The organism is Paraburkholderia sp. HD33-4, from assembly GCF_021390635.1.
Taxonomy (GTDB): Bacteria; Pseudomonadota; Gammaproteobacteria; order Burkholderiales; family Burkholderiaceae; genus Paraburkholderia.
Genome location: NZ_JAJEJS010000001.1, coordinates 745,363 through 799,216 on the forward strand (window position 1 = coordinate 745,363; position 53,854 = coordinate 799,216).

56 protein-coding genes, 1 other RNA gene and 1 riboswitch (1 of these 58 cut by a window edge) are annotated in these 53,854 nt (G+C 65.4%); of the genes, 33 read left to right on the forward strand and 24 right to left on the reverse strand.

Annotated elements, in window-relative coordinates; all coding sequences use genetic code 11:
- Window positions 1-175 precede the first annotated feature (175 nt).
- The 5 genes from L0U84_RS03330 to L0U84_RS03350 all read left to right on the forward strand — a co-directional run bounded on the left by L0U84_RS03330 (window position 176) and on the right by L0U84_RS03350 (window position 3,994).
- On the forward strand, window positions 176-1,051 hold the full coding sequence (locus L0U84_RS03330) for a patatin-like phospholipase family protein (RefSeq protein ID WP_233847722.1): 876 nt from the start codon (window positions 176-178) through the stop codon (window positions 1,049-1,051).
- Window positions 1,052-1,274: 223 nt separating this feature from the next.
- Window positions 1,275-1,613 (forward strand): DUF6900 domain-containing protein, encoded by a 339-nt coding sequence (locus L0U84_RS03335; RefSeq protein ID WP_233847724.1) that lies wholly within the window; start codon window positions 1,275-1,277, stop codon window positions 1,611-1,613.
- Complete coding sequence (locus tag L0U84_RS03340; protein WP_233847726.1) at window positions 1,591-1,791, forward strand: DUF6900 domain-containing protein; 201 nt, start codon at window positions 1,591-1,593, stop codon at window positions 1,789-1,791. Before L0U84_RS03335 ends, L0U84_RS03340 begins: the two co-directional genes overlap by 23 nt.
- Before the next feature lie 545 nt (window positions 1,792-2,336).
- Window positions 2,337-3,014: a VOC family protein gene (locus L0U84_RS03345; RefSeq protein WP_233847728.1), complete on the forward strand. Its 678-nt coding sequence runs from the start codon at window positions 2,337-2,339 to the stop codon at window positions 3,012-3,014.
- A gap of 122 nt (window positions 3,015-3,136) precedes the next feature.
- A complete protein-coding gene (locus L0U84_RS03350; protein WP_233847730.1) occupies window positions 3,137-3,994 on the forward strand; it encodes an enoyl-CoA hydratase/isomerase family protein in 858 nt (285 codons plus the stop codon).
- 77 nt (window positions 3,995-4,071) lie between these two features.
- Here L0U84_RS03350 and L0U84_RS03355 read toward each other — a convergent pair whose 3' ends face one another.
- The gene (locus L0U84_RS03355; protein WP_233847731.1) at window positions 4,072-4,683 is read right to left on the reverse strand and encodes a TetR/AcrR family transcriptional regulator; all 612 of its coding nucleotides are present in this window, start codon (window positions 4,681-4,683) and stop codon (window positions 4,072-4,074) included.
- A gap of 319 nt (window positions 4,684-5,002) precedes the next feature.
- On the opposite strand from L0U84_RS03355, the gene L0U84_RS03360 reads away from it, so the two are divergent.
- Entirely contained in the window at window positions 5,003-5,707 is a 705-nt protein-coding gene (locus L0U84_RS03360) for an SDR family oxidoreductase (RefSeq protein ID WP_233847732.1), read from the forward strand.
- Between the two features lie 215 nt (window positions 5,708-5,922).
- Here L0U84_RS03360 and L0U84_RS03365 read toward each other — a convergent pair whose 3' ends face one another.
- Both L0U84_RS03365 and L0U84_RS03370 read right to left on the reverse strand, forming a co-directional pair.
- Window positions 5,923-6,246: a rhodanese-like domain-containing protein gene (locus L0U84_RS03365; protein ID WP_233847733.1), complete on the reverse strand. Its 324-nt coding sequence runs from the start codon at window positions 6,244-6,246 to the stop codon at window positions 5,923-5,925.
- An 89-nt stretch (window positions 6,247-6,335) separates the two neighbouring features.
- Window positions 6,336-6,989: a protein-L-isoaspartate O-methyltransferase family protein gene (locus tag L0U84_RS03370; protein WP_233847734.1), complete on the reverse strand. Its 654-nt coding sequence runs from the start codon at window positions 6,987-6,989 to the stop codon at window positions 6,336-6,338.
- Window positions 6,990-7,279: 290 nt separating this feature from the next.
- On the opposite strand from L0U84_RS03370, the gene L0U84_RS03375 reads away from it, so the two are divergent.
- The 6 genes from L0U84_RS03375 to L0U84_RS03400 all read left to right on the forward strand — a co-directional run bounded on the left by L0U84_RS03375 (window position 7,280) and on the right by L0U84_RS03400 (window position 14,235).
- Window positions 7,280-8,368 (forward strand): LacI family DNA-binding transcriptional regulator, encoded by a 1,089-nt coding sequence (locus L0U84_RS03375; RefSeq protein ID WP_442793968.1) that lies wholly within the window; start codon window positions 7,280-7,282, stop codon window positions 8,366-8,368.
- 3 nt (window positions 8,369-8,371) lie between these two features.
- Window positions 8,372-9,859, forward strand: a complete 1,488-nt coding sequence (locus tag L0U84_RS03380) for a sugar ABC transporter ATP-binding protein (protein ID WP_233847735.1) — start codon at window positions 8,372-8,374, stop codon at window positions 9,857-9,859.
- Window positions 9,840-10,853: an ABC transporter permease gene (locus L0U84_RS03385; RefSeq protein WP_233847736.1), complete on the forward strand. Its 1,014-nt coding sequence runs from the start codon at window positions 9,840-9,842 to the stop codon at window positions 10,851-10,853. Before L0U84_RS03380 ends, L0U84_RS03385 begins: the two co-directional genes overlap by 20 nt.
- A 100-nt stretch (window positions 10,854-10,953) precedes the next feature.
- Window positions 10,954-11,916 carry a substrate-binding domain-containing protein gene (locus tag L0U84_RS03390; protein WP_233847741.1) on the forward strand — a complete coding sequence of 321 codons (963 nt, stop codon included), beginning with the start codon at window positions 10,954-10,956 and terminating at the stop codon, window positions 11,914-11,916.
- A 65-nt stretch (window positions 11,917-11,981) separates the two neighbouring features.
- Window positions 11,982-13,031: a sugar phosphate isomerase/epimerase family protein gene (locus L0U84_RS03395; protein WP_233847742.1), complete on the forward strand. Its 1,050-nt coding sequence runs from the start codon at window positions 11,982-11,984 to the stop codon at window positions 13,029-13,031.
- 52 nt (window positions 13,032-13,083) lie between these two features.
- Window positions 13,084-14,235, forward strand: a complete 1,152-nt coding sequence (locus L0U84_RS03400; protein WP_233847744.1) for a Gfo/Idh/MocA family protein — start codon at window positions 13,084-13,086, stop codon at window positions 14,233-14,235.
- Between the two features lie 42 nt (window positions 14,236-14,277).
- Here L0U84_RS03400 and L0U84_RS03405 read toward each other — a convergent pair whose 3' ends face one another.
- The gene (locus L0U84_RS03405; protein ID WP_129958762.1) at window positions 14,278-14,544 is read right to left on the reverse strand and encodes a hypothetical protein; all 267 of its coding nucleotides are present in this window, start codon (window positions 14,542-14,544) and stop codon (window positions 14,278-14,280) included.
- Between the two features lie 90 nt (window positions 14,545-14,634).
- On the opposite strand from L0U84_RS03405, the gene L0U84_RS03410 reads away from it, so the two are divergent.
- Window positions 14,635-15,318: a class I SAM-dependent methyltransferase gene (locus tag L0U84_RS03410; protein WP_233847746.1), complete on the forward strand. Its 684-nt coding sequence runs from the start codon at window positions 14,635-14,637 to the stop codon at window positions 15,316-15,318.
- Between the two features lie 55 nt (window positions 15,319-15,373).
- On the forward strand, window positions 15,374-16,138 hold the full coding sequence (locus L0U84_RS03415; RefSeq protein ID WP_233847748.1) for a bestrophin-like domain: 765 nt from the start codon (window positions 15,374-15,376) through the stop codon (window positions 16,136-16,138).
- A gap of 19 nt (window positions 16,139-16,157) precedes the next feature.
- Here L0U84_RS03415 and L0U84_RS03420 read toward each other — a convergent pair whose 3' ends face one another.
- The 5 genes from L0U84_RS03420 to L0U84_RS03440 all read right to left on the reverse strand — a co-directional run bounded on the left by L0U84_RS03420 (window position 16,158) and on the right by L0U84_RS03440 (window position 20,954).
- Window positions 16,158-16,928, reverse strand: coding sequence for a ParA family protein (locus L0U84_RS03420; protein WP_233847750.1), 771 nt, complete (start codon window positions 16,926-16,928; stop codon window positions 16,158-16,160).
- Between the two features lie 90 nt (window positions 16,929-17,018).
- Window positions 17,019-18,017 carry a zinc-dependent alcohol dehydrogenase family protein gene (locus tag L0U84_RS03425; protein ID WP_233847751.1) on the reverse strand — a complete coding sequence of 333 codons (999 nt, stop codon included), beginning with the start codon at window positions 18,015-18,017 and terminating at the stop codon, window positions 17,019-17,021.
- 73 nt (window positions 18,018-18,090) lie between these two features.
- The gene (locus L0U84_RS03430) at window positions 18,091-18,501 is read right to left on the reverse strand and encodes a DUF302 domain-containing protein (protein WP_233847752.1); all 411 of its coding nucleotides are present in this window, start codon (window positions 18,499-18,501) and stop codon (window positions 18,091-18,093) included.
- A 277-nt stretch (window positions 18,502-18,778) separates the two neighbouring features.
- Window positions 18,779-19,948, reverse strand: a complete 1,170-nt coding sequence (locus L0U84_RS03435) for an ABC transporter substrate-binding protein (protein WP_233847753.1) — start codon at window positions 19,946-19,948, stop codon at window positions 18,779-18,781.
- Window positions 19,949-20,012: 64 nt separating this feature from the next.
- Window positions 20,013-20,954, reverse strand: coding sequence for a CysB family HTH-type transcriptional regulator (locus tag L0U84_RS03440; protein WP_233847755.1), 942 nt, complete (start codon window positions 20,952-20,954; stop codon window positions 20,013-20,015).
- A gap of 228 nt (window positions 20,955-21,182) precedes the next feature.
- Between L0U84_RS03440 and L0U84_RS03445 the strand changes: the two genes are divergently transcribed.
- From L0U84_RS03445 to cobA, 6 genes are all read left to right on the forward strand, one after another.
- Window positions 21,183-22,862, forward strand: a complete 1,680-nt coding sequence (locus L0U84_RS03445; protein WP_233847757.1) for a nitrite/sulfite reductase — start codon at window positions 21,183-21,185, stop codon at window positions 22,860-22,862.
- Between the two features lie 22 nt (window positions 22,863-22,884).
- On the forward strand, window positions 22,885-23,430 hold the full coding sequence (locus L0U84_RS03450) for a DUF934 domain-containing protein (RefSeq protein ID WP_233847759.1): 546 nt from the start codon (window positions 22,885-22,887) through the stop codon (window positions 23,428-23,430).
- The gene (locus L0U84_RS03455; protein ID WP_233847761.1) at window positions 23,427-24,173 is read left to right on the forward strand and encodes a phosphoadenylyl-sulfate reductase; all 747 of its coding nucleotides are present in this window, start codon (window positions 23,427-23,429) and stop codon (window positions 24,171-24,173) included. Before L0U84_RS03450 ends, L0U84_RS03455 begins: the two co-directional genes overlap by 4 nt.
- Window positions 24,174-24,274: 101 nt before the next feature.
- Complete coding sequence (gene cysD / locus L0U84_RS03460) at window positions 24,275-25,237, forward strand: sulfate adenylyltransferase subunit CysD (protein WP_233847763.1); 963 nt, start codon at window positions 24,275-24,277, stop codon at window positions 25,235-25,237.
- Window positions 25,238-25,261: 24 nt separating this feature from the next.
- Entirely contained in the window at window positions 25,262-26,578 is a 1,317-nt protein-coding gene (locus L0U84_RS03465) for a sulfate adenylyltransferase subunit 1 (RefSeq protein WP_233847765.1), read from the forward strand.
- A gap of 67 nt (window positions 26,579-26,645) precedes the next feature.
- Window positions 26,646-27,401, forward strand: coding sequence for a uroporphyrinogen-III C-methyltransferase (gene cobA / locus L0U84_RS03470; protein WP_233847766.1), 756 nt, complete (start codon window positions 26,646-26,648; stop codon window positions 27,399-27,401).
- A gap of 57 nt (window positions 27,402-27,458) precedes the next feature.
- Here cobA and L0U84_RS03475 read toward each other — a convergent pair whose 3' ends face one another.
- The 3 genes from L0U84_RS03475 to lptF are packed head-to-tail and all read right to left on the reverse strand — an operon-like array spanning window position 27,459 to window position 30,127.
- Window positions 27,459-27,839, reverse strand: a complete 381-nt coding sequence (locus tag L0U84_RS03475; RefSeq protein WP_233847767.1) for a sirohydrochlorin chelatase — start codon at window positions 27,837-27,839, stop codon at window positions 27,459-27,461.
- 38 nt (window positions 27,840-27,877) lie between these two features.
- Window positions 27,878-29,026, reverse strand: a complete 1,149-nt coding sequence (gene lptG, locus L0U84_RS03480; protein WP_233847768.1) for an LPS export ABC transporter permease LptG — start codon at window positions 29,024-29,026, stop codon at window positions 27,878-27,880.
- Between the two features lie 3 nt (window positions 29,027-29,029).
- A complete protein-coding gene (gene lptF / locus L0U84_RS03485; RefSeq protein WP_233847770.1) occupies window positions 29,030-30,127 on the reverse strand; it encodes an LPS export ABC transporter permease LptF in 1,098 nt (365 codons plus the stop codon).
- A 137-nt stretch (window positions 30,128-30,264) separates the two neighbouring features.
- On the opposite strand from lptF, the gene L0U84_RS03490 reads away from it, so the two are divergent.
- From L0U84_RS03490 to L0U84_RS03500, 3 genes are all read left to right on the forward strand, one after another.
- Window positions 30,265-31,776, forward strand: coding sequence for a leucyl aminopeptidase (locus tag L0U84_RS03490; RefSeq protein WP_233847772.1), 1,512 nt, complete (start codon window positions 30,265-30,267; stop codon window positions 31,774-31,776).
- A gap of 52 nt (window positions 31,777-31,828) precedes the next feature.
- Complete coding sequence (locus L0U84_RS03495; RefSeq protein ID WP_233847775.1) at window positions 31,829-32,245, forward strand: DNA polymerase III subunit chi; 417 nt, start codon at window positions 31,829-31,831, stop codon at window positions 32,243-32,245.
- A gap of 97 nt (window positions 32,246-32,342) precedes the next feature.
- The gene (locus L0U84_RS03500; protein WP_233847777.1) at window positions 32,343-33,158 is read left to right on the forward strand and encodes a DUF2486 family protein; all 816 of its coding nucleotides are present in this window, start codon (window positions 32,343-32,345) and stop codon (window positions 33,156-33,158) included.
- 63 nt (window positions 33,159-33,221) lie between these two features.
- Here the strand turns inward: L0U84_RS03500 and L0U84_RS03505 are convergent, their stop codons facing one another.
- Window positions 33,222-33,560 (reverse strand): c-type cytochrome, encoded by a 339-nt coding sequence (locus tag L0U84_RS03505; protein WP_233847779.1) that lies wholly within the window; start codon window positions 33,558-33,560, stop codon window positions 33,222-33,224.
- A 148-nt stretch (window positions 33,561-33,708) separates the two neighbouring features.
- Window positions 33,709-35,382 carry a dihydroxy-acid dehydratase gene (gene ilvD / locus L0U84_RS03510; protein ID WP_233847781.1) on the reverse strand — a complete coding sequence of 558 codons (1,674 nt, stop codon included), beginning with the start codon at window positions 35,380-35,382 and terminating at the stop codon, window positions 33,709-33,711.
- A 159-nt stretch (window positions 35,383-35,541) separates the two neighbouring features.
- Here ilvD and L0U84_RS03515 point away from each other — a divergent pair, with 159 nt between their 5' ends.
- Entirely contained in the window at window positions 35,542-36,528 is a 987-nt protein-coding gene (locus L0U84_RS03515) for a LysR family transcriptional regulator (protein ID WP_233851922.1), read from the forward strand.
- Between the two features lie 164 nt (window positions 36,529-36,692).
- The gene (lgt, locus tag L0U84_RS03520; RefSeq protein ID WP_233847783.1) at window positions 36,693-37,598 is read left to right on the forward strand and encodes a prolipoprotein diacylglyceryl transferase; all 906 of its coding nucleotides are present in this window, start codon (window positions 36,693-36,695) and stop codon (window positions 37,596-37,598) included.
- Window positions 37,599-37,703: 105 nt separating this feature from the next.
- Here lgt and L0U84_RS03525 read toward each other — a convergent pair whose 3' ends face one another.
- From L0U84_RS03525 to L0U84_RS03545, 5 genes are all read right to left on the reverse strand, one after another.
- On the reverse strand, window positions 37,704-38,429 hold the full coding sequence (locus L0U84_RS03525; RefSeq protein ID WP_233847785.1) for an SIMPL domain-containing protein: 726 nt from the start codon (window positions 38,427-38,429) through the stop codon (window positions 37,704-37,706).
- 255 nt (window positions 38,430-38,684) lie between these two features.
- Window positions 38,685-39,143: an EVE domain-containing protein gene (locus L0U84_RS03530; protein ID WP_233847786.1), complete on the reverse strand. Its 459-nt coding sequence runs from the start codon at window positions 39,141-39,143 to the stop codon at window positions 38,685-38,687.
- A gap of 141 nt (window positions 39,144-39,284) precedes the next feature.
- Window positions 39,285-39,466: non-coding RNA, 6S RNA (ssrS, locus tag L0U84_RS03535), on the reverse strand.
- Window positions 39,467-39,544: 78 nt separating this feature from the next.
- Complete coding sequence (locus L0U84_RS03540) at window positions 39,545-39,859, reverse strand: cell division protein ZapA (protein WP_233847787.1); 315 nt, start codon at window positions 39,857-39,859, stop codon at window positions 39,545-39,547.
- Entirely contained in the window at window positions 39,856-40,215 is a 360-nt protein-coding gene (locus L0U84_RS03545) for an ATPase (protein WP_129958786.1), read from the reverse strand. Before L0U84_RS03545 ends, L0U84_RS03540 begins: the two co-directional genes overlap by 4 nt.
- Before the next feature lie 220 nt (window positions 40,216-40,435).
- Window positions 40,436-40,699: riboswitch (cobalamin riboswitch) on the forward strand.
- Window positions 40,700-40,789: 90 nt separating this feature from the next.
- On the opposite strand from L0U84_RS03545, the gene L0U84_RS03550 reads away from it, so the two are divergent.
- The 6 genes from L0U84_RS03550 to cobC all read left to right on the forward strand — a co-directional run bounded on the left by L0U84_RS03550 (window position 40,790) and on the right by cobC (window position 47,242).
- Window positions 40,790-42,727 (forward strand): TonB-dependent receptor domain-containing protein, encoded by a 1,938-nt coding sequence (locus L0U84_RS03550; RefSeq protein ID WP_233847788.1) that lies wholly within the window; start codon window positions 40,790-40,792, stop codon window positions 42,725-42,727.
- A gap of 39 nt (window positions 42,728-42,766) precedes the next feature.
- A complete protein-coding gene (locus L0U84_RS03555) occupies window positions 42,767-43,831 on the forward strand; it encodes a FecCD family ABC transporter permease (protein WP_233851923.1) in 1,065 nt (354 codons plus the stop codon).
- A gap of 29 nt (window positions 43,832-43,860) precedes the next feature.
- The gene (locus L0U84_RS03560; RefSeq protein ID WP_442793969.1) at window positions 43,861-44,682 is read left to right on the forward strand and encodes an ABC transporter ATP-binding protein; all 822 of its coding nucleotides are present in this window, start codon (window positions 43,861-43,863) and stop codon (window positions 44,680-44,682) included.
- A 73-nt stretch (window positions 44,683-44,755) separates the two neighbouring features.
- Window positions 44,756-45,817 (forward strand): nicotinate-nucleotide--dimethylbenzimidazole phosphoribosyltransferase, encoded by a 1,062-nt coding sequence (gene cobT / locus L0U84_RS03565; protein WP_233847791.1) that lies wholly within the window; start codon window positions 44,756-44,758, stop codon window positions 45,815-45,817.
- Between the two features lie 73 nt (window positions 45,818-45,890).
- Entirely contained in the window at window positions 45,891-46,667 is a 777-nt protein-coding gene (locus L0U84_RS03570) for an adenosylcobinamide-GDP ribazoletransferase (RefSeq protein ID WP_233847792.1), read from the forward strand.
- A complete protein-coding gene (gene cobC, locus L0U84_RS03575; RefSeq protein WP_233847793.1) occupies window positions 46,652-47,242 on the forward strand; it encodes an alpha-ribazole phosphatase in 591 nt (196 codons plus the stop codon). The genes L0U84_RS03570 and cobC overlap by 16 nt, the downstream gene beginning before the upstream one ends.
- A 54-nt stretch (window positions 47,243-47,296) precedes the next feature.
- Here cobC and L0U84_RS03580 read toward each other — a convergent pair whose 3' ends face one another.
- The 4 genes from L0U84_RS03580 to cobU all read right to left on the reverse strand — a co-directional run bounded on the left by L0U84_RS03580 (window position 47,297) and on the right by cobU (window position 51,003).
- A complete protein-coding gene (locus L0U84_RS03580; RefSeq protein WP_233847794.1) occupies window positions 47,297-48,256 on the reverse strand; it encodes a cobalamin-binding protein in 960 nt (319 codons plus the stop codon).
- 141 nt (window positions 48,257-48,397) lie between these two features.
- Window positions 48,398-49,474: a threonine-phosphate decarboxylase CobD gene (gene cobD / locus L0U84_RS03585; protein ID WP_233847797.1), complete on the reverse strand. Its 1,077-nt coding sequence runs from the start codon at window positions 49,472-49,474 to the stop codon at window positions 48,398-48,400.
- A 33-nt stretch (window positions 49,475-49,507) separates the two neighbouring features.
- Window positions 49,508-50,449 carry an adenosylcobinamide-phosphate synthase CbiB gene (gene cbiB / locus L0U84_RS03590; protein ID WP_233847800.1) on the reverse strand — a complete coding sequence of 314 codons (942 nt, stop codon included), beginning with the start codon at window positions 50,447-50,449 and terminating at the stop codon, window positions 49,508-49,510.
- On the reverse strand, window positions 50,449-51,003 hold the full coding sequence (gene cobU / locus L0U84_RS03595) for a bifunctional adenosylcobinamide kinase/adenosylcobinamide-phosphate guanylyltransferase (protein WP_233847801.1): 555 nt from the start codon (window positions 51,001-51,003) through the stop codon (window positions 50,449-50,451). The genes cbiB and cobU overlap by 1 nt, the downstream gene beginning before the upstream one ends.
- A 163-nt stretch (window positions 51,004-51,166) precedes the next feature.
- Between cobU and L0U84_RS03600 the strand changes: the two genes are divergently transcribed.
- Window positions 51,167-52,648 (forward strand): cobyric acid synthase, encoded by a 1,482-nt coding sequence (locus L0U84_RS03600; protein ID WP_233851924.1) that lies wholly within the window; start codon window positions 51,167-51,169, stop codon window positions 52,646-52,648.
- Between the two features lie 57 nt (window positions 52,649-52,705).
- On the opposite strand, the gene L0U84_RS03605 is transcribed toward L0U84_RS03600, so the two are convergent.
- Complete coding sequence (locus L0U84_RS03605) at window positions 52,706-53,125, reverse strand: PaaI family thioesterase (protein ID WP_233847803.1); 420 nt, start codon at window positions 53,123-53,125, stop codon at window positions 52,706-52,708.
- Window positions 53,126-53,366: 241 nt separating this feature from the next.
- On the opposite strand from L0U84_RS03605, the gene L0U84_RS03610 reads away from it, so the two are divergent.
- Window positions 53,367-53,854: the 5' portion of a ParA family protein gene (locus L0U84_RS03610; RefSeq protein WP_233847805.1), read on the forward strand. 151 nt of this gene lie beyond the right edge of the window; only the first 488 of its 639 coding nucleotides appear in the window; its start codon is at window positions 53,367-53,369; the stop codon falls past the right edge of the window.

Sequence of the window (53,854 nt, forward strand, 5' to 3'; positions counted from 1 at the left end):
TGCAGAATGAACTGCTGGATCTGATCAAAGGACGAAGATGTCGCGTCAGTGAATTGCTGAGGCTGGGTTGGGTCCGCTATGCAGGCGCCTGTGTGCGGTTGCCGCAGCATGGTGGTGCCGGGCGACCGGCACCGGCAATTGGCGTTTAGCCGCGGGCGGACGTTTCGAACAAGCCATGAACTCCCACCTTTCTGATTTGACCGCCTTCGTGTTCGCTGGCGGTGGCAGCCTTGGCGCGATCGAGGTTGGCATGCTGCGCGAGCTGCTCGAACGCGGTGAGCATCCAGGCTGCGTGGTGGGTGCCTCCGCAGGCGCGATCAACGCAGCGTATTTTGCTGGCCAACCGGACGGCGGTGGCGTGGCCATGCTCGAGGCACTCTGGTGCAAGATCCGGCGCCAGGACATCATGCCGCTGTCCATGCTCGGGCTGCTCGCGATGATTCTGCGCAGTCGTGCGCACCTCGTCGAGGCGAACGCGTTGCGTCAGCTGCTGGAGACGCATTTGTCGTATGAGCGGATCGAGCAGGCGACCTTGCCGCTTCACATCGTCGCGACCGATTCGCTGACCGGCGACGAAATCGTTCTCTCTGCCGGTCCTGTGGTGAACGCCGTGCTGGCGAGTGCAGCGATCCCCGGCGTGTTCCCGCCCGTTCGTATCGATGGTGTGGATCTCATCGATGGCGGCGTCGCCAACAATACGCCGATCTCAGTGGCGGTCACGCTCGGTGCGACGCGCATCATCGTGCTGCCGGCCGGTTTCGCGTGTGCGTTGCATGCGCCACCGCGTAGCGCGATCGCGCAGGCCCTGCATGCGCTGACGCTCGTCATCGCACGCCAGCTCTTGCGCGACCTTGAGTTCTATTCGACGCGTGCGCAGATCTATGTCGTTCCGCCGTTGTGTCCACTCGATGTGTCTCCCTACGACTATACGCAGTGTGCCCAACTGATCGAACGGGCTGCAAAGAAGACGCGTGCATGGCTCAGTGACGGTGGCCTCGAGCGCGCGTTGATTCCCGGTGAACTGCGCGAGCATGCGCACGCCGTGCGCTAAGAGCGCAAGCAAATACTGACGAGCTACTTTGTGCCAAGGGTCAATGAACTGACGAGCATGACCGGCTGCCAATGATCCGCTATGCGTATCGAGTTTGATCGCGAAGGCGACGGCGAATTAAGCGACTGCCTACTCCAGGTGCGACCGAATGCCATCCGGGTAGTGGCGTTCATGACCGTAAACTTACAGTCAGTAAGGTGGGACTACGAAGGAGGTCCTGGTCATGGAAGTGGAAGAAAGAAACGAAGTTCACTGGGAGCCGCTTGCGGCGATTGCCCGTGAAGAGCTGGGCGTACCCTCATTGGTGGAGTCGGGGAAGGTCACGACCGACGTCCATCTGGTGCGAATCGCCAGTCTCGCGCAGGCGCTCGAGCGGGCGTACGACCTTGGCCTGCTGATGGGTCACCGGGTGAGTCGCATGGAGCAGGGGCAGGCACTGCCGTCCAAACTGGTCTGTCGTGACGAGCAGGATGGCGTGCGGGTTACCGCCAGCAAGTGGCTGCGTACCTGCGCGAGTAACGAACCGCAAGGAGGCGAGCATGAGTGCAACACTCAGGAATGATCCTCACTGGCTCGCGTTGCAGGCGATCGCCGCCGAAACGATGGCGCTCGACTCTCTGGAGGAACGCGGGCGTACCGCGGCGGACCTTCGTATGGTTCGGGTCCGGGACATCGCCAGCGCGCTCGAGCAGGCGTACCGGATGGGCCTGAACGTCGGGTACAACGCCGAGCTGCATTGATGGAAGAGCTGGCGAAGGATTTCGGTCCTCGCCGGCGACCCGCCACAACCAGAAGCCCGTGCAGTGCATGGGCTTTTCGTTTTTTGGATCATGCGCTCACGGGTGCGGCATCTCAGGCAGAGGCACTCGCATATCGCTTCCGCTCGCTTTCGAGCTTCTCGAATTCCTCGTTATGGCATCTTCGAAGGCATCTTGCGATCGGAAACGGTTCGTCTTTCGTGCGCGGCAATCGGATGGTATGAGGCCCTTTGCCGTCGCCTGCCGAGGTTCACGGCCGAGGTCCTGTCCCAATCCGACGAGTCCTGTCTCCATCCGACGATGGCGTCACGATGAGAGGATTTCGTAATTAGGCCGACCTACGATATGACTCAGGTCTACGACGGCGGGCGTTGTCGGCGCGGAGGTACATTGCGTGTGCGTCGACGCTGGCGGCTGCCGAACGCCAGGCCAAATCGTCGATAGTTGTGCGCAGCTGCCCGAGTCGCCACTAATCCCTGTCGTCGATCTCGAAGGCCGCATTGCGGCCGAAACGGTGGGAGGTTCACATGAGCGTCGCTGCAGTCGGGACCCCGAACGTGCGGGGCGTCGACATGAAGCTCGAGGTCGTCGTCATCCCTGTTTCCGACGTCGATCGCGCCAAGCAGTTTTACGGCGGCTTGGGGTGGAGGCTTGACGCCGACTTTGCCTCCGACGATGGCTACTTCCGCGTAATCCAGTTCACGCCGCCCGGTTCCGGGTGTTCGGTCATCTTCGGCAAGAACGTTACAGCGGCCACACCCGGTTCCGCACAGGGGCTGTACCTGATCGTCTCCGACGTCGAGGCAGCTCGCAAGGAGCTGCTGGGACGTGGAGTCGAGATGAGTGAAGTGTTTCACGATGCCGCTGGCGCATACGCCGGCCCGGATGATCCCTATCTGTTCGGGCGGACCCGCATTAGCGGTCGGGACCCCGAGCAACGCAGCTATCGCTCGTTTGCCTCGTTTAGCGATCCTGACGGCAATGGCTGGCTGTTCCAGGAGCTCACTCAGCGGGCGCCCGGTCGCCTTGACACAGACGCCACGACCTTCATTTCGACCGCGGATCTCGCGGCGGCGCTCCGGCGGGCGGAGGCGGCGCACGGCGAGCACGAGAAACGGACCGGCGGCCAACGCGATGAGAATTGGCCGGAATGGTACGCGGAGTACATGGCAAGTGAGCAGGCAGGCAGGGACTTGCCTTTGTGAGCTGGCGCCTCTGATTCTTCAACCGGCTCTTCTGCGCAGTAGAGGTCCCTGAAGTGCAAGCTGGGGCGACCCGAGACCGCTTGAACGCAGCGCTGTCCAGCCATCGCCTCAGGAGAAGCACCATGTCCGAATCTTCGCAGCTCGACATCGACCGCACCTATCCGGGCCGGTGGACGGTCACCTTCAGCAACCCGCCGATCAACATGTTCGTTCCTGCGACGATCGTCGAACTGGGAGCGCTATTGACCGACCTCGAGGCAGACCCGTCCGTGAAGGTCGTCGTGTTCCAGTCGGCGAATCCCGACTTTTTCGTCGCCCATCTCGACGTCGCCAAGGCTGCCGAACGGCCGGAGGTGCTGGGCCTTTGGCGCGACTGCGTGCTACGCCTCTCGTCGGCGCCGGTCGTGAGCATCGCCAAGATTCGCGGCCGCACGCGCGGCATCGGTAACGAGTTCGTGCTGGCCTGCGACATGCGCTTCGCCAGCCGGCAAAATGCGATATTCGGCAACCCGGAGGTCGGCGTCGGCCTTGTACCGGCCGGCGGAGCGCTGGAATGGCTTCCACGCCTGGTCGGCCGCTCGCGGGCACTCGAGATTGTCCTCAGCGCCGACGATTTCGATGCGGACATCGCCGAACGCTATGGCTGGGTGAACCGCACGTTGGACGATGACGATCTCGATCCCTTTGTCGATACGCTTGCCCAACGTCTGGCCTCATTCGACCGCGAAACGCTCGGCGCGGCGAAAGCTCAGGTCAATCGGTTCGGAAGGCCGACGGGTGCGGAACTGCAGTCGAGCATCGACCTGTTCTTCCCGGCGCTAGCCTCGCCAAACGGGCAGGCCCGCCGTGCCAAGCTCCGTAACCTGGCCTACGGCGTTCCCAGCGACTTCGAAATGAACTTCGGCAAATACCTGCCTGCGCTAGGGCAGAAGGGCGACGGTGACGCAGACCCGCCGCTCACCAGCGCGCAGAAGGGCTAGGCCTTTGCGAGTCAATCGTGCTACCCCCGCCGATCGACACATTCGCACCCAGGGTTTCCCGGGCCGCAGGCGGCGTCTTAGATATCCGAACTGCCGTGGCGCCCGCTGTCGGGCGTGACCGGGTCGTCGAGCGCGTCGACGAGCGTGCGACGCCCCGCGTCGAGGATTTCGTCGGCGAAGGCCGGATCCGCGCCTGCGATCGCGCGCGACAGCACGAGCGCCCCCACCATCTGGTTGAACGTCGCAATTGCCTCGCGACGGGTTTGTTCCGGCGTCGCACCGTCCCTGGCAACCATGTTGGCCAGCCGGTCGAGATACACGGCGAGGCCGTGCGCGTAGGACGCACGTGCCGCGTCGGTCATCCGTGGAGCGTCGCCGGCGAAGCCCGACAGCGGGCACCCGGCCTCGATGTTGTCGCGGTGCGCGGCCGACAGGTAGCGCGCCGCCTGCTTCTCCACACTGCCGGCGTTCGGCGAATCCGCGTAGTCATGCATTGCCTTTTCCATCACTGCGGCGACCAGCGCGTCCTTCGACCTGAAGTGGTTGTAGAAGCCGCCCTGCGTGAAACCGGCTTCCTTCATCAGTTCCGTGAGCCCTACGGCCTCGACGCCGCGTACCCGGAACAGCCGCTCGGCCGCCGCAACGATCGCGTTGCGGTTTTCGGCGGCCTGCTGTCGTGACACACCCATCGGTCCCTCCCTAATCTCGACGATTGAAAAACATAATGTTGATCACCATTGACATGTTTGAATTGCGCTGACACAATGCGTCGCAAGTCGATGGTGATCACCATTGACACAAGTGTAGCCGACTTTCGCGGACAACGCGAAGCAAGGCCGGCAAGGCACGGATGGTGGTCCATTGCGGTGTTTGCTGCCGACGGCCGGCCGAAGTTGGCGCCGCCCGGCAGTGCAACGGTTCGGTACGCAATGGCAGGTTTGTTTTCACCGGATCTCACGCGCGCGGCGAGCCGGCGCGCATGCGATTCATCATGCGAAAGGAAGTGTTATGAAGATCGAAGGTGCTGTTGTATTCGTGACCGGCGCGAACCGTGGGCTTGGCCTCGAGTTCGCGAAACAGGCGCTCGCAAGGGGCGCGCGGAAGGTCTACGCGGGCGCGCGTGATCCGGCCAGCGTGACGCTGCCGGGCGTCGTGCCCGTGAAGCTCGACGTGACCGATCCGGCGGCCGTGGCCGCGGCCGCCGAAGCGGCGCGCGACGTCACGCTGCTGATCAACAACGCGGGTATTGCGCGGTACGGCAGCCTGATGGACGAAGGCGCGCCCGAGGCGTTGCGCGATCACTTCGAAACCAACGTGTTCGGGATGCTGGCGATGTCGCGCGCGTTCGCGAGCAAGCTCGCCGCCAATGGCGGTGGCGCGATCCTGAACGTGCTGTCCGTCGCGAGTTGGCTGAACCGGCCGCTCCTCGCCGGTTACGGCGTGTCGAAGTCAGCCGCGTGGGGGCTGACCAACGGCCTGCGTCATTCGCTGCGCGAGCAGCACACGCAGGTCGTCGGGTTGCATGCCGGCTTCATCGATACGGATCTGACGAGCGGGCTGGACGTGGCGAAGGCGACGCCGGCCGACGTCGTGAGCCAGGCCTATGACGCGATCGAGGCCGGAGCGGAGGAAGTGTCCACGGACGAGTTCACGCGGCAGGCGAAGGCCGGTCTGTCGGCAGGCATCTATCTGGACGCACCGCTGCCGCGCTGAAGCTGCCGGAGCACCTGAACACATTGCGACCGCAATGAATGGCGACCCGCCTGACCGACGAGATTGAACGATGACTGGCAGGGCAGGAAAAACAAAACCCCGCAAGGTCGTTGACCTTACGGGGGGACCCCACCGTTTCAGGCGCAGCACCAACGACAAGCGGCGCAAGGACTGCCGCCCTTGCGCCGCTTTAAAGTGCTACCCCGTGGTGAATCTCAGTAAGTCGGAACCGACGGGTCGACCTGACGCGACCACGCGTCGATGCCGCCTTGCAGATTGAACACTTTGGTGTGGCCGCGCGATTCGAGGAACATCGCGACCTGGGCACTGCGCGCGCCGTGGTGGCAGATGCAGACGATCTGCGCGTCGTCATCGAGTTCTTCGCTGCGCGCGGGAATCTCGCGCATCGGGATGGACACGATGCCGGCCATCGACGCCGTTTGCAGTTCCCACGGCTCGCGCACGTCGAGCAGCACGGGTGCGGGGCGCGAGGTATCGGCGAGCCATTCGGCGAGTGCGGGAGCGGTCAGGTTTTGCATCAGCGGGACATCCAGTTCAAAGGACGGCGGCTTGTTCGCCGCTCGTCCGGATCAACAATACAGTTCGAAGCGCAGGGGAAAAACGCCGCTCAGAACCTGAACCGCGCCGGCTGCACCGCATTGGCGAGCGGCTCGACGTAGGTTTCGAACACGTCGGAGATGCGGAATTGCTTGTCGTCGATGCGCGTGATGACTTGCGCCTTCATCACCGGCGCGCTGCCGACGAACGCCGCGAGACGGCCGCCGACCTTGAGCTGTTCGAGGATTTCCTGCGGCAGCACCGGCAAACCGCCCGACACGCAGATCACGTCGTACGGCGCCGCGCCGGTCCAGCCGCGCGCGGCGTCGCCGGTCGCGACTTCGACGTTCAGCACGCCGTTGGCGATCAGGTTGCTCTTCGCGAGTTCGGCCAGTTCCGGTTCGATGTCGACGCTCAGCACGTGTTGCGCGCGATGCGCGAGCAGCGCCGCCATGTAACCCGAGCCCGCGCCGATTTCGAGCACGCTTTCGTGCTTCTTCACCGCCAGTTCCTGAAGCACGCGCGCCTCGACGCGCGGCGCCAGCATGTGCTGGCCGGCCGGCAGCGGCACTTCGAAGTCGACGAATGCGAGGTCGCGGTAAGCGGCGGGTACGAAATTCTCACGTTTGACGATCGACAGCAGATTCAGCACGTCCTGGTCGAGCACTTCCCAGGGGCGGATCTGCTGTTCGATCATGTTGAAACGCGCTTGCTCGATGTTCATGGTGGATTCGGCGGTTTTGGTTTGGCGAGCGGGCGGCGGCTGCCGCTGACTTTTGTCCTGACCCGGCCCCCGGCGGATTGCCTGCGGCCGCGGCTTTGGAGCAAGGCGTTCGCTTTGCAAGCCGCGTCAGGGTAACTGCGGGATTGTACCAAATGGCGGACTTGCCCCGGACGCTCGCGGACAAGCGCCAGGCCGGGCCGCCCCCGTATTAATCCCTAGCAATCGGTCCTTGCGATTCGCATCGACATCGCTAAAAAATGTAATCGATTACATTTTTGCTGCGAGGTCGTGTGTCCCGAACGCCGTCCCGATCGTCGCCGGCCGTGTTCTCCGGCGCTGGCAGTCAAGCTCGATCTCAGTCACAGAGGCGGCAGTCGCGCGCGGCCGACGGCCCGTCGATCGGGGGCGTGGCCGAGCAGGCGGGCGTGTCGGTCGCGACCGTGTCGCGCGTGCTGAACGGTCACGACAACGTGCGGCCCGCCACGCGCGACCGGGTGCTCGCCGCGATCGATGCGAGCGGCTACCGCGTGAACGAACTCGCGCGCAATCTGCGCACCGCCGAAAGCCGTCTGCTGCTGACGATGGTGCCGGACTTCGGCAATCCGTTTTACGCGGAGATCGTGCGCGGCATCGACAGCGTCGCGCGTCAGCACGGCTATTTCATGCTGCTATGCGACACCGGCGCGGACCCGGGCCGTGAGCGCAGCTACTTCGACATGCTGCGGCGCCACCGCGCGGACGGCGCGATCTGCCTCGATCCGGCGACGATCCAGCAGGCGCTCGGCGAAGCGGCGCAGGCGCTGCCGTGGGTCGCGTGCTGCGAGTTCGATCCGGAGATGGGCGTGCCGTACGTCGGCATCGACAACTATCGCGCGGCCGGCGACGCCGTGCGTCATCTGCTCGCGCGCGGCCACCGGCGCATCGGCCTCATCAACTCCGACGTCGACTATCTGTATGCGCGCCAGCGTCAGCAGGGCTACCTCGACGCGTTGAGCGATGTGGGCATCGCGCCCGATCCGCGCTGGCGCATGAATCTGAACAGCCTCGACTACGAGGCGGGCGCCTCGGCCGCGGCCGAGTTGATGCGGCAACAGGATGCGCCGAGCGCGATCTTCGCGGTGTCGGACACGCTCGCGATCGGCGTGATCCACGGCTTGCGCAGCGTCGGCAAGCGCGTGCCCGACGACGTCGCGGTGGCCGGCTTCGACGACATCTCGCTCGCCGCGCAGATCGATCCGCCGCTCACGACGATCGCGCAACCGATGCGCGAGCTCGGCGAGACCGCCGCGCGTCTGCTGCTGCAACGCCTCGCGAATCCGCAGGCCAACGTGCCTGGCGTGCTGCTGCCGCATCGTCTCGTGATTCGTGGGAGCGCGTGAACCATGAGCCTCGCGATCCGCTTCGACGACATCCGCAAGGACTTCGGTCCAGTGCGCGTGCTGCACGGCGTGAGCTTCGAGCTGGCGCCCGGCCGCATCTACGGTCTGCTCGGCGAGAACGGCGCGGGCAAGTCGACGCTGATGAAAATCCTCGCCGGTTATGAAACGGCCACCTCGGGTAGCGTGCTGGTCGATGGCCACGCGCAGCGCTTCACCGGTTCGCGCGAGGCTGAGGCACAGGGCATCGTGCTGATCCATCAGGAGTTCAACCTAGCCGAGCATTTGACGATCGCGCAGAACATGTACCTCGGTCACGAGAAGCGCCGCGGCTGGTTCGTCGACGATGCCTCGATGCGCAGCGAAGCCGCGCGCTATCTCGCGCAGGTCGGGCTCGAACGGACGCCGGACACGAAGGTGCGCGAGCTGATCGTGGCGGAGAAGCAGATGGTCGAGATCGCGAAGGCGCTGTCGCGCCGCGCGCGTCTGTTGATCATGGACGAGCCGACCGCGACGCTGACGCCCGCCGAAACCGAACGTCTGTTCGCGCTGATGCTGAAGCTGAAGGCCGACGGCGTGACGATCGTCTACATCTCGCACAAGCTCGATGAGGTGGAGCGCATCACCGACGAAGTGATCGTGATGCGCGACGGCCGCTTCGTCGCGCGCGGCGAAACCTCGGGGCTCGCGCGTCAGCAGATGGCGAACCTGATGGTCGGTCGCGACGTGTCCGACATGTTCCCCGACAAGCACACGGTGGCCGCCGACACGCCGATCGCGTTGCGGGTGAGCGGCCTCACGGTGCCCGACTGGGTCGAGGACCTGAGCTTCGAGGTGCGCGCGGGAGAAGTGCTCGGCTTCGCGGGCCTCGTCGGCGCGGGCCGCACCGAAGCGTTCGAGGCAATCATCGGCTTGCGCAAACGCACCGGCGGCACGATCGAAATCGCCGGCCGGCCCGTCGACCTGAAAAGCCCGCGCGACGCGATGCGCAACGGTCTCACGTATCTGAGCGAGGACCGCAAGGGCAAGGGCCTGCACGTCAACATGAGCCTGCAGGACAACGTCACGCTGATGACGCTCGAACGCTTTGCGCATCCGCTGCTCGACATGAAAGCGGGACGCGCGGCGTTGCAGAAGGCCGTCGGCGATTTCGGCATCCGCACCGGCGACCTGTCGAGCCGCGCGCGCATGCTGTCGGGCGGCAACCAGCAGAAGCTCGCGCTCGCGAAGTTCCTGCAGCCCGACCCGAACGTGATCGTGCTCGACGAGCCGACCCGCGGCGTCGACGTGGGCGCGAAACGCGACATCTACTTCCTGATTCATCGTCTCGCCGCGCAGGGCCGCGCGGTGATCGTCATTTCATCCGAACTGATCGAGCTGATCGGCTTGTGTCATCGCGTCGCCGTGATGCGCGCGGGACGCCTGCAAGCGACGCTGACGCTCGAGCATCTGACCGAAGAGGAGTTGATCGCTCATGCGACCGGCACCCACTGAAGCCGTGCAATCACGCCGCGCGCTGCGCGTCGCGCAGCGGCTCTATACCCTCGGGCCGCTTGCCGGGCTGATTCTGCTGTGCATCGTCGGCACGCTGCTCAACCGCGACTTCGCGACGCTCGACAACCTGATGAACGTGCTCACGCGCACGTCGTTCATCGGCATCATCGCGGTCGGCATGACCTTCGTGATCATCTCGGGCGGCATCGATCTGTCGGTCGGCTCGATGGCGGCGTTGATCGCGGGCATCATGATCTGGCTGATGAACGGGCTCGCGGCCGGTGCGTCCGGTCATGCGCTGCCGCCGTTGCTGATCGTGACGATCGGCATCGTGGCGGCGCTCGTGCTCGGCGCGCTGTTCGGTTGCGCGCACGGGTTGCTGATCACCAAAGGGCGCATCGAGCCGTTCATCGTCACGCTCGGCACGCTGGGGATCTTTCGCGCGGTGCTGACATGGCTCGCCGATGGCGGCGCGCTGACGCTCAATGATTCTCTATCCGACCTGTATGGTCCCGTCTATTACGCGAGCCTGTTCGGCGTGCCGGTGCCGATCTGGGTATTCCTCGTGGTCGCGGCCGGCGGCTCGCTGATCCTCAATCGCACCGCGTTCGGCCGGCACGTGCAGGCGATCGGCTCGAACGAACAGGTCGCGCGTTATGCGGCGATTCGCGTCGATACGGTCAAGATCGTCACGTACGTGCTGCTCGGGATCTGCGTGGGCGTAGCCACCGTGCTCTACGTGCCGCGCCTCGGCTCCGCCACGCCGACCACGGGCCTCTTGTGGGAGCTCGAAGCGATCGCCTCGGTGGTCGTCGGCGGCACGGCGCTCAAAGGCGGCGAGGGGCGCGTGATCGGCACCGTGATCGGCGCGATCCTGCTGTCGGTGATCGCCAACATCCTGAACCTGACCAGCATCATCAGCGTGTATCTGAACGCGGCGGTGCAGGGCGTCGTGATTATTTTCGTCGCGTTCGTGCAGCGCGGACGACGGTAGAAGTGCGTTGCAAGCAGGGGTAGCAAGGCAGGCGCGGTAAACCAACGGCAGGTCCGAAAAATCGGGGCGAGCGAACGCCTCATGATTGGAGACACACACCATGAAGCAAGTCATTCGAGCGATCGGCGCCGGCGTGCTGGCGTTGGGGATACTGGGCACGGCGGGCGCGGCGCGCGCCGACGACAAGGTCACGCTGGGCGTCGCGATTCCGACGGCCGATCACGGCTTCACCGGCGGCATCGTCTGGTGGGCGAACAAGGCGAAGGAAGATCTGGAAAAGGCGCATCCCGATCTGAAAGTGATCGTGAAGACCGCGGCCAACGCGCCCGAGCAGGCGAACCAGTTGCAGGATCTCGTGACGGTCAACAAGATCAACGCGCTCGTGATCTTCCCGTACGAATCGGCGACGCTGACGCAGCCGGTCGAGCAGGTGAAGAAAAAAGGCGTGTACGTGACGGTGGTCGATCGCGGTCTGACTAACACGAGCGCACAGGATGCCTACGTGGCCGGCGACAACACCGCGTTCGGCAAGATTCCGGCCGAGTATCTGGCGAAGGCGCTCGACGGCAAGGGCAACATCGTCGCGCTGCGCGGCATTCCGACCACGCTCGACAACGAGCGCTGGACCGCTTTCACCGGCGTGCTGAAGAACTACCCTGACATCAAGATTCTCGACGCGAAGTACGCGAACTGGAATCGCGACGACGCGTTCAAGGTGATGCAGGACTACCTGACGCGCTTCAAGCACATCGACGCCGTGTGGGCCGCCGACGACGACATGGCGGTCGGCGTGTTGAAGGCGATCGATCAGGCCAAGCGCAACGACATCAAGATCGTGTTCGGCGGCGCGGGCTCGAAGGGCATGGTGAAGAACGTGATGGACGGTGCGCCGATGATCAAAGCCGACGTATCGTACTCACCGAAATTCATCTACGACGCGATCAAGCTGACGGCCGAGGCGCGGCTGAAGGGCGACAAGCTGCCGCCCACGACGATCATTCCGTCGGTGTTGATCACGAAGGAAAACGCGCAGCAGTTCTATTTCCCGGACTCGCCGTTCTAACGGGCACTCCGGGCATCGTCCGGCGCGCGGGTGCGGCCCGCGCGCAAAATTCGAGGAACCGATCGATGAAAACCATCAAAGGGCCGGCGATTTTTCTCGCCCAGTTCATGGGCGACGACGTGCCGTTCGACAACCTCGCGCATCTCGCGGAGTGGGCCGCGGGTCTCGGCTTCAAGGGCATCCAGGTGCCGTGCGACCCGCGCCTGATCGGCCTGGAGAAAGCGGCCGCGAGCGACGCGTACTGCGACGAACTGCGCGAGACCGTCGACAACGCGGGCGTCGCGATCACCGAACTGTCGACGCATCTGCAGGGGCAACTGGTCGCCGTGCATCCGGCGTACGACACGCTGTTCGACGGCTTCGCCGCGCCGCACGTGCGCGGCAATCCGGCGGCCCGCACGGAGTGGGCGAGCGCGCAGATGAAGCTTGCGGCGCAGGCGTCGCGTCGTTTGGGCCTGAGCACGCACGTGTCGTTTTCGGGCGCGCTGGCGTGGCCGTATTTGTACCCGTGGCCGCAGCGGCCGGCCGGTCTCGTCGAAGCCGCGTTCGACGAACTCGCGCGCCGCTGGACGCCGATTCTCGATGCGTTCGACGCGGCCGGCGTCGACGTCTGCTACGAACTGCATCCGGGCGAAGACCTGCACGACGGCGTGACGTTCGAGCGCTTTCTCGCGGCGGTCAAACAGCATCCGCGCGCGAACATCCTGTACGACCCGAGCCACTTCGTGCTGCAGCAGCTCGACTATCTCGCGTTCATCGACATCTACCACGAGCGCATCAAGGCGTTTCATGTGAAGGACGCGGAGTTTCGTCCGACCGGCAAGCAGGGCGTGTACGGCGGGTATAGCGGCTGGGTCGATCGCGCGGGGCGCTTTCGCTCGCTCGGCGATGGGCAGATCGACTTCGGCGCGATCTTCTCGAAGATGGCGCAGTTCGATTTTCCGGGCTGGGCGGTGCTCGAATGGGAATGCGCGTTGAAGCATCCGCACGACGGCGCGCGCGAAGGCGCGGAGTTCATTCGGCGGCACATCATCCGCGTGGCCGAGCATGCATTCGATGACTTCGCGGGCAGCGGGGTCGATACCGCGCAGCTGAAGAGCGTGCTGGGCATCTGAACGAGGCATGACGACGCCACAGACGGCGACGCAACACATGGGAGCGCAAGCAATGCAGCGAAGAAGGCTCAGGCTGGGCATGGTCGGCGGCGGGCAGGGCGCGTTCATCGGCGCGGTGCACCGGATCGCCGCGCGGCTCGACGATCGTTTCGAACTGGTGGCGGGCGCGTTGTCGTCCGATCCCGAGCGCGCGCGGGCGAGCGCCGTCGAAGCGGGCATCGCGCGCAGCTACGCGGACTGGCAAGAGATGGCGCGCGCCGAGGCCGCGCGCGACGACGGCATCGACGCGGTCGCGATCGTCACGCCGAATCATCTGCATGCGCCGGTCGCGACGGCGTTTCTCGACGCGGGCATTCACGTGATCTGCGACAAGCCGCTCGCGGTTTCGCTCGCCGAAGGCGAAGCGCTCGCGAAGCTCGCGCAGTCAAGAAAACGGCTGTTCGCGTTGACGCATACCTACTCGGGCTACCCGCTCGTGCGGCATGCGCGGGAGCTGATCGAACGTGGCGAGCTGGGCGAGATTCGCGTCGTGCAGGTCGAGTATGCGCAGGACTGGCTCGCCGAGCCGCTCGAAACCGGCGGCGCGAACAAGCAGGCGGGCTGGCGTACCGATCCGGCGTTGGCGGGGCCAGCCGGGTGCCTCGGCGATATCGGCACGCACGCGTATCAGCTGGCCGCTTTCGTGACGCGGATGATGCCGCGCGCGCTGTCGGCCGAGTTGCACACGTTCGTGCCTGGGCGTCGTATCGACGATCACGTGCAGGCGATGCTGCGTTATGCGAACGGCGCGCGCGGCATGCTATGGGCGAGCCAGGTGGCGAGCGGCGCGGAGAACGCGCTGCGCTTGCGCGTGTATGGCACGAAGGCCGGGCTCGCGTTCGATCAGGAGGAGCCGAACGCGTTGTGGTTCACGCCGTTGGGCGGCGCTGCCGAGAGACTGACACGCGCTCGGGTGAAAAGCGCGGTTGCCGCGCATGCGACGCGCGTGCCGGCCGGGCATCCGGAAGGCTATCTGGAAGCGTTCGCGCAGTTGTACAAGGATGCGGCCTTGCAGATCGATGCGTTCAACGATGGCCGCGCGGCGCCGGCGGAGAGCCTGTTGCTGACGACGGTGGACGATGGCGTCGACGGTCTGCGGTTTATCGAGGCGGTGCTGAAAAGCAGTGCGGCGGATGGACGGTGGGTGGAGATCGACGGGGCGTGAGGCGTTGCAACAAAGCGCCAGGCGGGCGAAGCTGCCGAGGCGTCAATCGCTGCCGCCCTTGCTTTTCTTGATCTGCGCTTCGAACGCGATATCGAGCTTGCTGGCCTTGCGCGGTTTCTGCGGGCCGTAGGCGTCGACGAACTTGACGAAGTCGTCGAGCGTCAGCGGATCGGACACTTTCTTGTCGACTCCGCTCGATTTGTCGACCAGGTAGAACAGGCCGCCGGACAGACTGATCGCGGCGAAGCGCGGGTTGCCGGTGCGCGTTTTCAGGCGCTCGACGGCGTGGATGGCTCGGGTGGTGCGCATGATGGGAACTGCGGCGGCTGATTGACGAGAGCGTTACTTTAACAATTTTGCCAACAGTGTGCGGTTGGCGCCGATCAACGAAAACACCCGATGAACCTCGACCCGCTCAGCGACGGCAAGATCATCGACAGCTGGCAGCGCAACGCGTCGCCGTGGACGAATGCGGTGCGCGCGGGCGAAATCGACAGCCGGCGACTGGTCACCGATCAGGCCGTGCTCGACGCGGTCCTCGCGGGCAATCCGGCCACGGTCCTCGACCTGGGCTGTGGAGAAGGGTGGCTTGCGCTCGCGCTTCAGCGCCGCGGCATCCACGTGACGGCGGTGGACGCGATCGCCGCACTGGTGCGTGCCGCCACCGAAGCCGGCGTGATCGACGCGAGGACGGTGTCGTATGAAGAGATCGCGGCAGGCCGGCTCGAGCTGCGCGCCGACGTCGTCGTCTGCAATTTTTCGCTGCTTGGCAAGGAGTCGGTCGACGGACTTCTGCGTGCGATGCCGACGCTGCTCACGCGCGGCGGATGGCTGGTCGTACAGACGCTGCATCCTGTGGTCGCATGCGCAGACTCGCCGTATCTCGACGGCTGGCGAGCGGGTTCGTGGGCGGGCTTCGGCGATGCCTTCAGCGATGCGCCGCCGTGGTACTTTCGGACCTTGCAGACGTGGATCGAACTGATTGGGACGAGCGGGCTGCTACTTCGCGAGATGCGGGAGCCTTTGCATCCGCGAACCGGCAAACCGGCGTCGGTGATTTTTCGCGCGCAGGCGACGGGGTAGCGACGAGACGCGGACTAGCGCGTCTCGCAGAGATGTCCGAAAACGGAGGCATTGCATGCAAGCATTCGTCGATCATCCAGGCACCCTGTTCGTCGTGCTGTTTGTCGGCTTTACCGCGGCGATCGCTTTTGGCGCATTGGCGCTGCGGCGCGTTTTCGCGCTCAAGAGCGAGGAGCGCGAAGATTTCACGCTCGTGGTGACGTCAACCTTGACGTTGCTCGCGCTGCTGATCGGCTTCAATCTGTCGATGGCGGTGAATCGCTACGACCAGCGCAAGAACCTCGAGGAAAACGAAGCCAACGCGATCGGGACCGAGTACGCCCGGGCCGACGTGGTCGCGCCGCCCATCAGCGCGAAGATAAAGGCCGAATTGACGCATTACACGCAATTGAGACTCACCCACTATCAAACGCGGGACGCGCAGCAAGTCGCTCGCGTCGAGCAGGACACGGCGAACTCCCAGGCCGAGCTCTGGCGCCTGGCGACGCAGGTCGCCAAAGAGCAGCCCACGCCGATCGGCGCCGCCGTGATGACCGGCATGAACGACGTCCTCAACTCGCAGGACTATTCCGAGGCGGCGCTGTTGAACCGGATTCCGCTGGGAGCATGGGCGCTGATGATCCTGATCGGACTATTTGCGTGCGTCGTGCAGGGCTATGGAGCGAAAGGCAGCGTTCGAAAAGGCATTCTGATCATCGTGCTGCCCGTGACGGTTGCGCTGTCGCTGACGCTGATCGCGGACATCGACAGTCCGCGAGGCGGGATCATCCACGTGGAGCCGCAGAATCTCGCACGGCTGCTGAGGTCGCTCGCTCAATGACGTCGCTCAATGACGTCCCTCAGGCTGACTCGGTCAACTCCCGATGCAAGGCCCGATACTCCTGGGAAAGCTTATGTCCCGGATCGAGGTGAATCACCGGCGTCGCCAGCTGATGCGACTCACGGATCTTCACCGACGATGACAGGCGCGACCCCAGCACCGGCAAGCCTTCGCCGATCAGTTCGTCGACGAGCTTCTGCGGCAGGCTCGCGCGAGGCTGGAACTGGTTGATGACAATGCCTTCCACCTGCAGCGCTTGGTTGTGATCCTGCTGGATCTCCTTGACGTTTTCGAGCAGCGTGTACAGCGCGCGACGCGAAAAGTCGTCGCAGTCGAACGGAATCAGACAACGCTCGACGGCGATCAGCGCCGAGCGCGTGTAGAAGTTCAGCGCGGGCGGCGTGTCGATGTACACCGCGTCGTACATGTCGAGTTCGTTCAGCGCGTCGCGCAGCTTGTAGATCTTGTAGCGCGATTCGAGCTTGCCGTGCAGCGTGTCGAGGTCGGCATGCGCGGGCATCACGTCGAGATTCTCGAAGCGCGTCGAATGGATGAACGAGGTCGCTTCCACGGGTTTGAAGCTGAAGCCGAGCGCGGTTTCGAAGAAGCCTGCGACGGTGGGGCTGACCTCGCTCGCCTGCGGGCCGAGCAGGTACTGGGTCGAATTCGCCTGGGCATCGAGGTCGATCACCAGCGTTCGCAGGCCTTCGCTCGCGCTGATGGCCGCCAGATTGCAGACGATGGTCGATTTGCCTACACCACCTTTCTGATTGAATACAACGCGCCGCATGGTCTCCCCTTGAACGGAAGCGGTTACAAAAGGGACGAGCATACCTGAGTCGGGTGACCGCGCAGATTTCGACGGGTGGTTGCTGCCAGCTCAGCGTTGCGCGGCATCCACGTCGACCACCACCTTCACGCGTCCGGTTCCACTGCCGACGAGCTTATAGGCCTCGTCCGCGCTGCGTAAATCGAACTGCGTCGGATCGACCACGGGCGTGAGCGCGCCGCTTTCCGCGAGCCGCGTCGCTTCGCGCATCATCTCGCCAAGATGCGCGCGATGTCGTCCCGTCAACAACGGATACAACGTGAAGATTCCCGAATAGCTGGCTTCTCGAAACGACAGCGGCGCAAGCGCATGCGTACCCCAGCCGAGCGCACTGACCACATGCCCGAAGTGCCGGACCGCGGCGAACGATGCATCGAGCGAGGCACCCCCCACGGTATCGACGACCAGATCGAATCCTTCGCCGTCGGTCAGGTTCGCCACGTACTGTTCGACCGTCTGCGCGCGGTAGTCGATCGGGGTCGCGCCGAGCCGCCGAACCAGCTCGGCATTGTGTGCGCTCGCGGTTGCATACACGTCGGCGCCGAGCGCGCGCGCCAGTTGCACTGCAATGTGGCCGACCCCGCCGGCCCCACCCTGGACCAGCACTCTGGTCCCGCCTTGCAGATGCGCGCGATCGACGATACCCGCATACGACGTGATGAACGCGAGCGGCAACGCGGCCGCCTCGCGCATCGACAGATTGCGCGGAGCGTGGGCGAGCAGAGCGGCATCGACCGCCGCGTACTCGGCGAGCGACCCCTGGATGCCGCCGACGCCGCCGGTCATGCCATATACCCTATCGCCGATGGCGAACCCGCCGACGCCGTCGCCGAGCGCCTCCACCGTGCCCGCGAGGTCGATACCTAGGACGAGCGGCAGCGGGTGCCGCGCGTGCGCGGCCTGACCCGCGCGAATCTTGGTGTCGAGCGGATTGAGGCCGCTCGCGGCGATGCGCACCAGTACCTGGCCGGCGGCGGGTTCCGGACGGGGCAGCGTGGTGTATTCGAGCGGGCCGTTGTAGTGGTTGAGCACCACAGCGTGCATGGACATGGCGGTCTCCTCGTGCGGCTAGTGTCGTTTGAATCGTTTCGAGCGTGCCGCAAGGCCCGCATCGTAGAACGCGTCACTGCGCGGCCGCATCCACGAGGGCGGCCACACCGCTCACCGGCTTCATCAGGTCGTCCGGCAGGCCATGCCGCTCACGAAGATAGTCCGTCGAGTTGAACGATAGCCACGCACGGCCGTCCGCATCCTCCCAGACCAGCACCTTCAGAGGAAGATCCAGAGCGGCGGTCGGCGCGAGTTGCATCAACGGTGTACCGGCTTTGGGATTGCCGAAGATCACGAGCCGGCTGAACGGCATCGTCAGTCCCGCGCGCGCTGCGTCGCCGCTGAAATCGATGGACGCGAAAACCGTCAGCCCTCGCTCCCGAATCAACGATTGAAGACGCTCGGCCGTCGCGTCGGCCGCATGGGCGCTTGCAACGGTCACGATGCCATTGCTGGCGTTCTCTGCGATCGAAGCAGTGGCCATCATGCCTCCAGTGCGGATGAGGTGTTCCGGCAAAGCGCCGATGGTAAAGCGGACCACTGCAGTGTAGGCGTTCGCAGGTGCGGCGTGGCCGATCGTGCCGACGCGCGATGAGGGAAGTTCTACCGAAAGGCGGATGGAAGCGGGCGGAGGCCGATGAAAGCCGATGCAAGCCGATAGAAGCCGCTTGAAGCGTTAGCGGCGCCCCGCCGAAGCAACGGCGGCTTTCGTCCGCGAAGCCGCCGCTAAGAAGGAGCGTCATCGACGCCCCGATACCAGATCACTGGCTCAGATAAACGAACTGGCCATTCTTGATGGTGCCCATCACGCTCGCGCGCTGATCGAGACCGACGTGATCCTTCGGGCTCGTGTTGACGACCCCGTTCGGCACCACCAGCTCATGCGCATGCTCGAGCTCGTCGCGCAACGCGACGCGAAACGCCGGCGTGCCCGGCTGCGCGGTCTTCAACGCACGCGCGACGGCGTCCTGCAGACGCGGGTACACGCCGGCCGCGTCGCCCGCGAACTGCGTGACGCTGCCGGGGCCGTACTTCGCCTCGTACGCGTCGACGAACGCGAGCGCCGCCTTCTTCGACGGGTGATCGGCCGGCAGCGTGCGCGCAACGACCACCGGCTGCGTCGGGAACAGCGTGCCTTCAACGTCTTTGCCGCCGAGCTTGATGAACTCCGGCGTCGCGATGCCATGCGTCTGATAGATCGGCCCCTTGTAGCCGCGCTCGATCAGCGTGCGCTGCGGCAGCACCGTCGGCGTGCCCGCGCCGGCTATCAGGATCGCGTCGGGTCTCGCGGCCATCAGCTTCAGGATCTGGCCGGTCACGCTCGCGTCGGTGCGGTTGTAGCGCTCGGTCGCGACCAGCTGGATATGACGCAGCGCCGCGAACTTGCTGAACTCGTTGAGCCAGCTTTCGCCGTAGCCGTCCGCGAAACCGATGAAGCCGACCGTTTTCACGTTGTGGTTCGACATGTAGCGCGTCACCACGTCGGCCATCGCGCTATCGGTCTGCGCCATCTTGTAGGCCCAGATCTTCTTGCCTTCCTGCGGTTCGACGACGCTTGCCGAGCCGATCAGCGTGATCATCGGGGTCTGGCTTTCGGCGACCGGATCGAGCGCGGCCATCGCGGCCGGCGTGATGTTCGGGCCGACGACCACGTCGACGTGGTCCTCGTTGATCAGCTTGCGGACGTTGCGCACCGCGTTGCCGGGGTCGGACGCGTCGTCGAGGAAGATGTAGTCGGCTTTCTGGCCGGCGATCGTCTGCGGCCACATCAGCATCGCGTTCTTGCTGGTGATGCCGATCACGGCGGCCGGCCCCGTGTACGACAGATCAATGCCGACTTTCAGATCGGCGTGCGCCGCGCCGGCGACGAGCAGCGCGGCGGCCGCGAGGCCGCGCAGGGTGTTGCGTACTTTATTGTTATGCAACTTCATCAGAAGGTCTCCGTAGCGAGAGGGCGGTATGGAAGCGGTATAGAAGCGGCGGTATGGAAGCGGTTCAAAGCTCGTAGGATTCGTGTTCGCCCTTCAGCGCCTGCTCGATCAGCTTGCGGTTCAGGCTCGGCGACAGCAGCTCGACGAGCGTATACACATAGCTGCGCAGATACGCGCCCTGTTTCAGCGCGACGCGCGTCACGTTGCTGCCGAACAGATGGCCGACCGGCATCGAGCGCAAATGGCGGTCGCGCTCGGCGTTGAACGCGATGTCGGCCATGATGCCGACGCCGAGCCCCAGCTCGACGTAGGTCTTGATCACGTCGGCGTCGATCGCCTCGAGCACGATGTCCGGATGCAGCCCGCGCAGGCGGAACGCCTCGTTGATCTTGGTGCGGCCGGCGAACGCGTTGTCGTACGTAATCAGCGGGTATTGGGTGAGGTCGTCGAGCGACAGCTGCTTGCGCTCGAGCAGCGGATGGTCGAGCGGCATCACCGCGACGTGGTGCCACTGAAAGCAGGGCAGCGACACCAGATCCTTGTAGTTCGAGATGGCCTCGGTCGCGATCGCGAGGTCGGCCTGGTCGTGTAGCACCATTTCGGCGACCTGGGTCGGGCTGCCTTGCAGAATCGAAAGGTGGACTTTCGGAAAGCGCTTCTTGAACTCGGCGATCGCGGCGGGCAGGGAGTAGCGCGCCTGGGTGTGGGTCGCGGCGATCGTCAGGTTGCCCTGGTCCTGCGCCGCGTAATCCTTACCGACCCGCTTCAGGCTTTCCACTTCCTGCAGGATTTTTTCGACCGATTGCAATATGATGCGGCCCGGCTCGGTCAGCGAGCGCACGCGCTTGCCGTGGCGGGTGAAGATTTCGACGCCGAGTTCATCCTCCAGCTCGATGATCGCCTTCGAGACGCCTGGCTGGCTTGTATACAGCGCCTTGGCCGCTTCCGTGAGGTTGAAGTTCTGCCGCACAGCCTCGCGGACGAAGCGGAATTGGTGCAGGTTCATATATAACCTCGCAGCATATAAAAAGAATTTTTTAGTCGTTTGAAATATAAGGCGAGTTTATTACGATCTGTCCATCTTTTTCAATATGGATATCTGTATTTGTTATAAGCAAATGAGCGATGGGTCTAAACGCTCGCTTGCGACAGCTGACAAACACGGATATTCGAGCCGCGGCGGAAACCGGACCGCCGTGTGTCACGCAAGTTTCGAAAAAATTGGGGTCCCCGAATGTACCAATACGATCAGTACGACCAGACCATCGTCGATGAACGGGTCGCGCAGTACGCCGATCAGGTTCGCCGCCGCTTGTCGGGCGAATTGAGCGAAGAGGAATTCCGTCCGCTGCGCCTGCAGAACGGCCTGTACTACCAGCGCCATGCGTACATGCACCGCATCGCGATTCCGTACGGCAACCTGCGCAGCGACCAGATGCGCGTGCTCGCGCAGATCGCGCGTGAACACGACCGCGGCTACGGCCATTTCTCGACGCGCTCGAACATCCAGTACAACTGGATCAAGCTCGAAGAAACGCCGGAAATCCTGCGCAAGCTTGCATCCGTGCAGATGCACGCCATCCAGACCTCGGGCAACTGCATTCGTAACATCACCGCCGATCAATTCGCCGGCGTCGCACCCGACGAAGTCGTCGATCCGCGTCCGTGGGCCGAAATCCTGCGTCAATGGTCGACGTTCCACCCGGAATTCGCGTGGCTGCCGCGCAAGTTCAAGATCGCCGTGTCGGGTTCGAAGGAAGACCGCGCGGCCGTGCAGATCCACGACATGGGCGTGTATCTGAAGAAGAACGCGCAAGGCGAACTGGTGGCCGACATTCTGGCGGGCGGGGGGCTTGGCCGTACGCCGATCGTCGGCGCGATCATCCGCCGCGATCTGCCGTGGCAGCATCTGCTGACCTACAGCGAAGCCGTGCTGCGTGTGTACAACCGCTACGGCCGCCGCGACAACATGTACAAGGCGCGTATCAAGATCCTGGTGAAGGCGCTGTCGCCGGAGAAGTTCTCCGCGCAGGTCGAGGAAGAGTGGCAGCACCTGAAGGACGGTCCGTCGACGCTCACGCAGGCTGAAGTCGATCGTGTGACGCAGTACTTCGCGCCGCCCGCTTACGACAAGCTGCCGGACACCGATACGTCGTTCGAAAAGCATCTGCTGGAAAACCGCGCGTTCGCGCGCTGGGTCGAGCGTAACGTGCGTCCGCACAAGGTGGCGGGCTACGCGTCGGTCACGCTGTCGCTGAAGCCGACCACGGTCGCGCCGGGCGACGCGACGGACGCGCAGATGGAAGCGGTCGCCGACTGGGCCGACGAATACTCGTTCGGCCAGCTACGCGTGTCGCACGAGCAGAACCTGATCCTCGCCGACGTCAAGAAGCGCGACCTGTTCGCGCTGTGGGAAAAGGCCAAGGCGCAAGGTTTCGCGACGCCGAACATCGGCCTGTTGACCGACATCATCGCGTGCCCGGGCGGTGACTTCTGCTCGCTCGCGAACGCGAAGTCGATTCCGATCGCGCTCGCGATCCAGGAACGCTTCAACGATCTCGACTACGTGTACGACCTCGGCGACGTGTCGCTGAACATCTCGGGCTGCATCAACGCGTGCGGTCACCATCACGTCGGCAACATCGGCATTCTGGGCGTCGACAAGGACGGCTCCGAGTGGTACCAGGTGACGCTCGGCGGCGAGCAGGGTACCGGCGCGACCGGCGCTCACCTTGGCCGCGTGATCGGCCCGTCGTTCTCGGCCGAGGAAATGCCCGACGTGATGACGAAGGTGATCGATACGTTCGTGGAAAACCGCCAGGAAGGCGAGCGTTTCATCGATACGTACACCCGCATCGGCATCGCGCCGTTCAAGGAGCGCGTGTACGCCGCTCGTCAACCGGCTCACGCGTAACCGCGAAAAGGATACTGAACAGATGGCTTCTATCATCAAGAACCGCGCGATCGTCAACGACGACTGGAGCGTCGTGCGTGCCGCGGAAGACGGCGCTTTGCCGTCGGTGAGCGAACTGCCGGCCGGCAAGGTCATCGTGCCGCTGGCGCTGTGGCAGGCCGAGCGCGAAGAACTCGTTGCCACGCGCAGCGCGGCAGACCTCGGCGTGTGGCTCGCGCCGGATAGCGAACCGGCGGATATCGCCGGCGATTTCGACAAGCTCGCCGTGATCGCCGTGGACTTCCCGGTGTTCCGCGACGGCCGCGGCTACAGCATCGGCCGGCTGCTGCGCGAGCGCTATGGCTACAAGGGCGAACTGCGCGCGATCGGCGACGTGCTGCGCGACCAGGTCAGGTTGATGTTCCGCTGCGGCTTCGACGCGTTTGCGGTGCGCGCGGACAAGGACATCCACGACGCGCTGAAGGCGTTCGACGATTTCACCGTGCAGTACCAGGGCGCCGTCGATGACCCGTCGCCGCTGTTCCGCCGCCGTGCCGCGCAGGCCGGCGCCGACAAGGTTTCGGCATGAGCACCGCCCAATCGTTGAGCCCGCAGCTGGCAGCGAAGGTCGAGCGACTCGACGCGCTGCTGGACTCGATCGCGACGCGTCACACGAACGTGAAGCTCGCGAGCAGCCTCGCGGCCGAGGACATGCTGCTTACGCACGCGATCCTGTCGCGCGGCGTGAAGATCGGCATCTTTTCGCTGAACACGGGCCGTCTGCATGCGGAAACGCTCGGTATGCTCGACCGCGTGAACGAGCGCTACGGTTACGACATCGAGCAGTTTCATCCGCAGCCGGCCGCGGTCGAGCAGTACGTGGGCGAACACGGCCTGAACGCGTTCTACGAAAGCGTCGAGCTGCGCAAGCGCTGCTGCGAGATCCGCAAGGTCGAGCCGCTCAATCGCGCGCTCGCCGACGTCAGCGCCTGGGTGACCGGGCAGCGTCGCGAGCAGTCGGTCACACGCGCCGAACTGCACGAGGAAGAGCACGACGGCGCGCGCGGCATCGCCAAGTTCAATCCGCTCGCGGACTGGACCGAAGCCGACGTCTGGGATTATCTTAAGGCGTTCGATGTGCCGGTCAATCCGTTGCATGCGCGTGGTTATCCGAGCATCGGCTGCGAGCCGTGTACACGGGCGATCCGCCCCGGCGAAGACAGCCGGGCGGGGCGCTGGTGGTGGGAGTCGCGCGATACGAAGGAATGCGGCTTGCATATCACGGCGATTACCCCGATTGCGGTCGAGCGCAACGAAAACGCGTCGGCCTGAGCGCCGCGCATAGAGCTTGCGGCGCATTACCGCCGAAACCGATCTGAATACTTTCGCCCGGGCGAGAAGCACTTGCCGGGCGAACCAACGAAGGACCCGCTATGAGCACCACGCTCGATTCCGCTGTGAACGCCCCGCTTGCCAACACGGTCAACCGGATGGATCACCTCGATTGGCTCGAAGCCGAGTCGATTCACATCCTGCGCGAACTGGTCGCCGAATGCAGCAAGCCGGCGCTGCTGTTTTCGGGTGGCAAGGATTCCGTCGTGGTGCTCGCGCTCGCCTTGAAGGCCTTCGGCCTCGGCGCGAACCGCAAGACGAAGCTGCCGTTCCCGCTCGTGCATATCGACACCGGCCATAACTACGACGAAGTGATCGACTTCCGCGATCGCCGTGCGCAAGAGATCGGCGCGGAACTGGTGGTCGGCCATGTCGAGGATTCGATCAAGCGCGGCACCGTGCGTCTGCGTCGCGAAACGGATTCGCGCAATGCCGCGCAAGCGGTCACGCTGCTCGAAACCATCGAGCAGTACGGCTACACCGCGATGATCGGCGGCGCGCGCCGCGATGAAGAAAAGGCTCGCGCGAAAGAGCGCATCTTCTCGTTCCGCGACGAGTTCGGCCAGTGGGATCCGAAAGCACAGCGCCCGGAACTGTGGAGCCTGTACAACGCGCGTCTGCACAACGGCGAACACATGCGCGTGTTCCCGATCTCGAACTGGACCGAGCTCGACGTGTGGCAGTACATCGCGCGTGAACAGCTCGAACTGCCGTCGATCTACTACGCGCACCAGCGCGAGATCGTGCGCCGCAACGGCCTGCTCGTGCCGGTCACGCCGCTCACGCCGATGCGCGAAGGCGAGACGAGCGAACAGACGCTCGTGCGTTTCCGCACGGTCGGCGACATCAGCTGCACGTGCCCGGTGGAAAGTGACGCGGACGACATCGAGAAGATCATCGCCGAAACGGCCGTCACCGAAATCACGGAACGGGGCGCTACGCGGATGGACGATCAGGTCTCTGAAGCCGCGATGGAACAACGCAAGAAGCAAGGCTATTTCTAAGCACACGACGAGGGCAATTGAACCATGAGCAGTATTCATCAACCAGAAGACCTCGGCGTGCTGCGTTTCATCACCGCGGGTAGCGTCGACGACGGCAAGAGCACGCTGATCGGCCGCCTGCTGTACGACAGCAAGGCTGTGCTCTCCGACCAGCTGTCGGCGCTGTCGCGCGCGAAGAACAAGCGCACGGTCGGCGACGAAATCGATCTGTCGCTGTTGACCGACGGCCTCGAAGCCGAGCGCGAGCAGGGCATCACGATCGACGTCGCGTATCGCTACTTCGCGACCGCCAAGCGCAAGTTCATCATCGCCGATACGCCGGGTCACGAGCAGTACACGCGCAACATGGTGACGGGTGCGTCGACCGCACATGCGGCGATCATCCTCGTCGACGCGACGCGCGTCACGTTCGAGAACGGCGTCGCGCAACTGCTGCCGCAAACCAAGCGTCATAGCGCGATCGTCAAGCTGCTCGGTCTGCAGCACGTGATCGTCGCGATCAACAAGATGGACCTCGTCGAGTACAGCGAAGCGCGCTTCAACGAGATCCGCGACTCCTATGTCGAGCTTGCGCGTCACCTCGGTCTGCAGGACGTGCGCTTCGTGCCGGTGTCGGCGCTGAAGGGCGACAACATCGTCACCGCCAGCGAGCGCATGCCGTGGTATGCAGGCCAGCCGCTGCTCGACGTGCTCGAAGCGCTGCCGGTCGAATCCGCGAGCGGCGAGGCGCTGCGCTTCCCGGTGCAGTTTGTCGCGCGCCAGGACGGCAGCCAGGCCGACGATTTCCGCGGCTATATGGGCCGCGTCGAATCGGGCGAAGTGAAGCTCGGCGACACGATCGTCGTGCTGCCGGCCAATCGTGAAGCGACCGTGGCCGAGATCATCGCGCCGGTGGTCGGCGGCACCGCGCAGGTAGACCGCGCGTTCGCCGGTCAGACGGTGACGATCCGTCTCGCCGAAGACGTCGACGTGTCGCGCGGCGACACCTTCGTGCTGCGTGAAGCCGCGCCGGAGCCGGCGAAGAAGCTCGAAGCGGACCTGTGCTGGTTCGACGACACGCCGCTGTCGACGCAGCGCAAGTATCTGCTGAAGCAGACCACCAACACGGTGTTCGCGAAGATCGGCGCGATCAAGGAAGTGCTCGACGTGCATACGCTGTCGCAGGCGACCGATCGCAAGGAACTGGCGATGAACGACATCGGTCGTGTCGCGCTGACCTTGCAGAAGCCGCTCGTGTGCGACGCGTACGACGCGCATCAGGGCACCGGCGCGTTCGTGCTGATCGACGAGGCGACCAACCACACGGTCGCGGCCGGCATGATCCGGGCGTTTTCCGCCTGAGCACGGCAAAGGCCGGCAGGCGGCGCAACGCGCCGCCGCGCCCGCTCCAACGAACAGGTTGATGTGAATGGGTAAGGTTTATCTGATCGGCGCGGGACCCGGTGCCGCGGACCTGATTACGGTGCGCGGCGCACGGCTGCTCGGCGCCGCCGACGTCGTGCTGCACGACGCGCTGGTCGAACCGGCGATGCTCGACTATGCGCCCACGCGAGCGAAGCGTATTGCGGTCGGCAAGCGCTGCGGCCAGCTATCGACGGCCCAGCAGTTCATCAACAAGCAGATCGTCGATGCGGCTCTGGAGCACGACGTGGTCGTGCGTTTGAAGGGCGGCGATCCGATGCTGTTCGGCCGCGCCGACGAAGAGATGCGTGCACTCGAAGCCGCGGGCATCGAGTATGAGGTCGTGCCGGGCATCACCGCCGCGCTGGCCAGCGCAGCCACGCTCAAGCGTTCGCTGACGCTGCGCGGCGTGTCGCGCAGCGTCGCGCTCGCGACGTTCAGCCGCGCGCCCGGTTCCGACGAGATCCGCGAGCAGGTCAACGCCGATTCGCTGGTGTTCTACATGGGCCGCGACAGCGGCGTCGAGATCGCGCAGCAACTGATCGATGCCGGCAAGCCCGCGACCACGCCCGTGGCGATCGTCGAGGCGTGCAGCACGCCGCGCGAACGCATGCTGACGCTGACACTGGAAGATCTGGCGAACGGCGAAGCGCAGCGCTGGGTCGATGCGTCGCAGCCGAGTCTGTTGATGATCGGCGAGGCGTTCGCGGCGCGGCAGACCGAGGCGACGCGCTCGTCGAATGGGATGCGGGTCGCAGCCTGACACTCCCCGGCAGGGCCGGCCCGGGAGCGGCGAATCTGAGCAACCAGAACGAATCGATCAGACCTGCCGCAAGCAATACTGCGCAAGCGCATCCAGTACCGAATCATCCTCGCCGACCGCCACCGCGCAGCGAATCTCGACACCGGGATGCGCGGCGCGGCATCGATCGACGATCGCGGGCAAATCCTTGCGGACATGTCCGCCTTGCCCGAAGAACACCGGCACCACGGTGATCGCATCGCAACCTTGTGTGACGAGTTGCGCGACGGCCGTCGGCAGGTCGGGTTCCATCAGTTCGAGAAACGCAAGTATGACCGCCTGAGCTTCGCCCGTCGCCGCGCGCGCGGCGCGCAGCTTGTCGGCGAGCCGTTCGAACGGCTCGCGCCAGCGCGCATCGCGCGCGCCGTGGCCAAACAGAATCAGTCCGTGCATAGCCATCGCGTCAGCTCCTGACGATGCCCGTCAACGCCCGGGCCTTAGTGCCGGTCGACCCACTTCAATCCGACGAGCCCGAGCACCAAGTAGACGAGCCCCGGCGTCGCCGCGGTCAGAGGCGCGGGCCAGGTATTGAGCGTGCCGATGTGCGAGAACAGCGTGTTGAACAGCTGGAAGCTCATGCCGAGCATGATGCCGCCGAACACCTTCACGCCGACCACGCCCGCGCGCGTATGCAGATACGCGAACGGCAAAGACAGCACCAGCATCACGAACACCGCGAACGGATACAGTACCTTGCGCCACAGCGCGATTTCATAGCGTTGCGTGTCCTGATGGTTTTCGGTCAGATGCTGGATATAGCGGAACAGATTGAACATCGACATGCGGTCCGGCGACACCAGCAGCACCGACAGAATCTGCGGCGTCAGTTCCGAGCGCAGCGAATACTCGGGCAGCGTGACCTGATTCGCGCGATAGACCGGATTGAGCGCATCGGCCGGCGTGCCGGGAGCGGGGGCCACGTCGAGCAGCTGCGTGTCGGTCACGCCGGTCAGCAGCCAGTGGCCCGGCGGCTGATAGCGGCCGCTTTGCGCAATACGAACGTTCGACAGACGGAACTTCGAATCGAACTCGTAGATGCGCACGTTGCTGATCGTCGCGTCGGGCTTCAGCTCGCCGACGTTGACGAAGCGCGTGACCTGTTCGCCGTCGGCGCGCTCGGTCAGCGTGTCCTTGACCCACACGCCCGACTGGAAGTTGGTCGACACCGACGAGCCGAGCGCCTCGAGCCGCACACGCTCGGACAGCTGATCGGTGTACGGGCCGACCACTTCGCCGATCAGATAGGTGACGAACACTAGCGGAATGCCGATTTTCAGCAGAGAGCGCAGCGCCTGATTCGTCGCGAGGCCCGACACGCGGAAGATCGTGTATTCGGAGTTCGCCGCCATCTGCGCGAACACGTAGATCGCGCTGATCAGCGCCGCGACCGGAATGATTTCGTAGAAACGCGACGGCGTTTGCAGCGCGACGCGCAGCACCGCGTACTGAAACTTGTAGTTCCCGTGGCCGACCGAGTTCAGTTCATTGATCAGGTCGAAGAAGAAGAACAGGCCTGAAAAAGCAAACAGGATGAAGACGAACGTGAGATAGATCTGACGCGCGAAATATCTTTCATAAATGCGCATCGGTCAGGCTCCCTGCGAACGGCTGAACATGGCGCGCGTGAACAGCGGCCGGTTGCGCACGCGCATCCAGAAGATGAACGCGACGATCCCGAGCACGATCACGTGCAGGATCACGAGCCCGACGCCGAACGACATCTTGCCCTGCTCGATCCATGCCTGCACGACGTTCAGCAGATTCGAATAGGTGAGGTAGATCAACACGGCCATCACGAGGTTGATCGTGCGGCTGCGCCGCGGGTTCTGGTGCGCGAGCGGAATCGCGAGCAGCATCAGGTTGATCGCGATCAACGGCAGGCCCGCGCGCCAGGCGAATTCGGCGAGGTTCTCGTTGGTCGGATTGCGCAGCAGCGTGAGCGTCGGCAAGCCGGTGGTGGTCGGCGTATTGACGACCGGCTGGCTCTGGATCTTCACGCCGTAGCGCTCGAACTCCATGATGCGGAAATCGGGGTGGCCCGGCTCGCCGTCGTAGCGGCGGCCGTTTTCGAGCACGACGAAACGGTCGCCGTTCTTGTGCGTCTCGATGTGACCGTTCTTCGACACGACGACGTTGACCTTGCCGCCCTCGGTGCTCGTCACGAACACGTTTTCCACGTGCCCCTGGTCGGGCGACATCTTCTCGATGAAGAACACGCGATGCGTGGTCGGCGATTCGCGGAACTGACCCGGCGCGAGCAGCGAGACTTCGTCGCGCTGCTGGAAGCGCGCGCGGATCAGCTTGCTCTGCTGGTTCGACCACGGCCAGCCGACGAACACGAAGAACATGATCAGGATGATGATCGGCGTGGCGAAAATACCGATCGGCTTGATGAATTGCGTGAGACTCACGCCCGAGGACAGCCACACGACCATCTCGGAGTCCTTGTACCAGCGCGTGAGCACGAACAGGATGGACACGAACAGCGTCGCGACGAGCATGATGGCCAGATAGCCGATCACGGTGAGGCCGATCAGGACCAGCACGTCGCGCGGATCGATCTCGCCCGAGGCCGCGAAGCCGACGATGCGGATCATCATCGTCGTCAGCACGAGCGTGAGGAGAACCATGAACACGGCGCCAGCCGTGTACGCGAGTTCGCGCTGGAGGGAGCGTTCAAAGATCATTATTGATGACGAGAGGGGGCGCTCACAGCGACGCGCGGGTTCGGTCCCGTCACGCCTCCGGTGCAGCCGCCGCGGGAAAAATAGCGGATAATTGCGGCTTTCATCCTAAGCCCAGATTTTATCCGAGGACAAGCGCGATGGACTTTAGCATAAAAGCCTGTGATTGGACCAAAGGCTCGACGAACGGTTTCCTGACCGGGAAATCCGATTGCATCGTGATCGGTGTGTTCGAGTCGCAAACGCTGTCGGGCGCCGCGCTGGAGATCGACGCGGCCACCAAAGGCCTGCTCACGCGCATCATCAAGGCGGGCGACATGGACGGCAAGGCGGGTACCACGCTGTTCCTGCACGAAGTGTCGGGCATCGGCGCGTCGCGCGTGCTGCTCGTCGGCCTCGGTAAACAGGATGCTTTCAGCCAGAAAGCCTACGGCGAGGCGGTCCGCGCCGCATGGCGCGCGCTGCTCGGCACGAAGATCGTGCAGGTCACGTTCACGCTCGCGCAACTGCCGGTGCTCGAGCGCACGGCCGACTGGTGCGTGCGCGCCGCGATCCTCGCGCTGCGCGAGCTGACCTACCGCTTCACGCAGATGAAGAGCAAAGCGGACAACACGCCGCGCGCGTTGAAGCGCATCGTGTTCAGCGTCAACACCGGCGACGAGAAGGCCGCCAAGCTGGCCGCCAAGCAAGGCGGCGCGCTCGCCAACGGCATGGACCTGACGCGCGACCTCGGCAACCTGCCGAGCAATGTCTGCACGCCGACCTATCTGGCGAACACCGCGAAGAAGCTCGCGAAAGACTGGAAGCTGAAGGTCGAGGTGCTCGGCGAGAAGCAGTGCGAAGCGCTGAAGATGGGCTCGTTCCTGTCTGTCACGGCGGGCGCGGTCGAGCCGGCGCAGTTCATCGTGCTGCAGTATCAGGGCGCCGCCGTGAAGGCCGCGCCGGTCGTGCTGGTCGGCAAGGGCGTCACGTTCGACACGGGCGGCATCTCGCTGAAGCCGGGCGAGGGCATGGATGAGATGAAATACGACATGTGCGGCGCGGGCTCGGTGCTCGGCACGCTGCGCGCGGTCGCCGAAATGGGTCTGAAGATCAACGTGGTCGGCATCATCCCGGCCGTCGAGAACATGCCGTCGGGCACGGCCACCAAGCCGGGCGACATCGTCACCAGCATGAAGGGCATCACGATCGAGGTGCTGAACACCGACGCCGAGGGCCGCCTGATTCTGTGCGACGCGCTCACCTACGCGGAGCGCTTCAAGCCGGCCGCGGTGATCGACATCGCGACGCTGACGGGCGCCTGCATCATCGCGCTCGGCCATCACAACAGCGGCCTGTTCTCGAAAGACGACGCGCTCGCTGGCGAGCTGCTCGACGCGTCGCGCGAAGCGGCCGACCCGGCATGGCGCCTGCCGCTCGACGACGAGTACCAGGATCAGCTGAAGTCGAACTTCGCGGACGTCGCGAACATCGGCGGGCGTCCGGCGGGCAGCGTGACCGCTGCGTGCTTCCTGTCGCGCTTCACGGATTCGTACCCGTGGGCGCACCTCGACATCGCGGGCACCGCGTGGAAGAGCGGCGCGGCGAAGGGTGCGACGGGCCGTCCGGTGCCGCTGCTCGCGCAGTTCCTGATCGATCGCGCCGGCCAATGACGCAGTGCGGTAAGCGCGCACACGGCGCGCGTCGAGCGGGGCGGAGCAGCCGATGACGAGAATCGACTTTCACTCGAACGTCGGCGATTCGCTGCTGTACGCGTGCCGCCTCGTGCGCAAGGCGTATCTGGCGGGCCAGCCGCTCGTCGTGCTGGCCGAGCCCGCGCGCCTGCGCGCGTTCGACGAAATGCTGTGGACCTTCTCGCCCCTCGACTTCGTGCCGCACTGCATGGCGGGCACGCCGCTCGCCGCCGACACGCCCGTCGTGCTGACCTCGAATCTCGACGACGCGCCGCATCATCAGGTGCTGCTCAATCTGGGCGCAGCGGTGCCGGCGCAGTTCGCACGCTTCGAAAGATTGCTCGAAGTGGTCGGTAACGCACACGAGGAACTCGCCGCGGGCCGCGAGCGCTATCGCTTCTATCGCGATCGCGGCTATGCTTTGAACAACTACAAGCAGGGCGGCTAGTTTCGTTCCGCTGCGCGTCGGGGCCGACGAACGTCGAGCCCATCGGGGCACGCATCATGCAGACCGCCTTGGCTTCGACCCAAACACGGAGAGCCACGTGTCCGATCCCCACGACAATTCGATCCCAATCCTGAACGAGGTCCTCGTGCCGGGCCGCACGCGCGAGACGCGCGAGGCGTCGGACGAGGCCGCCGCGCCCACCCCCCAACCGGGCGCCGAGCCCGCAACCCCGTCCACCGCGCAACCGGCGGCGCACGAGCCTGCATTGCGCAGCGAGCCTGCGTTCGTGTCGCCGGCCGCGCATCAGGCCGACCCGACGCTCGCGCCCGAGCCGGTACTTGCGCCACAGCCGGTGCCCACACCGGAGCAATTGAGTTCACCTGAGCCCGTGTTGGTGCCGGAGCCGCTGCCGACGCGTGAAGCCGAGCCCGCGGCCGAGCATGAGCCTCTCGCGCAGGCCGAGCTTCATCAGCCGCGCGTCGCCGATCACACGCACGCGAGAAGACACGCGCGGCCGCATCACGGCATTCATGCGCGACATGGGCGTGACGACCTGCATGAGGACGTCGAGGTGTCGCCCGGGGTATTCGATCGTACCGAGCCGTTCATCCCGCTCGAAGCCGGCGCGACCGTGCCGCCGGATCTCGGTCATGAAGGCGCGCACGAAGCCGCTGCCGCTGAGCCCACACTCGACGCCGACGCGATCGCCGCACGTCTGCATGGACGCTTCCAGAGTTTTCTGACGGGCGAGGGGCACGGCATCATCGAGGCGCGTTGCCGCGATGCAGTGCAGCAGCATACAAGTCTGCTCGTGAGTCAGATCACGCGCGAAGTCGCGCAGACGCTCGAAGCCGAGATGACAGATTGGGTACGCGAAGCGGTGGAAGAAGAAATCTCGCGGCGCTCGCGTTGATGCCGCCCATTGAAGGCCGCGTTCGAGTCACGCGCGGACTTCATCGGCGACACGAGACTTCCGTCATTTGAGCGACAGCACCCATGCCGCCAGTGTGGCCGCCTGATCGGGCGTCAGCTGCGTGTTCGCGGGCATCGGCACGGTTCCCCACACGCCGGTGCTGCCATCGAGGATCTTGTGCTTCAGATAGGTCGCGGCGTCGTCACGTCCCGCATAGCGGGCCGCAACGTCGTGCAGCGACGGCCCCATGAACTGGCGCGTGACCGAGTGGCAGCTCATACAGTTTTTCTGCTGTGCCAGCGCGAGGCCAGCCGCTTCGGCGCGGGCTGCGGGACTGGCGGCGCTCAATGCGGCGGCGAGCGCAACAGTGGCTGCTACGGCTGCGTACGACATCGATTTCATTATGGTCTCCGCCAGTGCAGATGCCCGGCTCGTGGTGCACGCATTATAAGAGCAAAGGGGCGCACGGTTTTTCGTGCGCCCCTTGCGCTTTTTGTATAGCGTGGCGGCGGATTCGTCCACGTGGAGCGCGCCGCGCCGGCCGCGCTGATCACCCCGTCACCGCCCCCCGATTCGCCGGCTGCGCGAGCGCGAAATACTTCGCCATCACACCGCGCGTGTAGCGTGGCTTCGGTGCCTGCCACGCGGCGCGCCGGCGCTGCAACTCGGCGTCGTCGATGTTCAGTTGCAGCAGCAGCCGGTGCGCGTCGATCGTGATCGAATCGCCTTCCTGCACGAGCGCGATCGTGCCGCCGACGAACGCCTCAGGCGCGACGTGCCCGACCACCATGCCCCACGTGCCGCCCGAAAAGCGGCCGTCGGTGATGAGCCCGACCGTCTCGCCGAGCCCCTTGCCAATGATCGCCGAGGTCGGCGCGAGCATCTCCGGCATGCCGGGGCCGCCCTTCGGGCCCAGATAGCGCAGCACGACGACGTCGCCGGCGACGATCTTGTCGGCGAGGATCGCTTCGAGCGCGCTCTGCTCGTCGTCGAACACGCGCGCCGGGCCCGTGATGACGGGGTTCTTCAGCCCGGTAATCTTGGCGACCGCGCCGTCTTCGGCGAGATTGCCCTTCAGGATCGCGAGGTGGCCTTCCGCGTAGAGCGCCTTATCGATCGGGAAGATCACCTGCTGATCGCTGCGCGGTTTGCCGGGTACGTCCTTCAGCTCCTCGGCGATGGTTTTGCCGGTGATCGTCATGCAATCGCCGTGCAGAAGCCCGGCGTCGAGCAGGATCTTCAGCACCTGCGGGATGCCGCCAGCCTTGTGCAGGTCGGTTGCGACATACTGGCCCGACGGTTTCAGGTTGCAGATCACCGGCACTTTCTTGCGCATGCGCTCGAAGTCCTCGATCGTCCATTCGACCTCGGCCGCATGCGCGATCGCCAGATAGTGCAGCACCGCGTTGGTCGAGCCGCCGGTCGCCATGATCAGCGCGACCGCGTTTTCGATCGACTGCTTCGTGATGATGTCGCGCGGCTTCAGATCCTTCTTGACCGCTTCGACGAGCACGCGTGCCGATTCGGCGGCCGAATCGACCTTCTCCTGGTCGGGATTGGCCATCGTCGACGAATACATCAGCGACATGCCGAGCGCCTCGAACGACGAGCTCATCGTATTGGCCGTGTACATGCCGCCGCACGAACCGGTCGACGGACAAGCGTTACGCTCGATGCCCTCGAAATCTTCCTGCGACATGCGGCCCGCCGTGAATTCGCCGACCGCCTCGAACGACGACACGATCGTCAGATCGGTGCCCTTCCAGTTGCCCGGGCGGATCGTGCCGCCGTACACGTAGATGCCCGGCACGTTCATGCGCGCGAGCCCGATCATGCCGCCCGGCATGTTCTTGTCGCAGCCGCCGATCACGACCACGCCGTCCATCCATTGACCCTGCACGCAGGTCTCGATGCAGTCGGCGATCACCTCGCGCGACACCAGCGAGTACTTCATGCCTTCGGTGCCCATCGACATCCCGTCCGAGATCGTCGGCGTGCCGAAGGTCTGAGGGTTCGCGTCGGCGCGCTTGATCGCGGTGACGGCGGCGTCGGCGAGTCGTTGCAGGCCGGCGTTGCACGGCGTGATCGTCGAGTGGCCGTTGGCGACGCCGATCATCGGTTTGTCGAAATCCTCCTTCTGGTAGCCGAGCGCGTAGTACATCGAGCGATTCGGTGAACGCGCAATGCCTTGCGTGATGTTCTTCGAACGACGGTTGTAGGCCATGGGAAGCTCCAAGTCTGGCTGTTCTGACGGATGCGCGCGGCGGCGTCCGCGCGCGCATCCGTTCAGTGTAGTTCTGCCAGACCGTGCAATCAGGCGGTTTTGCGTGACGCGTGTCGCGTGTATTATTCGTGGCTGTTTAGGTCGCAAAATATATTAATCATGCTGCCGACGATTCCCGATCTGCGCCAGTTGCGCTATTTCGTCACCGTCGCCGAGGAAAAACACTTCGGGCGCGCGGCCGCGCGTCTGTCGATGACGCAGCCGCCGCTGTCGCAGGCGATCCGCGCGCTCGAAGAGACGCTCGGTGTCGAGCTGTTCGCGCGCACCAAGCGCTCGGTCGAACTGACGGCGGTCGGCGCTGATCTGCTGCCCGAGGTGCAGCGGCTGCTCGCGGCCGCGGAAGGCTTGAGGCCGCTCGCGCAGAGCCTCGCGCGCGGCGAGGCGGGCGTGTTGTCGCTCGCGTTCGTATCGACCGCGGATTACGGCCTGCTGCCGCTCCTGCTGCGCGATTTCGGCGCGCGGCATCCGCGCGTGCGGCTGGAGCTGACCGAGGCGACCAGCGACGTGCAGGTCGAGGAACTGGTGGCCGGGCGGATCGACGCGGGTCTGGTGATCGCGCCGCTGCCGTCGCGGCATGCGGCGCGGCTGTCGTGGTTGCCGATCGCGCGCGAGCCGCTCGTGATCGCGATGTCGAGCGAGATGGCGCAAGGGTTGGGGGGCAGCGTGAACAAAAACGGCAACGGCGACACCTTTGAAGACCCCGCCGCCGAATGGCTCGACACGCCCGTCAGCCTGCGCGATCTCGCCGAAGCGCCGCTCGTGATCTTCCCAAGACGTCTCGCGCCAGGCTTTTATGACATCATTATGGATTGCTACGGCGTCGCGGGTCTCGCGCCGCGGATCGGCCAGGAGGCCATCCAGATGCAGACCATCGTCAGTCTCGTGTCCGCTGGCATGGGCGTCGCACTGGTGCCGCAATCGTTGCGTAACCTGCGGCGCACCGGTGTGGTGTACCGGCCGCTGTCCGAGTCGGTGCCCGCGATCGAGACCGGCCTCGTCTGGCGCACCGACGAGGTCAGCCCGGTGCTGGCGGGCTTCATCGATATCGTGCGCGCGCATGCGGCGAGCGTGGCGTCGCGGGTGTGAGCTCGCCTGCGACGTGAAAAATAATGCGAACGCTCGGCGAGGGACGGCGTCAAAGCCGGGCCTTCGTGCTCACGGCGCGCCCGCTGCGCTTCCTGGCACTGAGTTGATCGTCTTTGATCCGCTGTAAAAACTGCTTTCGAACCTGAACTGCCCATAACTACACGATGCTCATTCACCCCAATTTCGACCCTGTCGCCATCCATCTGGGGCCGCTCGCCGTGCGCTGGTATGGCTTGATGTATCTCGTCGCGTTCGTCGCGGCGATCGTCGTCGCCCGGCTGCGGCTGCGGCTGCCGTACGTCGCCGCGCAAGGCTGGACCGCGAAGGATATCGACGACATGCTGTTCTTCGGCGTGCTGGGCACGATCCTCGGCGGCCGGCTCGGCTACGTGCTGTTCTACAAGGCGAGCTTCTATTTCGCGCATCCGCTCGACATTTTCAAGGTGTGGGAAGGCGGCATGTCGTTTCACGGCGGCTTTCTCGGCGTGACGATCGCGATGATGCTGTTCGCGTATCAGCGCAAGCGCTCGTGGCTGCAGGTCACCGACTTCGTCGCGCCGATGGTGCCCACGGGCCTTGCGGCGGGGCGCCTCGGCAACTTCATCAACGGCGAGCTGTGGGGCCGCGTGACCGAACCGTCCGCGCCGTGGGCGATGCTGTTTCCCGGCGCCGCGCCCGACGACGCCGCATGGCTCGCCGCGCATCCGCAACTGGCCGCGCAATGGCATCTGAACGAAGTGTTTGCGCAATATCACTTGCTGCCGCGGCATCCGTCGGAGCTGTACGAGATCGCGCTCGAAGGCGTGGCGCTATTCTTCGTGCTGATCTTCTTCTCGCGCAAGCCGAAGCCGCTCGGCGCGATTTCCGCGATGTTCCTGACCGGCTACGGCCTCGCCCGCTTCACGGTCGAATTCGCGCGTGAGCCGGACGATTTCCTTGGCCTGCTCGCGATGGGTCTGTCGATGGGTCAATGGCTGTCGCTGCCGATGATCCTCGCGGGCATCGGCCTGATGGTGTGGGCGTATCGCCGTGGGCGTCGCGAGCCGGCGCAGGCGGTTGGCGCGAACTGAGCGGCGCCCGGTTGGTGTAGCGAGCGCTGCATGAAAAAACGCCACGGCATCGTTGGATGCCGTGGCGTTTCTGTTTGAGCTGGCGTTTTCGTTGGCGCTTGCGCGTTACTTCATCTGCACCGAGCCCGATACGTTGACCGTCACCGTCGACGTGCCGCCTTCGAGCGGCAGCGGCGCGCTCTTCGCGTCGGCGCCCATCGCGCGCGCGCTCATCATCATCATCGGACGCGGCATCACGCCGCTGTGATTCACGTTGACCTCGCGAATCGAATAGCCGCTAAAGCCGAATGCCTGCGAGGCCGATGCGGCCTGCTCGCGAAACGATTTGATCGCCTCGCCGCTGAGCCTCTGTTCGGCCGCGCGCTGCGCTTCCGGCGACAGCGAGAAACGCACGTTGCCAACCTGCATGATCGATGCCATCTGTCCGGCGAGCTTCGATGCCGCGGCGAAGTCGCGCGATTCGAGCACGACTTCCGTGCGGCCGCGCCACGTCGAGATGCGTCCGTCGCGGTCGGTCGACGGGAAGATCGAGAACGCGCCCGAGCGCGCGGTCACGCCGGCGACGCCGCGCGCTTTCTGCAATGCCGCGTCGGCGCGTTCGTTCAGCGTCGACGTCAGCGCCGACGGCTCGCTCGCTTCCTGCTCGTAAAACAGCGTGATTTCGACTTCGTCCTGCGGGACTTCCGCGCTCGCCTGCGCATTCAGCGACAGCACGCCCGAAGGCTGCGGCATCATGGTCTGCGCGCGAGCGGGCGCCGGGTTCAGTGCGAGCGCCACAGGCGCGCCAAAGGCGAGCGCGAGTGCAAGGGCCCGTGCGGTTTTTGTCGTCATGACTGAAATCCTTGTTTGAACAGGTTGTGCACGTTCGACGCGAGCGCCGCGTGCTGGCGCGATGGTGGCGAGCGGGTTGACGGATGCGCTGGCGAATGGATCGGGTTGCCGTCGAGCGGTCGGTTCGAGCTCACGCTTTCGTCGACCGATTAGGCGTGTTTTACCGGGGCTTGGTTCCCCAATTAGTGCTTCGCCGCCGCATCGGAAATGATGCCTTGGCTCGATCACATCAGATGCCGCGTCGCGCATTCACCTTTAAACGAGCCGTTTAGTTATGAAGCGCCATTCGGCGTCGGTCACCGGCGTGATCGACAGACGGTTGCCTTTGGCGAGCACGCGCATGTCCTGCAATTCGGCATGCTCGCGCAGCGCGGCAAGCGGAATCAGCGCGATTTTCTTCTTGAACACGACGTCGACGAGCAACCAGCGCGGCGTTTCCTGTGTCGATTTCGCGTCGTAGTACGGACTCTTTTTATCGAACTGCGTCGGGTCCGGGTACGCGCTCGACGAGACCTCCGCAATGCCCGCGATGCCGGGCTCCGGACAGCTCGAATGATAGAAGAGCACGCCGTCGCCGACCTGCATCACGTCGCGCATGAAGTTGCGCGCCTGATAGTTGCGCACGCCGGTCCACGGCAAGGTGCGATGCGGTGCGTTGGCGAGGTCGTCGATGCTTGCTTCGTCCGGTTCGGACTTCATCAGCCAGTAGCGCATGAATCGGAGTGAACGTGTGAGATTGAACGAGGCGCGGCAACAGCCGGCGCGTGCGAAAAAGCCCCTGAAAAAGGCGCTCAAACGAAAAAACGACGACCAAAGAAAAACGGCGCCGAACCGAAGTCCGACGCCGTTCCAGATAAGGTCCCCGCCTTAGCCGCTAGGCCGGCATCCTGAACCGAGGGTTCAGAATTGGTCGCAGTAAGCAACACTTCGGGTACATCAGACAGAGTGACGCGCACACCCGTGCTACAAATTTCCGCAACCGTGCACATGGCATTGGTTCAAGGAATATATGACCTTGGCGAACCAGGCAGGGAAGCTAAACCGATGAAGCTACTACTCAAACCGTTGAACACTTGACCGGTTCGAAACCGGCCCGCTATTGAGCCCACTACTGCTTACTGCAAGCTGTACTGCTCGATCACAGTACCTAGCTGTTCGTTCATTTGCTGCATTGTACGCCGTATTTCTTCAGCGGGAAATGCTTCTCCGTGTCGCACGCTGCTTTGCAGCTTAAGCAGTTCCGATGCCAGCGACAGAGCAGCCATCACCGCGATGCGATCCGTACCGCGCACGTTGCTGCCGCCGCGGATTTTCTTCATCTCCGCGTCGACGCGCGCGACCGCCTCGAGCAGCGCGCCTTCGGTTTCCGGCGAACAGGCGAGACGATAGGGTACTTCGAGAATCGAGACTTCGATCTGCTTGGTGGTCATGCGCTTTCTCCGTGTCGGCTCACGTCGCTGTCCGCCGCCTCGTGTTCGGGCTCGGCGGATCCGAGCAGATCGAGCTGGTTATCCGGTTCGCTGCTCGCGCGTGCGCGCGGCAATTTTTCGAGAATCGCATTCAGGCGCACCTGAGCGTCGTCGATCTTGGCGGACAGCGCGTCGCGTTCCGCCTGCAGTGCGTCGCGCTCTTCGCGCAATTGCGCGAGTTCCGCGTGCGTGGCTTGTACTTCGGCACGCGTTTGCGCGAGCTGCTCTTCGAGCGCGAGCCGCGCTTCGTTGTGGCGCTGGCTGATCGCAATCAGCTTGCCGATGTTCTGGGAGAGTGATTCGAGTTCGGTGAGCATGTGCTGCGTCCTCTAAAGACATCGCATTTTAGCGCGGAATATTACAGGTTCCGACAATTGTCTCGTTTCGAGACGTAACAGCATCGCTTCGTGCACGTTCGTTGCGTGTCGTGTCGTCGACCATAAGATAAAAAACCGGCAATCCATCGGACAATAACCTGCATTCAACAGAACGGATTGCGCTCCGATTGACCTTTCTTGACGCCCCGCGAGGCCGCTCCTAAACTTCCCGCACTCTGGTGCCCGCACGCGCATTTCGGCGCGTGCAGTTAAACGGGAAGCAGGGCGCGCGCGGTGCCAAACCGGATGCGCGAACCTGCGCTGCCCCCGCAACGGTAAGCGACCGCATGTGAAGTGCTCATGCAGGTCGGTCCTGATCGCAAGGTTGGAAGTTCAACGTGCGAGTGTGCCACTGCGCGTCACGCGTGGGAAGGCGGGATCGATGTGTCGTAGCCCGGATACCGGCCAGAAAAGAGGGACGTCCCCCGCGAAAACGTTAAACATGGGGACGCCTCGTGACGCGTCGGCCCGCGGGGAAGCAGGCCGCGCACGCTAGCCACAGGAATGTCATCCCATGCTGTCCCCCATCGCCCGCGCAACGCTGCTCGCGTTCGCGAGCCTGCCGCTCGTCGTGCATGCGCAAAGCGCCGAGCCTGCGTCCGAATCTTCATCGTCCGCTACGAATGCAAGCACGGCGAATGCCGCAAACGTTGTCGACGCCGTCGATACCTCCTCAGCCGATGCGTCGGGCAACGTGCTGTCGCCGATCGTCGTGACCGCGCAACGCGGACCGCAAGCGTTGCGCGATGCGATCCCGCAGACTACCCAGTTCGATCAGCAGGACATCGCGGACACGACCGCGACCGATCTGCCCGGCCTGCTGCTACTCGCGCCCGGCGTGCAAATCTCGCGCACGGGTGGCCCCGGTTCGACCACCAGTCTGTTTCTGCGCGGCGCGTCGTCGACGCAATCGCTGCTGCTGATCGACGGCGTGCGCGTCGATTCGGTGAGTCTCGGCTCCGCTCAGCTCGCACAGATACCGCTCGATCAGGTCGATCACGTCGAAGTAGTGAACGGCAACGTGTCTGCGTTGTATGGCTCGGGCGCGATCGGCGGCGTCGTGCAGGTGTTCACGAAAGACGGCGGCGATCATCCGCCGCGTTTCAACTTTTCGCTCGGCTATGGCAGCTATCACACGCAGACGCAAACGGCCGGTGTGAACGGCGCGCTCGATCAGGACGGCCGCACGACCTTCAACATCTCGCTCGCGCGCACGAAGGACGACGGCTTCTCGTCGCTCAATCCGCTCGAGGCGCCGGCCGCGAATCCGAACGCGAACGGCAATCTGAACGAGAGCATCAGCGCGTCGCTGCGTCACAAGTTCACCGACAGGTGGGACGCGGGCGTCAGCTACTTCCAGTCGAACAACAACAACAGCTACGACAATGCGTACGGCGAGCCGACCGATCTGAACAACCTCTATAGCAAGGTGCGGCAGGTGTCGGTGTTCGCGAACGGCAAGCTGACCGATTGGTGGACCACGCACTTCACGCTCGCCGAGGGCGACGACCGCAGCGTGTCGAACACCAATGGCATCTACAACGGCCGCTTCGATACCGACAATCGCCAGTACACGTGGCAGAACGATTTCGCGCTCGCTGCGAACCAGAAGCTGCAAGTCGGCTACGAGCATCTCGACCAGACGCTCGACTCCGATACGTTCGCCGCGCCCGAGCGTCACGTCGATTCGGTCTTCGCGGGCTACAGCGCGCGCTTCGGCCGCAACCAGATTCAGGTCAACGTGCGACGCGACCAGTACTCCGATTTCGGCGGAGCGAACAGTTACTATCTCGGCTACGGTTTCGACATCACGTCGCGCTGGAAGGTAACCGCAAGCTATTCGGATGCGTTTCGCGCGCCGAGCTTCGACGATCTGTACTATCCGATCAGCGGCAATCCGTCGATCCAGCCCGAGCGCAGTCACTCGGTCGAAGCCGGCTTGCAGTACGCGACCGATGCGCTCGGCGTGATGCGTCTGAACGCGTTCCAGACGCGCTATACGAATCTGATCGACTACGTGCAGACGATCCCCGGCATCTACCTCGCGGAGAACGTCGGCCATGCGAAGGTGCAGGGACTCGAAGGATCGTGGAGCGGTCATGTCGGCAAGACCGACGTGCGCGCGACGCTGACGCTGCAGAACCCGGTCGATCTCGACAACGGTACCGACCTCGTGCGGCGCGCGCGACGGTTCGGGTCGTTCGTGGCGAATCGCAGCATCGGTGGATGGCGCGTCGGCGGCGAGTGGCTCGTCGTCGGACCGCGCACCGACAGCACCGGCAACCTCGGCGGTTATGGCATCGTGAATCTGTCGGCGCGCTACAACATCACGAAGGCATGGTACGTCAGCGCGCAAATCGACAATCTGTTCGACAAGGACTATGAAACGGCCTACTCGTATAACTCGCCGCGACGCGGTGCGTATCTCACGCTCGGCTGGCAGCAGCAATGACGCGCGCGGCGGATTGGCCGCATGCGTGAGCGCACGCGGATGAGTCGCGCGTCCGGTTCGCTGTCCGCCATGATGCAGACGCCGCGTCCGATGAATGCGAAACGCGCGGCCGCGATCTGGCTCGGACTCGCGCTCGCGGCCGTCGCGTTGCTCGGCGCGTCGCTGGTGCTCGGCAGCGTGCCGCTTGCGCCGTCGCGCGTGCTTGCGGCGCTCGTGCCGACCCACGCTTTCGGCGGCACGGGTAGCGACGATCTCGCCGGCGAAATCGTGCGCACGTTGCGATTGCCGCGCGCGCTCGCGGGCTTCGCGTGCGGCGCGTTGCTCGCGCTGGCCGGCGCGCTGCTGCAGGTGCTGCTGCGCAATCCGCTGGCCGAGCCGTACGTGCTCGGCGTGTCGGGCGGGGCGGCCACCTTCGCGCTGGTCGCGATGATCGCGGGCGGTGCATGGTGGATCGTCGATGCGAGCGCGTTCGCGGGTGCGTTCGTATCGATCCTGCTGGTGCTCGGCCTCGCGCGTCGCGAACTGTGGCGCGGCGAGCCGCAGGACACGTCGCCGCGTTTGCTGCTGACCGGCGCGGTGATCGCGGCCGGGTGGGGCGCGCTGATCACGCTGCTGCTCAATCTCGCACCCGATAGCCGTCTGCGCGGCATGCTGTTCTGGCTCACCGGCGACCTCAACGGCGGCGCGCTGCCGTGGACCGCGCTGATCGCGCTTGCGCTCGCATTGCTCGCGATCGTGCCGGCCGCGCCGCGTCTGAACGTGCTGCTGCGCGGCGACGCGGCCGCGCAGGCGTTGGGCGTCGCGGTGATGCCGCTGCGCTTGCGCGTGTACCTGGTTGCGTCGCTGGCGGCGGCCGCTGCGGTGACGACGGCGGGCACGATCGGCTTCGTCGGTCTCGTCGTGCCGCACATGCTGCGGCTCGCGTTCGGCAACGACCAGCGCATGCTGTTGCCGGCGGCCGCGCTCGGCGGCGGTGTCGCGGTGATGGGCGCGGATCTGATTGCCCGTACCGTGATCGCGCCCGCGCAATTGCCGGTCGGCGTGATCACGTCGCTGGTCGGCGTGCCGGTGTTCCTGTGGATGCTGCTCAAACGCCGGCGATGATGCGAGTCCAACCCAACCCCACCTCTGCCATGCTGAGCACACAACGCCTGACGTTGCGCGCCGGCGCGCGCACCTTGCTCGACGCGTTCACGCACACCTTCCAGGCGGGCGAAATCTGGTGTATCGCCGGGCCGAACGGCGCGGGCAAGACGACCTTGCTGTCGACGCTGGCGGGCCTGTTGCATCCGGCGGCGGGCCATGTCGAACTCGATGGCGTGCGCATGGCCGACTGGCAGCCGCTGCCGCTCGCACGGCGCCGCGCGCTGATGCCGCAAAGCGCGGCCGATGCGTTCAACGCAAGCGTGCGCGACATCGTGCTGCTGAACCGCTTCCCGCATCTGGGCGGCTGGGGCTGGGAGCGCGATGAAGATCGCGCGGCCGCGCAGGCGGCGCTCGAATGGCTCGGACTCGCGGACTTCGCCGCGCGCGACGTGCTGTCGCTATCGGGCGGCGAGCGCCAGCGCGTCGCGCTTGCGGCGGTGCTGTGCCAGGACGCGCCGCTGTTGCTGCTGGACGAACCGTTGTCGCATCTCGACCTGCATCATCAGATCGACTGTCTCGAAGCGCTGGTCGAGTGGACGCGCGAGCCGCGATGCAACATACCGCGCAGTGTGCTGTTTTCGTGCCACGACCTGAACCTCGCGCGCCGCTTCGCGACGCACGCGCTGCTGCTCGACGGCGCGGGCGGCGCGCATGCGGGGCCGGTGCGCGACGTGCTGACGCCCGCGTTGACGAGCCGCGCGTTCGGCTATCCGCTGATTCTGATCCGCGACGGCGAGCACGAGGCGCTGATTCCCGCGCCGCGCGCGCGTCACGATTCGCCTGCGGGTCATGACGGACAGTCAGGCTGACCATTTACCCCGCTCATTTACCCCGATCATTTACCCCGATGATTTACTCCCATTCCCTGTTTCGATCACACCTATGACTCGCACCCCATTCCCGGTCGGTTTGCCCGAAGTCGCGCCGCTCGATCAGACGCTACGCGCCGAGCTGCAACGGATCATCGATACGCGCACCAAACCGCCCGGCAGCCTCGGCCGGCTCGAAACGCTCGCGCGCCAGATGGGCCTGATCCAGCGCAGTACGCGTCCCAGCGTGCAGCGTCCCGCGATGATCGTGTTCGCGGGCGATCACGGTATCGCCGCCGAAGGCGTGAGCCCGTATCCGCAAGCGGTGACCGCCCAGATGGTCGCGAACTTCATCGCGGGCGGCGCGGCGATCAATGCGCTCAGTCGCGTCGCTGGGCTCGAACTCGAAGTGGTCAACGCGGGCATCGCGACGCCGTTGCCATCGACCGACGGGCTCATCGACATCCCGGTCGGACCCGGCACGCGCAACTTCGCGCACGAAGCCGCGATGACCCACGCCGAAGCACTCGCCGCGATGCAGGCGGGTGCCGCGCGCGTGCGTCATCACGCGGCGCTCGGCACCAATGTGATCGGTTTCGGCGAGATGGGCATCGCCAACACGTCGGCGGCCGCGTGTCTGATGAGCCGCCTGTGCGGCGTGCCGATCGACGATTGCGTCGGCCGCGGCACCGGTCTCGACAACGCCGGACTCGCGAAGAAACGCAACGTGCTCGCGTCCGCGCTCGCACTTCATGCCGACGCACTCGAACCGCTCGACGTGCTCGCGACGTTCGGCGGCTTCGAGATCGCGATGATGGCGGGCGCGTATCTGGCGGCCGCCGAGGCTCGTATGACGATCCTCGTCGATGGCTTCATCGCGACCTCCGCGCTGCTGGTTGCCGATGCGCTGTCGCCCAACGTGCGCGAGTACTGCGTGTTCGCGCATGCGTCGAACGAGGCCGGGCATCGGCGCATGCTCGATCATTTCGGCGCGCAGCCGCTGCTGTCGCTCGACATGCGGCTCGGCGAGGGCACGGGCGCCGCGCTCGCGGTGCCGCTGCTGCGCGCGGCGGTGGCTTTCGTCAACGAGATGGCCAGCTTCGATTCGGCGGGCGTTGCGGATCGCGAACCGTGAGGCGCGTGAGCACACGCTTCTCGATCACGCGAAGCTCGGCCCGTATCGCCGTGAACACGCACTCGACACGCCCATGAACCCGCTCGCGGAATTGCGCTATTTCTTCACGGCGCTCGGTTACTTCACGCGCGTGCCGGTGCCGCGCTGGGTCGGCTTCGAGCCGCATTATCTGAACGCCGCGGCGCGCTATTTTCCGCTCGTCGGCGCGTTGGTCGGTGGCTTCAGCGCGCTCGTCTATCTGGCTGCGCTGCGCGTGTTTCCGGCGGGCGTCGCGGTGCTGCTGTCGATGGCCGCGTCGCTGCTGGTGACGGGCGCGTTCCACGAGGACGGTCTGGCCGATTGTGTCGATGCGTTCGGTGGCGCCTATTCGCGCGATGATGCGTTGCGCATCATGCAGGACTCGCGCATCGGTGCTTTCGGTGCCATCGCGCTCGTGATTGCTTTGACGATCAAGTGGCAAACGCTCGCGGCGTTGCCGCCGCTGCGCGCCGCAAGCCTGATGATTGCGGCGCATGGCGCGAGCCGCGCGTGCGCGATCAGTTATCTGGCCACGCTCGACTACATGCGCGCCGCGGGCAAGGCCAAGCCGGTCGCGCAGCGTCTGAGCGGGCCGGCGCTGTTGTGCGCGGCGCTGTTCGGGCTGCCGTGGCTGCTGTGGCCGAACGGCCCTGGTGCGCCCGACTGGCGTTTTGCCGCGCTTACGTGTGTCGTGCTATCCGCGCTGCGCTTCGCGATGGGCCGTTATTTCGTCAGACGCATCGGCGGCTATACCGGCGACTGCCTCGGCTTCGCGCAGCAGATCTTCGAATTGAGCATCTATCTGGTGGGGCTTGCATGGATATCGTCCTGATTCGCCATCCCGCTGTCGCGCTCGATGCGGGTATCTGTTACGGCCATAGCGACGTCGCGTTGGCGGAAAACGCCGAGGTTACGTCCAGTGCGTTGGCGTTGAAGCTCGCGAACTTGCAGGTGCCGGCGCCGCGCGTGCTGATCACGAGCCCGCTCACGCGCTGCGCCGCGCTCGCGGCCGAGATCGCGAACGACTTCGGCTGTGTGGTCAGCCACGACGAGCGTCTGAAGGAAATGGATTTCGGCGACTGGGAAGCGCAGCGCTGGGACACGATCGATCGCGCGCTGCTCGACGACTGGGCCGCCAATTTCGAACATTCGCGCGCGCATGGCGGCGAGAGCGTCGCGCAATTCGTCGCGCGCGTGCGAGCGTGGTTCGATGCGTTCGCGCTGACACGCGAGCTATCGCCCGCCTACGTGGTCACGCACGCGGGCGTGATGCGCGCGATCGCGTCGTGGGTGCTGGAGGTGCCGTTCGCGCGCTGTCTGCAGTGGTCGCTCGACATGACGGGGATCGTCTGGTTACGGCGTGACGACGAAACGCTGCATTGGTCGCTGGTGCGATGGAATGCGTGACCCGCGTGGTCATCTGGAGAACTGATCGTTTTTTTCGGCGCGGCACGCGGCGAGTCATGGCGCGGCCTGTTTGGTGCGTGAGCGCGCCAGTTCGAGGTCGTCGCACAGTTGCCGCGCGCCTTGTGCGATGCGCGGGGCGGGGCGGTTGATCAGATCGCCGTCGATCGCGAACAGGTTGTGGTTCGCGACCGCCGCGAGACCCGGCCACGCGCGCCATGTGTCGAGTTGCGGCAGCGTCGTGTCGGGCCGCGTCGCGCCGGGCGCGGCGGTGACGATCGCCTGCGGATTCGCCGCCAGCACCGCTTCGGTCGACACGGTCGGCACCAGCGGCTGCAGATCCGCGAATACGTTGCGGCCGCCGCATAGCGTGATTACGTCGCTGATCATGTGCTCGCCGTTGAGCGTCATCAGCGGCCGGTCCCATACCTGATAAAACACGCTGACGGCCGGGCGGTTCGCATAGCGCGCGCGCAGACGGGCGATGTCGTCGCGATAGGCGGCCGCCGCCGCGTCCGCGCTCGCCGAGGTGCCGAGCAGCCGGCCGAGCTTCGTCAGCGACACGGCGATATCGTCGAGACGGCGCGGCTCGCTGAAAAAGAGCGGCACGTGCAACTCGCGCAAGCGCTCGAGCTGACGCTGCGCATTGCCATGCCGCCACACGACGATGAGGTCCGGCTTCAGCGCGACGATGCGTTCGAGGTCGAGCGACTTGTTGTCGCCCACGCGCGGGAGCTGCTTCGCTGCGGGCGGATAGTCGCTGTACGACACCGCGCCGACCATCTTCGGGCCGCCGCCCGCCGCGTACAGCAATTCGGTCACGTGCGGGGCGAGGCTGATCACGCGCTGTGCGGGCGCGGCGAGCGTCACGGTCGCGCCGCTGTCGTCGGTGACGGTGATCGCTGCGTGCGCGCTCAGTGCGCACAAGGCGCTCAGCGCGAGCGATGCGGTGCCGAACCAGCGGATCGGGCGGCGCGCGTGCGCGGCAAGGGTGATGAAGCGAGCGGTGCGGGTCATCGGGCGAGGGTGGTTCGTGAAGCGTTCAGAGCGGTGCGCGCGCGGCACGAATAGACGCAGAGGGCGTGAAGAACGCTCCCGAGGCGGATTGCGTGAACGCGCCGCAAAGTCGCTTCACTTGCGCGCGGCCGGCTGGTCGCGCTATCGGGTCGGTGCAGCATCGAGCGAGCGGACCGCCTGTTGCAACTGTTGTTCGAAGCGGATCCATTCGGCTTCGTCGCCCGGCAGCCCGAAGCGCACGCTGGCAGATGGCACCCGAAGTGATGGCGGAAAGAGTCGCGTCCACACGCCGCGCCGCGCGAGCGCTTCATGCAGTGCGGCGGCGCGCGCATCGTCGGTCCAGGCGAAAAGCGGCGTGCCGCGCGTCGCGAAACCGTGCGCAAGCAACAGCCCGGCAAGCCGCGCGCTTTCGTCGATCAGCCGCTCACGCATCCTCGTTTGCCACGCGGCATCGGCGAACGCGGCGCTCACCGCATGACGCGCGGGGCCGCTGACGGCCCACGCGCCCAAGCTGTCACGCAACGCGGCGAGCAATGCGGGCGCGCCCAGCGCGAAGCCGGCGCGCACACCGGCGAGCCCGAAGAACTTGCCGGGCGAGCGCAACACGACGAGCCCGTCCAGATGCGTATGCGCCGCCAGCGACGCGGCGCGCGCGGCCGGCAGCGTATCGGCGAACGCTTCGTCGACCAGCAGCGTGCCGCCGCGTTCGCGCAGCTGCGCGTGCCAGTGCAGCAGCCTGGCAGCATCGATATGCGTGGCGGTCGGATTGTCGGGGTTGACGATCGCGACGTGCATGAGCGGGGCGGGCAACGTGTCGCGATGCGCGTCGAGCGGCACGACCTCGTGTCCGGCACGCGCGAACGCGGGCGCGTACTCGCCGTAGGTCAGCGGCGCGATGCCGACCGTCGCGGGCGGCAGCAACGCCGGCAGCGCGCGAATCGCCGCCTGGCTGCCGGCGACCGGCAGCACGTGCGCGGCATCGGGCGCGCCGTAATAGCGTGCGGCACGCTCGGCGAAGCCGTCGCCTTCGTCGGGCAAACGGCGCCACGCGTCGGCGGGCAGCGACGGCACCGGATAGCCGTGCGGATTGATACCCGTCGACAGATCGAGCCACTGCGCGTACGGAATGCCGTAGCGCGTCGCGGCTTCGTGCAGGTTGCCGCCGTGTGCGATCGGGCCGCCTGCGGCGCGCTCGCGCGGTGGTGTCCGGTCGGTCATGCGCTCATCCCATCCCTACGCGCGTGGTCGCGCTCAACCATGAAACGGCACGCTCAACAAGGCCAGCACGATCAGCACGGCCAGCCAGAGAATCACCGTGCGTTCGACCAGCATCAACGCGGCGCCCACGTGACGCGCCTCGGCGGGATGCCCGAAGCCGAGCGTCGGCCGATGTTCGAGCGTGCCGTGATACACGGCCGGGCCGCCGATCAGCACGTTCAGGCTGCCGGCGCCGGACGCCATCACCGGGCCCGCATTGGGGCTGTCCCAGCGCGGCGCCTGCTCGCGCCAGCAGCGCCAGGCGGCCAGCGTGTCGCCGAGCAGCGCGTAGCTCGTGGCGGTCAGCCGGGCGGGAATCCAGTTCAGTACGTCGTCGATGCGCGCGGCGGCCCAGCCGAAGCGCAGATAGCGCGGCGTGCGATAACCCCACATCGCGTCGAGCGTGTTGGCGAGGCGAAAGCCGAGCGCGCCCGGGCCGCCTGCGAGCGCGAACCAGAACAGCGCGCCGAAGATCGCGTCGTTGCCGTTTTCGAGCGCCGATTCGACCGCGGCGCGCGCGAGCGCGGCTTCGTCGGACTGCTCGGTGTCGCGCGACACGATCCGTGCGGTCAATTCGCGTGCCGCGGGGAGATCATGTTGCCCAAGCGCGTGCCCGATCGGCGCGATGTGATCGCGCAGGCTGCGCGCGCCGAGCGCGAACCACAGCAATGCGACATGCAGCGCGCAGGCCGCGAACAACGGCAGCACGGCGACGAGCCACCACGCGATCAGCACCGGTGGCAGCACCGCGAGCGCCCACGCGGCGAGGCCCTTGAGCCGCAGACGCCGGTCGTGATTGAAGCGCGCCTCGAGGCGCGTTGCCAGCTTGCCGAAGCCGACGAGCGGATGCCGGCGGCTCGGTTCGCCGAACCAGCGATCGACGGCGACGCCCGCGACCGCGAGCGTCGCGATCAGTGGCATCGTGAGCGGGGGCATTACGCGCGGCTCGCGCTTTTCAGCGCGAGCGGCAGTCCCGCGACCATCAGCGTGGCCGCGCTGCTCAACGCGGCGATGCGCTGATTGAGGCGCCCGAGTTCGTCGACGTAAAGGCGCGTGGCTTCGCCGAGCGGCACCACGCCGAGGCCGATCTCGTTGCTGACGACGATGATCTTGCCGCGCGCGCCCGCGAGCGCCGCTTCGAACGCGGCGGCGTGCTCGTAGTAGTGCGACAGCGGCGGCGCGGTGCCGTCAGCGGGGCACAGCAGGTTCGCGAGCCACAGCGTCAGGCAGTCGATCAGCAGACACTGGCCCGGCGCATCGTGTTGCGCGAGCGCGCCCGCGAGGTCGTCGCCCGCTTCGACGAGCCCCCAATGCGCGGGCCGCCGCTCGCGATGATGTGCGATGCGTGCGCTGAATTCGGCGTCGTCGGTGATGCGGGCGGTCGCGATGTAGGTGACGGGCAGGGCGCTGTCGCTGGCGAGCCGCTCGGCATGCGCGCTCTTGCCCGAGCGGGCGCCGCCGAGGACGAAGGTGAGGTCGCGGGGAGTCATCGTGTGATTGTACCGGCGCGATGGGATAATGCCGCTCGATTGCAGCGCATGGCGCAGCTCGCCGCGCGCGGCATTGCAACGCCACTGTCCACCTTCCACCTGCCTGCCCGTGACCCGAACGCCCGCTCCCCCCGACGCCCCGACCGTGCCGCGCGGCACGCTGATGATCCAGGGCACCACGTCCGACGCGGGCAAGAGCACGCTGGTCGCGGGACTGTGCCGGCTCGCGCGGCGCGCGGGCGCGCGGGTCGCGCCGTTCAAGCCGCAGAACATGGCGCTGAACAGCGCGGTGACGGTCGACGGTGGCGAGATCGGCCGCGCGCAGGCATTGCAGGCGCTCGCCGCGGGCATCGACGCGCACACCGATCTGAACCCGGTGCTGCTGAAGCCGACCAGCGATCGCGGCGCGCAGGTGATCATTCACGGCAAGGCGCGCATGAATCTCGACGCGCGCGCGTATCACGACTACAAGCCGGTGGCGTTCGAGGCCGTGCTGGAGTCGTATGCGCGGCTGCGCGCTTCGTATGACACGATTTTCGTCGAAGGCGCGGGCAGTCCGGCCGAGATCAATCTGCGCGAGCGCGACATCGCCAACATGGGTTTCGCGGAGGCGGTCGATTGCCCGGTCGTGCTGGTTGCCGACATCGATCGCGGTGGCGTGTTCGCGCATCTGACCGGCACGCTCGCGTGTCTGTCAGAGAGCGAGCAGGCGCGCGTGCGTGGTTTCATCATCAACCGCTTTCGGGGCGACATCGGTCTGCTGAAGCCCGGACTCGACTGGCTCGAAGCGAAGACCGGCAAGCCGGTGCTCGGTGTCGTGCCGTATCTGCATGGCCTGACGCTCGACGCCGAGGACATGCTGCCGCCCGAGCTGCGCGCGGCGGCGAGCGGTGCTTCGCGCCGTCTGCTGCGGGTGGTCGTGCCGGTGCTGCCGCACATCAGCAATCACACCGACTTCGACGCGTTGCGCGCGCATCCGCAGGTCGATTTTCACTATGTGCGCGCCGGCACGCCGCCGCCGGCCGCCGATCTGATCATCCTGCCGGGCTCGAAGAACGTGCCGGACGACCTCGCGTTTCTGCGCGCGCAGGGCTGGGACGACGTGCTCGCGCGGCATCTGCGCTATGGCGGCCGGGTGATCGGCATTTGCGGCGGCATGCAGATGCTGGGCCGCGAGATCGCCGACCCGCATGGCGTCGAGGGCGCGCCCGGCACCTTCGCGGGCTTCGGCTGGCTCGACTTCGCGACGGTGCTCACGCGCGACAAGACGCTGAAGAACGTGACCGGGCGCCTGGCGCTGCCCGGCGCGCCGGGCGTGGCCGGCTACGAGATTCATATGGGCGAGACGCGCGGGCCCGCATTGGACACGCCGGCGCTGCGACTCGAGCGTGCTGGCTCGCATCAGGGTGATGCGGACTCTGGCCGTCCCGATGGCGCGTTGTCCGCCGATGGCCAGATTCTCGCGACCTACGTACACGGGATGTTCGACACACCGGCCGCGTGCGCGGCGCTACTCGCGTGGGCGGGTTTGAGCGATGCCGAAGCGCTCGACTATCCGGCGTTGCGCGAGGCGTCGCTGGAGCGGCTGGCCGATACGCTCGCCCGGCACGTCGATATGCGCAGGCTGTTCGCCGCGCTGGGGTGACGCTTTGCGCCGGTTTTTTTCACCGGCTTGAACACAGCTGCTGCGCGGACGGTGTGCTCAGTACAGCACCATCTGCGTGCAACGAAACAGTGCGATGGTCTTGCCATCCGGACCGGTGACCGTCGCGTCCCAGACCTGCGTGCTGCGCCCAAGGTGCACACCCTTCGCGACCGCGCGGATCGTGCCCTGCGTCGCGGTGCCGAGGAAGTTGCTCTTCAGCTCGATGGTCGTGAAGTTGCGCGAATTCTCGGGCAGATGCGCGATGCACGCGTAGCCGCAGGCGGTGTCGGCGAGGCCGATCACGGTGGCCGCGTGCAGGAAGCCGTTCGGCGCGAGCAGCTCCTCGCGCACGGTCAATTCGGCCACCAGCGTGCCCTCGTCGACGCTCAGCACGCGCAGGCCCAGCAGGTCCGGCAGCTTGCCCTTCTGGCGCTCCTGCAGGCGTTCGACGGTGTATTCCGGGCGCAGTTTGCTCATGAGATTCAGGTCCTTGTCGAAAAAAACGGCGGGTTGGAGCGGCCGATTCGCGATGCGGAGGCTTCGGCCGCGCTGATTTGCCGATATTATCAACGGCTGAACCGGCGGGCGTACCTGGAAACCGAACTCGAACGGCAGCGATTGTGGAGCCCGCCGGCGCCGGTCACAGTGGATCGGCGGGAACGAAGCAATGGCGCGGCAAACCGGCTGGCAACGTCCAGCCTTCTTTCCGGGAGATTTCATGTCGGTGATCGTGGTGGCGAATCCGAAGGGCGGCGTGGGCAAGAGCACGCTATCGACCAATCTGGCCGGCTATTTCGCCGCGGCGGGCGAATGGGTCGCGTTGGCCGACCTCGACAAGCAGCACTCCGCGCACGCGTGGCTCGAGTTGCGGCCCGACACGCTGCCGGCCATCGAGACCTGGGAAGTCAATCCCGACACCCCGGCCAAGCCGCCGAAGGGCCTCGAGCACGCGGTCGTCGATACGCCGGCCGGCCTGCACGGCAATCGCCTGAACATCGCGCTGGATCTCGCCGACAAGGTGATCGTGCCGCTGCAGCCGTCGCTGTTCGATATTCTCGCGACCCAGGAATTTCTCGAGCGGCTCGCGAAGGAAAAGGCAGTCAGGAAGGGCGCGATCGAGGTCGGCGTGGTCGGCATGCGCGTCGATGCGCGCACCCGCTCGGCCGAGCAGCTGCATCGCTTCGTCGAGGGATTGAAGCTGCCGGT

Excerpts from the sequence above, each read along its gene's own strand:
- L0U84_RS03355 (WP_233847731.1), bottom strand. The coding sequence starts at position 4,683 with ATGGGTGTGTCACGACAGCAGGCCGCCGAAAACCGCAACGCGATCGTT.
- L0U84_RS03550 (WP_233847788.1), top strand. The coding sequence starts at position 40,790 with ATGCTGTCCCCCATCGCCCGCGCAACGCTGCTCGCGTTCGCGAGCCTG.
- L0U84_RS03605 (WP_233847803.1), bottom strand. The coding sequence starts at position 53,125 with ATGAGCAAACTGCGCCCGGAATACACCGTCGAACGCCTGCAGGAGCGC.
- L0U84_RS03475 (WP_233847767.1), bottom strand. The coding sequence starts at position 27,839 with ATGGCTATGCACGGACTGATTCTGTTTGGCCACGGCGCGCGCGATGCG.
- L0U84_RS03330 (WP_233847722.1), top strand. The coding sequence starts at position 176 with ATGAACTCCCACCTTTCTGATTTGACCGCCTTCGTGTTCGCTGGCGGT.
- L0U84_RS03340 (WP_233847726.1), top strand. The coding sequence starts at position 1,591 with ATGAGTGCAACACTCAGGAATGATCCTCACTGGCTCGCGTTGCAGGCG.
- cobD (WP_233847797.1), bottom strand. The coding sequence starts at position 49,474 with ATGACCGACCGGACACCACCGCGCGAGCGCGCCGCAGGCGGCCCGATC.
- L0U84_RS03360 (WP_233847732.1), top strand. The coding sequence starts at position 5,003 with ATGAAGATCGAAGGTGCTGTTGTATTCGTGACCGGCGCGAACCGTGGG.
- L0U84_RS03545 (WP_129958786.1), bottom strand. The coding sequence starts at position 40,215 with ATGCTCACCGAACTCGAATCACTCTCCCAGAACATCGGCAAGCTGATT.
- cobC (WP_233847793.1), top strand. The coding sequence starts at position 46,652 with ATGGATATCGTCCTGATTCGCCATCCCGCTGTCGCGCTCGATGCGGGT.
- L0U84_RS03455 (WP_233847761.1), top strand. The coding sequence starts at position 23,427 with ATGAGCACCGCCCAATCGTTGAGCCCGCAGCTGGCAGCGAAGGTCGAG.
- L0U84_RS03400 (WP_233847744.1), top strand. The coding sequence starts at position 13,084 with ATGCAGCGAAGAAGGCTCAGGCTGGGCATGGTCGGCGGCGGGCAGGGC.
- L0U84_RS03415 (WP_233847748.1), top strand. The coding sequence starts at position 15,374 with ATGCAAGCATTCGTCGATCATCCAGGCACCCTGTTCGTCGTGCTGTTT.
- L0U84_RS03440 (WP_233847755.1), bottom strand. The coding sequence starts at position 20,954 with ATGAACCTGCACCAATTCCGCTTCGTCCGCGAGGCTGTGCGGCAGAAC.
- L0U84_RS03380 (WP_233847735.1), top strand. The coding sequence starts at position 8,372 with ATGAGCCTCGCGATCCGCTTCGACGACATCCGCAAGGACTTCGGTCCA.
- L0U84_RS03445 (WP_233847757.1), top strand. The coding sequence starts at position 21,183 with ATGTACCAATACGATCAGTACGACCAGACCATCGTCGATGAACGGGTC.
- L0U84_RS03530 (WP_233847786.1), bottom strand. The coding sequence starts at position 39,143 with ATGCGCTACTGGCTGATGAAGTCCGAACCGGACGAAGCAAGCATCGAC.
- L0U84_RS03410 (WP_233847746.1), top strand. The coding sequence starts at position 14,635 with ATGAACCTCGACCCGCTCAGCGACGGCAAGATCATCGACAGCTGGCAG.
- L0U84_RS03525 (WP_233847785.1), bottom strand. The coding sequence starts at position 38,429 with ATGACGACAAAAACCGCACGGGCCCTTGCACTCGCGCTCGCCTTTGGC.
- L0U84_RS03555 (WP_233851923.1), top strand. The coding sequence starts at position 42,767 with ATGAGTCGCGCGTCCGGTTCGCTGTCCGCCATGATGCAGACGCCGCGT.
- L0U84_RS03490 (WP_233847772.1), top strand. The coding sequence starts at position 30,265 with ATGGACTTTAGCATAAAAGCCTGTGATTGGACCAAAGGCTCGACGAAC.
- L0U84_RS03570 (WP_233847792.1), top strand. The coding sequence starts at position 45,891 with ATGAACCCGCTCGCGGAATTGCGCTATTTCTTCACGGCGCTCGGTTAC.
- L0U84_RS03580 (WP_233847794.1), bottom strand. The coding sequence starts at position 48,256 with ATGACCCGCACCGCTCGCTTCATCACCCTTGCCGCGCACGCGCGCCGC.
- L0U84_RS03350 (WP_233847730.1), top strand. The coding sequence starts at position 3,137 with ATGTCCGAATCTTCGCAGCTCGACATCGACCGCACCTATCCGGGCCGG.
- lptG (WP_233847768.1), bottom strand. The coding sequence starts at position 29,026 with ATGCGCATTTATGAAAGATATTTCGCGCGTCAGATCTATCTCACGTTC.
- L0U84_RS03420 (WP_233847750.1), bottom strand. The coding sequence starts at position 16,928 with ATGCGGCGCGTTGTATTCAATCAGAAAGGTGGTGTAGGCAAATCGACC.
- cysD (WP_233847763.1), top strand. The coding sequence starts at position 24,275 with ATGAGCACCACGCTCGATTCCGCTGTGAACGCCCCGCTTGCCAACACG.
- L0U84_RS03345 (WP_233847728.1), top strand. The coding sequence starts at position 2,337 with ATGAGCGTCGCTGCAGTCGGGACCCCGAACGTGCGGGGCGTCGACATG.
- L0U84_RS03395 (WP_233847742.1), top strand. The coding sequence starts at position 11,982 with ATGAAAACCATCAAAGGGCCGGCGATTTTTCTCGCCCAGTTCATGGGC.
- L0U84_RS03365 (WP_233847733.1), bottom strand. The coding sequence starts at position 6,246 with ATGCAAAACCTGACCGCTCCCGCACTCGCCGAATGGCTCGCCGATACC.
- L0U84_RS03425 (WP_233847751.1), bottom strand. The coding sequence starts at position 18,017 with ATGTCCATGCACGCTGTGGTGCTCAACCACTACAACGGCCCGCTCGAA.
- cobT (WP_233847791.1), top strand. The coding sequence starts at position 44,756 with ATGACTCGCACCCCATTCCCGGTCGGTTTGCCCGAAGTCGCGCCGCTC.
- L0U84_RS03435 (WP_233847753.1), bottom strand. The coding sequence starts at position 19,948 with ATGAAGTTGCATAACAATAAAGTACGCAACACCCTGCGCGGCCTCGCG.
- L0U84_RS03465 (WP_233847765.1), top strand. The coding sequence starts at position 25,262 with ATGAGCAGTATTCATCAACCAGAAGACCTCGGCGTGCTGCGTTTCATC.
- L0U84_RS03540 (WP_233847787.1), bottom strand. The coding sequence starts at position 39,859 with ATGACCACCAAGCAGATCGAAGTCTCGATTCTCGAAGTACCCTATCGT.
- cobU (WP_233847801.1), bottom strand. The coding sequence starts at position 51,003 with ATGACTCCCCGCGACCTCACCTTCGTCCTCGGCGGCGCCCGCTCGGGC.
- L0U84_RS03505 (WP_233847779.1), bottom strand. The coding sequence starts at position 33,560 with ATGAAATCGATGTCGTACGCAGCCGTAGCAGCCACTGTTGCGCTCGCC.
- ilvD (WP_233847781.1), bottom strand. The coding sequence starts at position 35,382 with ATGGCCTACAACCGTCGTTCGAAGAACATCACGCAAGGCATTGCGCGT.
- lptF (WP_233847770.1), bottom strand. The coding sequence starts at position 30,127 with ATGATCTTTGAACGCTCCCTCCAGCGCGAACTCGCGTACACGGCTGGC.
- L0U84_RS03450 (WP_233847759.1), top strand. The coding sequence starts at position 22,885 with ATGGCTTCTATCATCAAGAACCGCGCGATCGTCAACGACGACTGGAGC.
- L0U84_RS03390 (WP_233847741.1), top strand. The coding sequence starts at position 10,954 with ATGAAGCAAGTCATTCGAGCGATCGGCGCCGGCGTGCTGGCGTTGGGG.
- L0U84_RS03370 (WP_233847734.1), bottom strand. The coding sequence starts at position 6,989 with ATGAACATCGAGCAAGCGCGTTTCAACATGATCGAACAGCAGATCCGC.
- cobA (WP_233847766.1), top strand. The coding sequence starts at position 26,646 with ATGGGTAAGGTTTATCTGATCGGCGCGGGACCCGGTGCCGCGGACCTG.
- L0U84_RS03335 (WP_233847724.1), top strand. The coding sequence starts at position 1,275 with ATGGAAGTGGAAGAAAGAAACGAAGTTCACTGGGAGCCGCTTGCGGCG.
- L0U84_RS03405 (WP_129958762.1), bottom strand. The coding sequence starts at position 14,544 with ATGCGCACCACCCGAGCCATCCACGCCGTCGAGCGCCTGAAAACGCGC.
- L0U84_RS03515 (WP_233851922.1), top strand. The coding sequence starts at position 35,542 with ATGCTGCCGACGATTCCCGATCTGCGCCAGTTGCGCTATTTCGTCACC.
- L0U84_RS03430 (WP_233847752.1), bottom strand. The coding sequence starts at position 18,501 with ATGGCCACTGCTTCGATCGCAGAGAACGCCAGCAATGGCATCGTGACC.
- L0U84_RS03600 (WP_233851924.1), top strand. The coding sequence starts at position 51,167 with ATGATCCAGGGCACCACGTCCGACGCGGGCAAGAGCACGCTGGTCGCG.
- L0U84_RS03560 (WP_442793969.1), top strand. The coding sequence starts at position 43,861 with ATGCTGAGCACACAACGCCTGACGTTGCGCGCCGGCGCGCGCACCTTG.
- L0U84_RS03385 (WP_233847736.1), top strand. The coding sequence starts at position 9,840 with ATGCGACCGGCACCCACTGAAGCCGTGCAATCACGCCGCGCGCTGCGC.
- L0U84_RS03495 (WP_233847775.1), top strand. The coding sequence starts at position 31,829 with ATGACGAGAATCGACTTTCACTCGAACGTCGGCGATTCGCTGCTGTAC.
- cbiB (WP_233847800.1), bottom strand. The coding sequence starts at position 50,449 with ATGCCCCCGCTCACGATGCCACTGATCGCGACGCTCGCGGTCGCGGGC.
- lgt (WP_233847783.1), top strand. The coding sequence starts at position 36,693 with ATGCTCATTCACCCCAATTTCGACCCTGTCGCCATCCATCTGGGGCCG.